Annotated in this window: 50 protein-coding genes (1 of these 50 cut by a window edge); 22 read left to right on the forward strand and 28 right to left on the reverse strand. The window is 74.5% G+C overall.

What is annotated here, in order from left to right:
* Positions 1-126: 126 nt before the first annotated feature.
* The 4 genes from ACIA6B_RS22910 to ACIA6B_RS22925 all read right to left on the reverse strand — a co-directional run bounded on the left by ACIA6B_RS22910 (position 127) and on the right by ACIA6B_RS22925 (position 5,771).
* Positions 127-897 carry a hypothetical protein gene (locus ACIA6B_RS22910; protein WP_396776123.1) on the reverse strand — a complete coding sequence of 257 codons (771 nt, stop codon included), beginning with the start codon at positions 895-897 and terminating at the stop codon, positions 127-129.
* 185 nt (positions 898-1,082) lie between these two features.
* Positions 1,083-3,149, reverse strand: coding sequence for a 3-hydroxyacyl-CoA dehydrogenase NAD-binding domain-containing protein (locus ACIA6B_RS22915; protein ID WP_396776125.1), 2,067 nt, complete (start codon positions 3,147-3,149; stop codon positions 1,083-1,085).
* Complete coding sequence (locus tag ACIA6B_RS22920; protein ID WP_396776127.1) at positions 3,146-4,342, reverse strand: thiolase family protein; 1,197 nt, start codon at positions 4,340-4,342, stop codon at positions 3,146-3,148. The genes ACIA6B_RS22915 and ACIA6B_RS22920 overlap by 4 nt, the downstream gene beginning before the upstream one ends.
* A gap of 106 nt (positions 4,343-4,448) precedes the next feature.
* On the reverse strand, positions 4,449-5,771 hold the full coding sequence (locus ACIA6B_RS22925) for a ribonuclease D (protein WP_396776128.1): 1,323 nt from the start codon (positions 5,769-5,771) through the stop codon (positions 4,449-4,451).
* 233 nt (positions 5,772-6,004) lie between these two features.
* Between ACIA6B_RS22925 and ACIA6B_RS22930 the strand changes: the two genes are divergently transcribed.
* Both ACIA6B_RS22930 and ACIA6B_RS22935 read left to right on the forward strand, forming a co-directional pair.
* Positions 6,005-7,510, forward strand: coding sequence for a trypsin-like peptidase domain-containing protein (locus ACIA6B_RS22930; RefSeq protein ID WP_396776130.1), 1,506 nt, complete (start codon positions 6,005-6,007; stop codon positions 7,508-7,510).
* Positions 7,511-7,618: 108 nt separating this feature from the next.
* On the forward strand, positions 7,619-8,509 hold the full coding sequence (locus ACIA6B_RS22935; RefSeq protein ID WP_396776132.1) for a hypothetical protein: 891 nt from the start codon (positions 7,619-7,621) through the stop codon (positions 8,507-8,509).
* Positions 8,510-8,735: 226 nt separating this feature from the next.
* On the opposite strand, the gene ACIA6B_RS22940 is transcribed toward ACIA6B_RS22935, so the two are convergent.
* The gene (locus ACIA6B_RS22940) at positions 8,736-9,308 is read right to left on the reverse strand and encodes a DUF3000 domain-containing protein (RefSeq protein ID WP_396776133.1); all 573 of its coding nucleotides are present in this window, start codon (positions 9,306-9,308) and stop codon (positions 8,736-8,738) included.
* Between the two features lie 173 nt (positions 9,309-9,481).
* Here ACIA6B_RS22940 and hemE point away from each other — a divergent pair, with 173 nt between their 5' ends.
* From hemE to hemQ, 3 genes are read left to right on the forward strand one after another with little or no spacing between them, the layout of a single operon-like run.
* Positions 9,482-10,573 carry a uroporphyrinogen decarboxylase gene (hemE, locus tag ACIA6B_RS22945; protein WP_396776135.1) on the forward strand — a complete coding sequence of 364 codons (1,092 nt, stop codon included), beginning with the start codon at positions 9,482-9,484 and terminating at the stop codon, positions 10,571-10,573.
* Between the two features lie 8 nt (positions 10,574-10,581).
* On the forward strand, positions 10,582-11,991 hold the full coding sequence (hemG, locus tag ACIA6B_RS22950; RefSeq protein WP_396776137.1) for a protoporphyrinogen oxidase: 1,410 nt from the start codon (positions 10,582-10,584) through the stop codon (positions 11,989-11,991).
* The gene (gene hemQ, locus ACIA6B_RS22955; RefSeq protein WP_107159247.1) at positions 11,988-12,689 is read left to right on the forward strand and encodes a hydrogen peroxide-dependent heme synthase; all 702 of its coding nucleotides are present in this window, start codon (positions 11,988-11,990) and stop codon (positions 12,687-12,689) included. Before hemG ends, hemQ begins: the two co-directional genes overlap by 4 nt.
* Positions 12,690-12,783: 94 nt before the next feature.
* On the opposite strand, the gene ACIA6B_RS22960 is transcribed toward hemQ, so the two are convergent.
* The 3 genes from ACIA6B_RS22960 to ACIA6B_RS22970 form a co-directional block, all read right to left on the reverse strand.
* Positions 12,784-13,899 carry a lytic polysaccharide monooxygenase gene (locus tag ACIA6B_RS22960; RefSeq protein ID WP_396776140.1) on the reverse strand — a complete coding sequence of 372 codons (1,116 nt, stop codon included), beginning with the start codon at positions 13,897-13,899 and terminating at the stop codon, positions 12,784-12,786.
* 111 nt (positions 13,900-14,010) lie between these two features.
* Positions 14,011-14,451 (reverse strand): GNAT family N-acetyltransferase, encoded by a 441-nt coding sequence (locus ACIA6B_RS22965; RefSeq protein ID WP_396776141.1) that lies wholly within the window; start codon positions 14,449-14,451, stop codon positions 14,011-14,013.
* Positions 14,452-14,699: 248 nt separating this feature from the next.
* On the reverse strand, positions 14,700-14,960 hold the full coding sequence (locus tag ACIA6B_RS22970; protein WP_107159255.1) for a Prokaryotic metallothionein: 261 nt from the start codon (positions 14,958-14,960) through the stop codon (positions 14,700-14,702).
* A 153-nt stretch (positions 14,961-15,113) separates the two neighbouring features.
* Here ACIA6B_RS22970 and ACIA6B_RS22975 point away from each other — a divergent pair, with 153 nt between their 5' ends.
* The gene (locus tag ACIA6B_RS22975) at positions 15,114-15,389 is read left to right on the forward strand and encodes an isoamylase early set domain-containing protein (protein WP_281935274.1); all 276 of its coding nucleotides are present in this window, start codon (positions 15,114-15,116) and stop codon (positions 15,387-15,389) included.
* Between the two features lie 10 nt (positions 15,390-15,399).
* Here ACIA6B_RS22975 and msrB read toward each other — a convergent pair whose 3' ends face one another.
* Positions 15,400-15,810 carry a peptide-methionine (R)-S-oxide reductase MsrB gene (gene msrB, locus ACIA6B_RS22980; RefSeq protein ID WP_396776144.1) on the reverse strand — a complete coding sequence of 137 codons (411 nt, stop codon included), beginning with the start codon at positions 15,808-15,810 and terminating at the stop codon, positions 15,400-15,402.
* 47 nt (positions 15,811-15,857) lie between these two features.
* Here msrB and ligD point away from each other — a divergent pair, with 47 nt between their 5' ends.
* Entirely contained in the window at positions 15,858-16,889 is a 1,032-nt protein-coding gene (ligD, locus tag ACIA6B_RS22985) for a non-homologous end-joining DNA ligase (RefSeq protein ID WP_396776146.1), read from the forward strand.
* A 21-nt stretch (positions 16,890-16,910) separates the two neighbouring features.
* Here ligD and ACIA6B_RS22990 read toward each other — a convergent pair whose 3' ends face one another.
* On the reverse strand, positions 16,911-17,744 hold the full coding sequence (locus ACIA6B_RS22990; RefSeq protein WP_396776148.1) for a hypothetical protein: 834 nt from the start codon (positions 17,742-17,744) through the stop codon (positions 16,911-16,913).
* Between the two features lie 228 nt (positions 17,745-17,972).
* Here ACIA6B_RS22990 and ACIA6B_RS22995 point away from each other — a divergent pair, with 228 nt between their 5' ends.
* From ACIA6B_RS22995 to ACIA6B_RS23010, 4 genes are read left to right on the forward strand one after another with little or no spacing between them, the layout of a single operon-like run.
* Positions 17,973-21,158, forward strand: coding sequence for an FtsX-like permease family protein (locus ACIA6B_RS22995; RefSeq protein ID WP_396776150.1), 3,186 nt, complete (start codon positions 17,973-17,975; stop codon positions 21,156-21,158).
* 55 nt (positions 21,159-21,213) lie between these two features.
* Positions 21,214-23,931: an FtsX-like permease family protein gene (locus tag ACIA6B_RS23000; protein ID WP_396776152.1), complete on the forward strand. Its 2,718-nt coding sequence runs from the start codon at positions 21,214-21,216 to the stop codon at positions 23,929-23,931.
* 1 nt (position 23,932) lies between these two features.
* Positions 23,933-24,967, forward strand: coding sequence for an ABC transporter ATP-binding protein (locus ACIA6B_RS23005; protein WP_396776154.1), 1,035 nt, complete (start codon positions 23,933-23,935; stop codon positions 24,965-24,967).
* The gene (locus tag ACIA6B_RS23010; RefSeq protein ID WP_396776156.1) at positions 24,964-25,677 is read left to right on the forward strand and encodes an ABC transporter ATP-binding protein; all 714 of its coding nucleotides are present in this window, start codon (positions 24,964-24,966) and stop codon (positions 25,675-25,677) included. Before ACIA6B_RS23005 ends, ACIA6B_RS23010 begins: the two co-directional genes overlap by 4 nt.
* A 10-nt stretch (positions 25,678-25,687) precedes the next feature.
* Here ACIA6B_RS23010 and ACIA6B_RS23015 read toward each other — a convergent pair whose 3' ends face one another.
* Both ACIA6B_RS23015 and ACIA6B_RS23020 read right to left on the reverse strand, forming a co-directional pair.
* Positions 25,688-26,314, reverse strand: a complete 627-nt coding sequence (locus tag ACIA6B_RS23015) for a hypothetical protein (RefSeq protein ID WP_396776157.1) — start codon at positions 26,312-26,314, stop codon at positions 25,688-25,690.
* An 81-nt stretch (positions 26,315-26,395) separates the two neighbouring features.
* Positions 26,396-26,848, reverse strand: coding sequence for a GNAT family N-acetyltransferase (locus ACIA6B_RS23020; RefSeq protein ID WP_396776159.1), 453 nt, complete (start codon positions 26,846-26,848; stop codon positions 26,396-26,398).
* 51 nt (positions 26,849-26,899) lie between these two features.
* Here ACIA6B_RS23020 and ACIA6B_RS23025 point away from each other — a divergent pair, with 51 nt between their 5' ends.
* A complete protein-coding gene (locus tag ACIA6B_RS23025) occupies positions 26,900-27,382 on the forward strand; it encodes a potassium channel family protein (protein WP_396776161.1) in 483 nt (160 codons plus the stop codon).
* 10 nt (positions 27,383-27,392) lie between these two features.
* On the opposite strand, the gene ACIA6B_RS23030 is transcribed toward ACIA6B_RS23025, so the two are convergent.
* Positions 27,393-28,541 (reverse strand): helix-turn-helix domain-containing protein, encoded by a 1,149-nt coding sequence (locus ACIA6B_RS23030; RefSeq protein ID WP_396776163.1) that lies wholly within the window; start codon positions 28,539-28,541, stop codon positions 27,393-27,395.
* A 168-nt stretch (positions 28,542-28,709) separates the two neighbouring features.
* On the opposite strand from ACIA6B_RS23030, the gene ACIA6B_RS23035 reads away from it, so the two are divergent.
* On the forward strand, positions 28,710-29,981 hold the full coding sequence (locus ACIA6B_RS23035; RefSeq protein ID WP_396776165.1) for a YncE family protein: 1,272 nt from the start codon (positions 28,710-28,712) through the stop codon (positions 29,979-29,981).
* A 15-nt stretch (positions 29,982-29,996) separates the two neighbouring features.
* Here ACIA6B_RS23035 and ACIA6B_RS23040 read toward each other — a convergent pair whose 3' ends face one another.
* Complete coding sequence (locus tag ACIA6B_RS23040) at positions 29,997-31,583, reverse strand: alpha/beta hydrolase (RefSeq protein ID WP_396776247.1); 1,587 nt, start codon at positions 31,581-31,583, stop codon at positions 29,997-29,999.
* A gap of 43 nt (positions 31,584-31,626) precedes the next feature.
* On the reverse strand, positions 31,627-32,739 hold the full coding sequence (locus ACIA6B_RS23045) for an ATP-dependent DNA ligase (protein ID WP_396776166.1): 1,113 nt from the start codon (positions 32,737-32,739) through the stop codon (positions 31,627-31,629).
* A gap of 135 nt (positions 32,740-32,874) precedes the next feature.
* Here ACIA6B_RS23045 and ACIA6B_RS23050 point away from each other — a divergent pair, with 135 nt between their 5' ends.
* The gene (locus ACIA6B_RS23050) at positions 32,875-33,087 is read left to right on the forward strand and encodes a hypothetical protein (RefSeq protein WP_396776168.1); all 213 of its coding nucleotides are present in this window, start codon (positions 32,875-32,877) and stop codon (positions 33,085-33,087) included.
* A 28-nt stretch (positions 33,088-33,115) separates the two neighbouring features.
* On the opposite strand, the gene ACIA6B_RS23055 is transcribed toward ACIA6B_RS23050, so the two are convergent.
* Entirely contained in the window at positions 33,116-33,592 is a 477-nt protein-coding gene (locus tag ACIA6B_RS23055; protein WP_396776169.1) for a GNAT family N-acetyltransferase, read from the reverse strand.
* Between the two features lie 45 nt (positions 33,593-33,637).
* Between ACIA6B_RS23055 and ACIA6B_RS23060 the strand changes: the two genes are divergently transcribed.
* Positions 33,638-34,165, forward strand: coding sequence for a DUF1990 family protein (locus tag ACIA6B_RS23060; RefSeq protein ID WP_233220224.1), 528 nt, complete (start codon positions 33,638-33,640; stop codon positions 34,163-34,165).
* A 7-nt stretch (positions 34,166-34,172) separates the two neighbouring features.
* On the opposite strand, the gene ACIA6B_RS23065 is transcribed toward ACIA6B_RS23060, so the two are convergent.
* The 10 genes from ACIA6B_RS23065 to ACIA6B_RS23110 all read right to left on the reverse strand — a co-directional run bounded on the left by ACIA6B_RS23065 (position 34,173) and on the right by ACIA6B_RS23110 (position 45,973).
* Complete coding sequence (locus tag ACIA6B_RS23065) at positions 34,173-35,087, reverse strand: DNA-3-methyladenine glycosylase family protein (protein WP_396776171.1); 915 nt, start codon at positions 35,085-35,087, stop codon at positions 34,173-34,175.
* A 178-nt stretch (positions 35,088-35,265) separates the two neighbouring features.
* Positions 35,266-35,922 (reverse strand): hypothetical protein, encoded by a 657-nt coding sequence (locus tag ACIA6B_RS23070; RefSeq protein ID WP_396776173.1) that lies wholly within the window; start codon positions 35,920-35,922, stop codon positions 35,266-35,268.
* Between the two features lie 209 nt (positions 35,923-36,131).
* A complete protein-coding gene (locus ACIA6B_RS23075; protein WP_396776175.1) occupies positions 36,132-36,914 on the reverse strand; it encodes an anti-sigma factor family protein in 783 nt (260 codons plus the stop codon).
* On the reverse strand, positions 36,911-37,612 hold the full coding sequence (locus ACIA6B_RS23080) for a sigma-70 family RNA polymerase sigma factor (RefSeq protein WP_107162224.1): 702 nt from the start codon (positions 37,610-37,612) through the stop codon (positions 36,911-36,913). Before ACIA6B_RS23080 ends, ACIA6B_RS23075 begins: the two co-directional genes overlap by 4 nt.
* Positions 37,613-37,694: 82 nt before the next feature.
* A complete protein-coding gene (locus ACIA6B_RS23085; RefSeq protein ID WP_396776177.1) occupies positions 37,695-38,552 on the reverse strand; it encodes a spermidine synthase in 858 nt (285 codons plus the stop codon).
* Entirely contained in the window at positions 38,552-39,520 is a 969-nt protein-coding gene (locus tag ACIA6B_RS23090) for a hypothetical protein (RefSeq protein WP_396776179.1), read from the reverse strand. Before ACIA6B_RS23090 ends, ACIA6B_RS23085 begins: the two co-directional genes overlap by 1 nt.
* Positions 39,517-41,991 carry an AAA family ATPase gene (locus tag ACIA6B_RS23095; RefSeq protein WP_396776181.1) on the reverse strand — a complete coding sequence of 825 codons (2,475 nt, stop codon included), beginning with the start codon at positions 41,989-41,991 and terminating at the stop codon, positions 39,517-39,519. The genes ACIA6B_RS23090 and ACIA6B_RS23095 overlap by 4 nt, the downstream gene beginning before the upstream one ends.
* Complete coding sequence (locus ACIA6B_RS23100; RefSeq protein ID WP_396776182.1) at positions 41,991-43,139, reverse strand: exonuclease SbcCD subunit D; 1,149 nt, start codon at positions 43,137-43,139, stop codon at positions 41,991-41,993. The genes ACIA6B_RS23095 and ACIA6B_RS23100 overlap by 1 nt, the downstream gene beginning before the upstream one ends.
* A gap of 13 nt (positions 43,140-43,152) precedes the next feature.
* Positions 43,153-44,901 carry an ATP-binding protein gene (locus ACIA6B_RS23105; protein ID WP_396776183.1) on the reverse strand — a complete coding sequence of 583 codons (1,749 nt, stop codon included), beginning with the start codon at positions 44,899-44,901 and terminating at the stop codon, positions 43,153-43,155.
* A gap of 304 nt (positions 44,902-45,205) precedes the next feature.
* Positions 45,206-45,973 carry a pyrimidine reductase family protein gene (locus ACIA6B_RS23110; RefSeq protein ID WP_396776249.1) on the reverse strand — a complete coding sequence of 256 codons (768 nt, stop codon included), beginning with the start codon at positions 45,971-45,973 and terminating at the stop codon, positions 45,206-45,208.
* Positions 45,974-46,306: 333 nt separating this feature from the next.
* On the opposite strand from ACIA6B_RS23110, the gene ACIA6B_RS23115 reads away from it, so the two are divergent.
* From ACIA6B_RS23115 to ACIA6B_RS23135, 5 genes are all read left to right on the forward strand, one after another.
* Positions 46,307-47,626, forward strand: coding sequence for an ABC transporter substrate-binding protein (locus ACIA6B_RS23115; protein ID WP_396776185.1), 1,320 nt, complete (start codon positions 46,307-46,309; stop codon positions 47,624-47,626).
* A gap of 121 nt (positions 47,627-47,747) precedes the next feature.
* Positions 47,748-48,725 carry a carbohydrate ABC transporter permease gene (locus ACIA6B_RS23120; RefSeq protein WP_281935213.1) on the forward strand — a complete coding sequence of 326 codons (978 nt, stop codon included), beginning with the start codon at positions 47,748-47,750 and terminating at the stop codon, positions 48,723-48,725.
* Positions 48,726-48,735: 10 nt separating this feature from the next.
* Entirely contained in the window at positions 48,736-49,638 is a 903-nt protein-coding gene (locus ACIA6B_RS23125) for a carbohydrate ABC transporter permease (protein WP_396776187.1), read from the forward strand.
* Positions 49,635-51,068, forward strand: a complete 1,434-nt coding sequence (locus ACIA6B_RS23130; protein WP_396776189.1) for a GH1 family beta-glucosidase — start codon at positions 49,635-49,637, stop codon at positions 51,066-51,068. The genes ACIA6B_RS23125 and ACIA6B_RS23130 overlap by 4 nt, the downstream gene beginning before the upstream one ends.
* Before the next feature lie 86 nt (positions 51,069-51,154).
* Positions 51,155-52,201 carry a LacI family DNA-binding transcriptional regulator gene (locus tag ACIA6B_RS23135; RefSeq protein WP_396776191.1) on the forward strand — a complete coding sequence of 349 codons (1,047 nt, stop codon included), beginning with the start codon at positions 51,155-51,157 and terminating at the stop codon, positions 52,199-52,201.
* 195 nt (positions 52,202-52,396) lie between these two features.
* Here ACIA6B_RS23135 and ACIA6B_RS23140 read toward each other — a convergent pair whose 3' ends face one another.
* Together ACIA6B_RS23140 and ACIA6B_RS23145 are read right to left on the reverse strand one after the other, a co-directional pair.
* A complete protein-coding gene (locus tag ACIA6B_RS23140) occupies positions 52,397-53,608 on the reverse strand; it encodes an acyl-CoA dehydrogenase family protein (RefSeq protein WP_396776193.1) in 1,212 nt (403 codons plus the stop codon).
* Positions 53,608-54,681 (reverse strand): phosphotransferase family protein, encoded by a 1,074-nt coding sequence (locus ACIA6B_RS23145; protein WP_396776195.1) that lies wholly within the window; start codon positions 54,679-54,681, stop codon positions 53,608-53,610. The genes ACIA6B_RS23140 and ACIA6B_RS23145 overlap by 1 nt, the downstream gene beginning before the upstream one ends.
* A gap of 148 nt (positions 54,682-54,829) precedes the next feature.
* Here ACIA6B_RS23145 and ACIA6B_RS23150 point away from each other — a divergent pair, with 148 nt between their 5' ends.
* Together ACIA6B_RS23150 and ACIA6B_RS23155 are read left to right on the forward strand one after the other, a co-directional pair.
* Positions 54,830-55,534: an amino acid-binding protein gene (locus tag ACIA6B_RS23150; protein ID WP_396776197.1), complete on the forward strand. Its 705-nt coding sequence runs from the start codon at positions 54,830-54,832 to the stop codon at positions 55,532-55,534.
* An 81-nt stretch (positions 55,535-55,615) separates the two neighbouring features.
* Positions 55,616-56,376, forward strand: partial view of a GNAT family N-acetyltransferase gene (locus tag ACIA6B_RS23155; protein WP_396776199.1) — the 5' portion only. The gene runs 367 nt beyond the window's last position; only the first 761 of its 1,128 coding nucleotides appear in the window; the start codon lies at positions 55,616-55,618; its stop codon lies off the right edge, out of view.

A 56,376-nucleotide genomic window follows, 5' to 3' on the forward strand; every position in this document is an offset into this window, starting at 1 on the left:
CCCCGCCCCGCGGGGCGGGCCGCCCCGCCCCCGCCGGGGGGGCGCGGCGGCCCCGCCCCCCCCCCCCCCCCCCCCCGCCCCCCCCCCCCCCCCCCCCCCCCCCCCCCCCCCCCGCTCCGAGCGGGATCAGTCCTGCTTCTCGATCTCACCGCGCATGTTGACGAACTCCGACTGGAGCTCGGACACGGACTTGAAGTAGACGACCACCATGCCGAGGCTGCCCTTGTCGGACCAGATGCAGACACCGACCGGGATGTCCTGGGCCTTGCCGTCGCCGCACTTGGCGTCGCCGCCGAGCGGGCCGGCGTCGACCGTCTTGAACTCCTTGGTGCCGAGGTCCGGGGTGACCGCGGCGATGGCGTCCGCCATCTCCTTCTTCGGGTCGGCGATGACGCCGGAGACGGCGACGATCATGACCAGGTCCTTCTTGGCCGGGTCGCCGTAGAACGCGCCCGCCGTGCTGGTCGCGTTCGGCACGTCCTTGCCGAGCTCGGACTTCATCTGGAGCGCGGTCGACTGGAGCTGCGGCTCGGTCGCCTTCGGCCGGCCGCCCAGCGTCGTCGGCTCGACGACCCGGGTCTTGGTGGCGGTGACGACGTCCTTGACGTCGTCACCGGCGGCGAGCCAGAAGGCGACGCCGCCGCCGACGCAGAGCACCAGCACCACGGCCAGGACGATCAGCAGGATCTTGCCGACCCCGAACTTCTTCTTCGGCGGGACCGGGGCGCCGAACTGGTCGCCGCCGTACTGCGGCTGCTGCGGGTAGTCACCGCCGTACTGCTGCTGCGGCGCCGGCTGGTGCTCACCGCCGTACTGCTGGGGCGGCTGGTAGCCACCCGGCTGTGCGGAGGGGGAGGGATTGTGGCCGGGGTAGGGATTGGACGGCGGCTGGGACATGAAGGCAGCTCCTGTGAAGATTCTGGACGCGTGATGGTAGCCAGAGCCGCCGACACCCCGCCGTCCGCCCAGGGGCGGTGTGATCAAACCGGAACCGTCCCGTGACCGGCCCCGGAACGCCGATCGCGGTGCCCGCACCGTCCGGAACGGACGGTGCGGGCACCGCGATCGATGCGTGGTCCGGGTCAGCGCAGGCTGGCCACACCGCGCGGCAGGAACCGTCGGCCGGTCACCCGCTCGGAGGTGCCGGTCCGGTCCAGGTACGGCGTGACGCCGCCCAGGTGGAACGGCCAGCCGGCGCCGAGGATCATGCACAGGTCGATGTCCTGCGCCTCGGCGACGACGCCCTCGTCGAGCATCAGCCCGATCTCCTGGGCCAGCGCGTCGAGCGCGTTCTGCCGCACCTGCTCGGCGGTGAGCGGCTGGTCGCCGACCACGAGCAGCTTGGCGACCTCCTCGTTGACCTGGTCATCGACCACGATCGGCTGGCCGGAGTCGGCGATCCGCTTCAGGTTCTCGCTGACCGTGAACCGCTCCGGGAACGCCTCGTGCAGGGTGCCACCCACGTGGTACGCCACCGCCGGGCCGACGAGCTGGAGCAGCGCGAGCGGGCGCATCGGCAGGCCCAGCGGGTCCAGCGCGCTGTCCGCGACGTCCAGCGGGGTGCCGGCGTCGACGGCGGCGAAGACGGTGCCGAGGAAGCGGGTCAGCAGCCGGTTCACCACGAACGCCGGGGCGTCCTTGACCAGCACCGACGACTTCTTGAGCTGCTTGCCGACCGCGAACGCGGTGGCCAGCGTGGCGTCGTCGGTGCGCTCGCCCCGGACGATCTCCAGCAGCGGCAGCACCGCCACCGGGTTGAAGAAGTGGAAGCCGACGACCCGCTCCGGGTGCTCCAGGTCGGCCGCCATCTCGGTGATCGACAGGGAGCTGGTGTTCGTGGCGAGCACCGCCTCCGGCGCGACGATCTTCTCCAGCTCGGCCCAGACCTGCTTCTTGACGCCCAGGTCCTCGAACACGGCCTCGATCACGAAGTCGGCGTCCGCGAACACCGACTTGTCGACCGAGCCGGACACCAGGCCGTACAGCTTGGCGGCGGTGCCCTTGTCCATCCGGCCCTTGCTCACGGCCTTCTCGATCTGGGTGTGCACGTAGGCGACGCCCTGGTCCACCCGGGCCTGATCAAGGTCGGTCAGCACCACCGGCACCTGGAGCCGGCGGGCGAACAGCAGCGCGAGCTGGCTGGCCATCAGGCCGGCGCCGACGATGCCCACCTTGGTCACCGGCCGGGCCAGGCCCTTGTCCGGCGCGCCGGCCGGGCGCTTGGCCCGCCGCTGCACCAGGTCGAACGCGTACAGGCCGCTGCGCAGCTCCTCGGAGAAGACCAGGTCGGCGAGCGCCTCGTCCTCCGCCGCGGTGCCGGCGGCGAAGTCCGCGTCCTTCGCGGTCTCCAGCAGGTCCAACGCCTTGTACGCGGCCGGGACCGCGCCATGCAGCCGCTGGTCGAGGGTCTGCCGGGCGAAGTAGAGCACGCCCGCCCACATGTCCTTGTCGACCTCGGGGCGGGTCACGGTGACCTCGCCCCGGACCACGCCGGCGGCCCATTCGAGCGACCGCTCCAGGAAGTCGGCCGGCTCCAGCAGCACGTCCGCGATGCCCATCTCGGCCGCCTGCTTCGGCTTGAGCATCCGGTTCTGCATCAGCGGGTTCTGGAGGATCACCTGGGTGGCGGCCGGGATGCCGATCAGGTTCGGCAGGAGCTGGGTGCCGCCCCAGCCGGGCACCAGGCCGAGCGAGACCTCGGGCAGCGCCAGCGCCGCCGCGCCGGCCGACAGCGTCCGGTAGTGGCAGTGCAGCGCCAGCTCCAGGCCGCCGCCCATGGCCGCGCCGTTGACGAACGCGAACGTCGGGACGTCGCTGTCCTTGAGCCGGGCGAAGACCCGGTGGCCGAGCCGGCCGACCTCCAGCGCCTGCTCGCGGTTCTCCAGCTGGGGCAGGCTGGTGATGTCCGCGCCCACGCAGAAGATGTACGGCTTGCCGGTGACCGCGACGAACGCCGGGTTCGCCGCCAGGGCGGCGGTGATCGCCTCGTCCAGGCTGGTCAGGCCGCCCGGACCGAAGCTGTTCGGCTTGGTGTGGTCGAAGCCGTTGTCCAGGGTGATCAGGGCGGCCGGGCGGTCCAGCCCCGGTACGGCCACCTGACGCAGCAGCGCCCTGGTGACGACCTCGTTCGGTGCCGCGAGCGCGCTCACTTGTCCTCACCCTTCCAGTTCGGGTTCTCCCAGATGACCGTGCCGCCCATGCCGATGCCGATGCACATGGCGGTGAGGCCGTAGCGGACCTCGGGGTGCTCGGCGAACTGCCGGGCGAGCTGGGTCATCAGCCGCACGCCGGAGGACGCGAGCGGGTGCCCGATGGCGATCGCGCCGCCCCAGGCGTTGACCCGGGGGTCGTCGTCGGCGATGCCGAAGTGGTCGAGGAACGCGAGCACCTGCACCGCGAACGCCTCGTTCAGCTCGAACAGACCGATGTCGTCGATGCTCAGGCCGGCGATGCGCAGCGCCTTCTCGGTGGAGGGGATCGGGCCGACGCCCATCACCTCGGGCTCGACGCCCACGAAGCCGTACGACACCAGCCGCATGCCGACCGGCAGGCCCAGCTCGCGGGCGGTCTCCTCGGCGACCAGCAGCGCGGCGGTGGCGCCGTCGTTCAGGCCGGCGGCGTTGCCCGCGGTGACCTTGCCGTGCGGGCGGAACGGGGTCTTCAGGCCGGCCAGCTTCGCAAGCGAGGTGTCCCGCGGCGCCTCGTCCACGGTCGCCAGGCCCCAGCCACCGTCGGCGTCCCGGATGGCCACCGGCACCAGGTCGCCCTGGAGCTTGCCGTTGGCGTACGCCTTGGCGGTCTTCTGCTGCGAGGCGAGCGCGAACGCGTCGGTGCGCTCCTTGGTGATGTGCGGGACCCGGTCGTGCAGGTTCTCCGCGGTGGCGCCCATCACCAGGGCGGACGGGTCGACCAGCTTCTCCGCGACGATCCGCGGGTTGGGGTCGACGCCCTCGCCCATCGGGTGGCGGCCCATGTGCTCCACACCGCCGGCGATGGCCACGTCGTACGCGCCCACGGCGATGCCGCTCGCCACGGTGGTGACGGCGGTCATCGCGCCCGCGCACATCCGGTCGATGGCGAAGCCGGGCACGGTCTTGGGCAGGCCGGACAGCAGGGCGGCGGTGCGGCCGATGGTCAGGCCCTGGTCGCCGATCTGGGTGGTGGCGGCGATCGCCACCTCCTCCACCTTCTCCGGCGGCAGCTGCGGGTTGCGGCGCATCAGCTCGCGGATGCAGCGGATCACCAGGTCGTCGGCGCGGGTGTTGGCGTACATCCCACCCGCCTTGCCGAACGGCGTTCGGACGCCGTCGACGAAGACGACATCTCGGACTTCACGGGGCACTTGGAGCCTCCCTCGGCACTGGCCATTTCTCCGGATGCTACTCGCCAGTAACCAGCGGCGTCACCACCCCCCGTGTGGCCCACCTCACAACCCGCGTCGGGCCGGCTCAGGCCGCCGGGATGCGCAACGCCTCGGTGAGCGCCGGCAGGAGCAGGCCGAGCTGCCACTCGCGGGCACCCAGCGTGCGCAGCGTCTCCGCCACCGTCTCGTCGGTGATGTCCTCCGGCGGCTGCCAGGCCAACCGGCGGACCGAGTCCGGCGCGATGAGGTTCTCCGCCGGCAGCCGGTGCGCCGACGCGGTGCCGACCACCACCTCCCGGCAGCGGGCCAGCCGGCCCGCCGCGACCGGGTCGCGCTCCGCCCACCGGTGCGGCGGCGGCGGGCCCTCGACCGTCGGACTCACCGGCAACGCGTCGTCCGGCAGTTGGCGTGCGTCGTCCAACGCCGCCAACCAGGTACGCGCCAGCCGGCGCACCGAACGGCCACCGAACCCGGGCAGGGTCAGCAGCGTCTTCTCGTCCTTCGGGTCCAGCTCGGCCGCCGCCACGATGGCCGAGTCGGGCAGCACCCGCCCCGGCGCGGCGTCCCGACGGGCGGCGATCTGGTCCCGCGCGTACCAGAGGGAACGCACCCGGGCCTGGGCACGGGCGCCACGGACCCGGTGGATGCCGGACGTGCGCCGCCACGGCTCGGCGCGGACCCGGGGCGGGCGCGCGCCGCCCCGCACCAGCGCGGCGAACTCCTCCGCCGCCCAGCCGGACTTGCCCTGCCTGTCGAGTTCGGCGTCGAGCGCGTCGCGCAGGTCGACAAGCAACTCCACGTCCAGCGCCGCGTACGTCAGCCAGGACTCCGGCAGCGGCCGGCTGGACCAGTCGGCGGCGGAGTGGTGCTTCTCCAGGCTGAAGCCGAGCAGCTGTTCGGTCAGCGCGGCCAGGCCGACCCGCTCGAAACCGGCCAGCCGGGCGGCCAGTTCGGTGTCGAACAGCCGGCGCGGGCGCAGCCCCAACTCGGCCAGGCAGGCGAGATCCTGGCTGGCGGCGTGCAGCACCCACTCCGCCTCGGCGATCGCCGCGTCGAGCGCGGACAGGTCGGGCAGCGGCAGCGGGTCGATCAACGTGGTGCCGGCGCCGGCCCGGCGTAGCTGCACCAGGTAGGCGCGCTGGCTGTAGCGGTAGCCGGAGGCGCGTTCGGCGTCCAGGGCCACCGGGCCGGTGCCGGCCGCGAAGCGGGCCACGACCGCGTCCAGCTCACTGGGGGTGGCCACCGGCGCGGGGGTCCCGTCGCGCGGGGCGGTCAGCGGGACGGCTGCGCTCGCGTCGGTCTCGGTCCCCGCGCCCGCCGGCTCCGGCACGGCCGTCGACGGATGCGGAGACACCTCTCCCGTACGGCTTTCGGCGGCCCGACGGCGCAGGGGTGGTTCGTCGGTCACCTGACAACCCTAGTAGGCCGGACGATCCGGTGCGCGCAGCCGGTCCGTTGCGTGTCGACGAGATGTCCGCCGGGTGTCCGGAACGCGCCGGGTTGCGCGGGGGTGAGAGGGTCGGACATCGGGGAAGACAAACCCCGTTCCCGCCGGTACGGTCCATCGAGCCGTGGGCGGCGCGGGGGCGGCCGGGTAACGGTCGGCGCGCCGGCGGAGCCGGCGGGGGAGGACAGGCGATCATGGCAGGCGGGTACGAGACCGGCGACGGCGTGCCGGGGCAGGGCGGCGACGGAACGGCCGGCCGGCCGGGGCCACTGCCGCCACGCATCGATCCGCCCGGCCGGGCGGCCCCGTTCCCCGGTACGCCCACCGATCCCGATTTCTCCCGGGGCGTCGCCGCACCGGAACCGGCCCGGGGCACGGCCGCGCCCGGAGCGGCCTGGGGTGCCGCCGCGTCCGGTTCGACCTGGGACGCCGCCGCGCCCGATCCGGGTCGGGGCGTTGCCACGCCGGGTGCGGCCTGGGGCAGCGGGGCGGGCCACGCGGGCCACCCGCCGTTCGGCGGGGCACCTGCGGCGTCGCCCGTGCCGACCCAGCCGAATGCCGGTTCGGCCTGGTCGGGCCAGCCGTCGGCGGGGTCGGCCTACCCGTCCCGACCGGCCCCGGCCGCGCCGTCGACCGGTCAGCCGCCGTCCGGTCCGGGCCAACCGTTATCCGGTCCGGCGTATCCGGGTCGACCGGCATCGAGCCCGGGCCAGTCGCCGTCCGGTCCGGGATATCCGGGTCAGCCGACGTCCGGTCCGGCGTTTCCCGGTCAGTCGCCGTCCGGTCCGGCCTGGCCGGGTCAGTCGGGCTCCGGGTCGGCCTGGCCGGGGCAGCCCACCCCGGGGTCGGCGTACCCGGCCGGCGTATCCGGTCAGACCGGGTTCGGCGGGTCGCCGCTCGCGGGTGGCCCCGACCCGTCCCGCCGTCGGGGCCGGCTGCCGGTGGTGGCGCTCGTGCTGGCCGGTGTGCTGGCCGTGGTCACCGGCGTGCAGGCGTACCAGATCCACCGGCTCGACGACCGGCTCGCCGCCGCCGACCGGCGGACGGCCGAGGCCCAGGGCGCGGACGCCCGCCGGCTCGACGGGCTGGAGCAGCGCGCCGGCAGCCTGGAGAAGCAGGCCGGCGCCGCGTTCAATCCCGAAGCGGTGGCGAGCGCGGTGCTGCCCAGCGTGTTCCGGGTCCGGGCCGGCCAGTTCACCGGTACGGCGTTCGCGGTCGGCAAGGCGCCGGCCGGCGGTGGCACCACGCTGCTCACCAACTTCCACGTGGTGGAGTCGGTCTTCGCCGCCGGCGAGCGCAAGGTGTTCCTGGAGCGCACCGACCAGCGGTTCGAGGCGACAATCATCGACACCGACAAGGAGAAGGACCTGGCGCGGTTGCGCACCACCGCGACGTTCGGCGGCCTGGTCGCGGCCCGGACGCCGGTGAAGTCCGGCCAGCAGATCGTGGTGGTCGGTGCCCCGCTCGGCCTTCAGGACAGCGTCACCACCGGGGTGGTGAGCGCGTTCCGCAAGGACGAGGGAGGCTCCGGCCCGGTGATCCAGTTCGATGCGCCGATCAATCCCGGCAACTCCGGCGGCCCGGTGATCAACGGGTCGAAGGAGGTCGTCGGCATCGCCACGGCCAAGGCCCGTGACGCCGAGGGCATCGGGCTGGCGGTGCCCATCAAGACCGCCTGCGACCGCTTCAAACTCTGCTGATTCGCGGCTCAGCGCGGCGCGTGCCGTGCGGGTGTGGCCCCGACCACGCCCCCTCGACCCCGGCCCACCGGGCCACCCCGCGGGGACCAGCACAACTGGAGGAACGACATGTCCCAGCCACCCACCGGAGCGGAGGGGCACCCGCCCCAGCCGCCGGGCGGCACGGTCTACGGCAACCCGTACGGGAGCCAGCCCTCGCCCCCGCCGTACGGCCCGGCGCGCCCCGACCCCACCCGGCCCCAGCCGCCCGTGTCCGGCCCGGGCGACTACGGGTCCGGCCCGGGCGCGTACGGCTCCGGCGCGTACGGCGCGGGCGGTCCCGCCCCGGGCGGGCCCGGTCCGGGTGCCTACACGCCGGGCGCGGCCCCCGTCCCGGCGCAGCCGATGTCCGCGCCGCCGGTCTCCGGCGCCGGCTACCCCCCGCAGCCGATGTCGGCGCCGCCGGTCTCCGGGCCCGGGTTCGGCCCGCAGCCGATGTCCGGGCCGCCGGTCTCCGGGCCCGGGTTCGGCCCCCAGCCGATGTCCGGGCCGCCCGGCGCCGCGCCCCCGTACGGCCCGGCCGGTTACGGCACGCCGACGGGTACGCCGGCCGGCGGTGGCCGGGGCCGGGCCACGCTGATCCTCGCCCTCGTCGCCGGGCTGCTCCTCGTCCTCGGCGGCGTGATGACCGGTCTCTACGTCACCACCAACGGCAAGCTGACCAGCGCCGAGCGGCAGGTCAGTCAGCGTGACGGCACCATCTCGGCGAATCAGCGGGAGATCGAGAAGCTCAAGGGTGAGGTCAAGGCGGTTCAGGAGCGACTGGCCGACACCGAGCAGGACCTGACCGGCACCAAGAACGACCGGGACGAGCAGGCCCGGCAGAAGAAGGTCATCGCGAACTGCCTGAACAAGCTGACCACCGCCATCACCGCGGCGTCCCGTGGCGACAAGGCGGGCTTCGAGGCGGCCAACAAGGGGCTCGACAAGATCTGCGACGAGGCCGAGAACTACCTCTGAGCCCACCCACCTGATCGATCATGAAGTTGGGGGGGGGGGGGGGGGGGGGGGGGGGGGGGGGGGGGCCCCCCGGGGCCGCGGGCGGGGGGGGGGGGGGGGGGGGGCGCGACCACCCCCCCCCCCCCCCCCCCCCCCGCCCCCCCCCCCCGCCCCCCCCCCCGCCCCCCCCCCCCCCCCCCCCCCCCCCCACAAAAACACCATCGACAGGGCTGGTCGAAGACCCGGGTCAGGCGGCGCCGGCGGAACGGCGGGTGGGCAGCGCGGTTACCCCCGGCGGGGGCAGCCCGGCCGTCGAGGCCAGCAACGTGCACCAGCCGAGCAGGTGCGGCCCCAGATCGGCGCGGAGCGGCGTCCAGGAGGCGCGGATCTCGATGTCGCCGGCGGCGGGCGGCCCGGCCAGCTCCCCGAACCGGGTGGAGAGCGTCTGGGTGACCGTGCCGCCGATCGCCCGGTGCCCGGCGCCCTGCGCGTCCAGCGCGTCGGTCAGCCAGGTCCAGCCCACCCCGGGCAGCAGCGGGTCGCTGGCCAGGTCGACCTCCAGCTCGGCGGTGACGTATGTGACCAGGCGCAGCGTGCCCTGCCAGGCCTCGTGCCCGGCCGGGTCGTGCAGCAGGATCAGCCGGCCGCTGGCGATCTCGTCGTCGTCGCGCATGACCGCCGCGGAGAGGGCGAACGCGTACGGGGCCAGCCGCTGCGGAGCGCCGACCTCCTCCAGCAGGATCTCCGGCCGGGGTGTGGCCGACCGCAGTCCCGCGACCGCGCGGGCGAACGTTTCCGGGAGCGCGATCGGGGGGGCCATGCCGGCAGCCTATGCCGCCTCCACCGCGCGGTGGGTGACGCCGCGCCGGGCGCGTCGCGGTGTTGGAGGGGGCCCGCCTCTACCTGAGGCGTCAACCGGGGGCCCTTCCTTCTGCGTCACATATGCGGGCGGCGGGCGCGGGGGTCGGTGCGGGGCGTGGCACGATTGCGGCGATGACCACCGACACCACGGGCACTGCCGCCCGAGACGGAGAACCCCGCCGCGGCGGGCCGGCCGACTCACCGTTCGTGCGCGCCTGTCGGCGCGAGCCGGTCCCGCACACCCCGGTCTGGTTCATGCGCCAGGCCGGCCGGTCCCTGCCGGAGTACCGCGAGATCCGGGCCAGCGTGCCGATGCTGGAGTCGTGCCGCCGCCCCGAGCTGGTCACCGAGATCACCCTCCAGCCGGTCCGCCGGCACGGGGTGGACGCGGCGATCCTGTTCAGCGACATCGTGGTGCCGGTGGCGGCGGCCGGGATCGACCTGGACATCGTGCCCGGAACCGGGCCGGTGGTGGCCGAACCGGTGCGCACCGCCGCCGACGTGGAGCGGATCAATCCGATCGGCCGCGACGAGGTGTCCTACGTGGACGAGGCGGTCCGGTTGCTCGTCGCCGAGCTGGGCGACACCCCGCTGATCGGCTTCGCCGGCGCGCCGTTCACGCTGGCCAGCTACCTCATCGAGGGCGGGCCGTCGCGGACCCACGCGAAGACCAAGGCGCTGATGTACGGCGACCCCGACCTGTGGCACACGCTCTGCGCCCGGCTGGCCGACGTGACGCTGTCGTTCCTGCGGGTGCAGATCGAGGCGGGCGTCTCCGCGGTGCAGCTCTTCGACTCCTGGGCCGGCGCGCTCTCCGAGGCCGACTACCGCCGCTTCGTGCTGCCCCACTCGGCGTACGTGCTGGGCGGTCTGGAAAACGCCGGCGTGCCGCGCATCCACTTCGGGGTGGGCACCGGCGAACTGCTCGCCGCGATGGGCGAGGCCGGCGCCGACGTGGTCGGCGTCGACTGGCGTACGCCGCTCGACGTCGCCACCGGCCGGATCGGGCCGGACAAGGCGGTGCAGGGCAACCTCGACCCGACCGTGCTGCTCGCCGGATGGCCGGTGGTCGAGGCCGAGGTGCGGCGCATCGTCGAGCAGGGTCGTGCCGCGCCCGGCCACGTGTTCAACCTCGGCCACGGCGTCCTGCCGGAGACCGACCCCGACGTGCTGACCCGGGTGGTCGCGCTGGTGCACGAGCTGTCCGCGCGACCGGCCCGCTAGGGGAAGCCGTGGCGCGGCCGTGGCGGGTGGCGATCGTCGGTGGCGGGATCACCGGGCTGGCCGCCGCCGTCCGGTTGCGCGACCGCGCTCCCGCCGGCACCGAGATCACCGTGTACGAGCAGTCCGGCCGCCTCGGCGGCAAGCTGCGCACCGGGGAGCTGGCCGGTGGGCCGGTCGAGTTCGGGGCCGAGTCGTTCCTGATGCGCGACCCGGCCGGCGGGGAGTCGGCCGCGGTGACCCTCGCGCGCCGCCTCGACCTGGCCGCGCAGCTCGTGCACCCGACCGTCGGGCAGGCCGCCCTGCTCGTCGACGGCGGGCTGCGCCCGGTGCCGGGCGGCACGCTCGTCGGCGTACCCGGGGATCTGGCGAAGGTGGCGGCGGTGGCCCGGCCGGCGGCGGACGGCGACCGGGACGCGGGCCGCCCGCTGCTGGCCCCCGGCGAGGACCTCGCGGTCGGGCGGCTGGTCCGGGAGCGGCTCGGCGACGCCGTGGTGGACCGGCTGGTCGACCCGATGCTCGGCGGCGTGTACGCCGGCCGCGCCGACGACCTCTCCCTGGTCACCACCATGCCGGCGCTGGCCCGCGCGGCCCGTCGGGAGCACACGCTCGTCGGTGCGGTACGCGCCGCGCAGGCCGCCGCGCCGCGCGCCCCCGGCGCCCCGGTCTTCGGCACCATCGCCGGCGGGCTGAGCACGCTGGTCGACGCGGCGGCGCGGGCCAGCGGGGCGACGATCCGCCGGGACGCGGCGGTGCGGGAACTGCGCCGCACCCCGGACGGCTGGCGACTCACCGTCGGCCCGACCCGCGAAGCCGAACATGTCGAGGTCGACGCGGTGGTGCTGGCGGTGCCGGCCCGGCCGGCGGCCCGGCTGCTGGCCGGCGAGGCGCCCGAGGTGGCGGCGACCGTCGGCGCGCTCGACTACGCCAGCGTCGCGCTTGTCACGCTCGCGCTACCCGCGCCGGAGCTGCCGGAGCTGTCCGGGTTCCTGGTGCCGGCCGGCGAGGGCCTGCTGATCAAGGCGGCCACGTTCTTCACCACCAAGTGGGGGCACCTGCGCCGGTCCGACGGGTTGGCGCTGGTGCGCGCCTCGGTCGGCCGCTACGGCGACGAGACCTCGCTCCAGCTCACCGACGACGACCTGGCCGCCACCGTACGCCGGGAGCTGTCGGCGGCGCTGGGCACGGCGCTGCCCGAGCCGGTGGCCCGGCACGTGCAGCGGTGGGGCGGCGCGCTGCCGCAGTACCCGCCCGGGCACACCGCCCGGGTGGCCGGGGCACGGACGGCGTTGCGCGCCGCGCACCCGACGCTGACGCTGGCCGGGGCCGGCTACGACGGGGTCGGCATTCCGGTCTGCGTCCGCTCCGGCGAGACGGCGGCCGAAGAGATCATCACAGCACTGGGAGGATCGGCGACATGACCGAGCAGACCAACGCGGCCCGGCTGCGGGAGCTGAACGAGACCATCCGCTACACCATGTGGTCGGTGTACCGGGCGTCGAGCCCGCTGCCGTCGCTGCGGGAGAACGTCGTCGACGAGGTCGAGTCGCTCTTCACGGAACTGGCCGGCAAGGACGTCACGGTCCGGGGCACGTACGACGTGGCCGGGCTGCGCGCCGACGCCGACCTGATGATCTGGTGGCACTCGTCGTCGAGCGACGCGCTCCAGGACGCGTACCTGCGGTTCCGTCGCACCACGCTGGGCCGGGCGCTCACCCCGGTCTGGTCGCAGATGGCGCTGCACCGGCCGGCGGAGTTCAACCGCAGCCACATCCCGGCGTTCCTGGCCGACGAGCAGCCGCGCGCCTACCTCTGCGTCTACCCGTTCGTCCGCTCGTACGAGTGGTACCTGCTGCCCGAGGGGGAGCGGCGGGAGTTGCTGGCCGAGCACGGGAAGATGGCCCGCGGCTACCCGGACGTGCGGGCCAACACGGTCGCCTCGTTCGCGCTCGGCGACTACGAGTGGATGCTGGCGTTCGAGGCCGACGAGCTGCACCGCATCGTCGACCTGATGCGCGACCTGCGGGCGTCCCGGGCCCGGCGGCACGTCCGCGAGGAGATCCCGTTCTACACCGGCCGCCGCCGCCCCATCGCCGACATCGTCACCTGCCTGGTGTGAGAGGAGGGCTCCCTTTTGACGCCTGTGGTAGAGACGGGGCCCCCTCTCACACCGGAGTGTGAGAAGGGGCCCCTCCTTGCCTACGGGCTGACGGTCAGGCGACCGTCGTGCAGGAGACGATCCCGGGCACCGGGTTGGTCCCGCTCGACGAGCCGGTGAAGCCGAACGAGGTGCTGGCCCCCGGGGCGAGCGCGCCGTTGTAGGCCGCGTTGCGTGCGGTGACAAGTGTTCCGCTCGTGGTGACCGTGGCGTTCCACGCCGAGGTGACCTGCTGGCCGTTCTGGTAGTTCCAGCTCACCGACCAGCCGCGGATCGCACCGCCGCCGTTGGTGACCTTCACCTCGGCCTGGAAGCCGCCGCCCCACTGACCGGTGATCTGGTAGGTCGCGGTGCAGGCCCCGGCCGGGTTGGGCGTCGTCGGCCCGCCGGTGGGGGTGGCGGTCGGCGACGTGGTCGGGCTGGCCGTCGGCGACGCGGTCGGCGAGGTGGTGGGGGACGCGGTCGGCGACGGGCCGCTGCCGCCGAAGTCGACGTCGCTGCACAGGTAGTAGGACTGGTCCAGGTGGCTGGCCTGCCAGATGGTGTAGACGATGTGCCGGCCGGTCCGGCCCGGCGCGTTCGCCGGCACCTGGATCGACACGCCCGACGTCTCGGGCGTCCACTGGCTGGCCGGGGTGTTGCCGATCTGGCCGACCTGCTCCAGGTCGCTCCAGCGCAGCGGCGTGGTCAGCGCGTTGAAGCCCTGCTTGGTCACGTACACCCGGATGTAGTCGGCGCCGTGGCTGGCCTGATCGTACAGCTTGATCCGGAAGTTGTTGGAGATCGGCGTGGTCTTCCAGGCGCCGACCGTGTCGAGCGAGTTGTAGCGGCCGTTGGAGGTGTGCCCGCCGCTGCACAGCTGGCCGTCCGGGATGGCGCCCTGGTGGTTGCCGGCGACGCCCTCGCGGAACAGGCCGTTCCAGTTCCACATGGCGGCCGGGTCGGACTGCCAGGCCTGCCAGCACATCGGGTCCTGGGTGGCCATCGCCGGGTTCTGGAAGTCGCTGCCCCAGCGCTGCCAGCAGCCGTAGTTGCGGGAGGCCGGGTCGACCACCGACCCGTGCGCCGAGGCCGGGCCGGAGAACGCGGTGGTGAGCAGCGCCGCGACGACCGCGCAGACGCCGAGGATCGCCGCGCCGAGCGGTATGCGGCGACGGTACGGAGTGGACATGGGAAGCCTCCGGGGTGGGGTGTCGGTGCACGACGCCCGGACTGTCGGGAGTTGCCCTCTCCCGCGTGGCGGCTCGATCCGCACGCTGCCACAGAAAACGACATGCGTCAATTAGTTGGGATTCCGACGCATCGGGGTGTGCGGGATGCCGTCCTCGACGTAGCCGGGCCCACTCACCGTGAAGCCGTGGCCGGCGTAGAGACCCACCAGGTGCGTCTGCGCCTCCAGCACGCACGGCCGGTCACCCACCACGGCCAGCGCCTCGGTCAGCAGCGCGCCGGCCAGACCCGCGCCCCGGGCCGCCGGCGCCACCACCACCCGGCCGATCCGCGCCACGCCGTCGGGGTCGGCCAGGATCCGCAGGTACGCCGCGACGGCGCCGTCGCGGGCCAGCCAGAGATGGCGCGTGCCGGGCTCGACGTCCCGACCGTCCAGCTCCGGGTACGCGCAGGACTGCTCCACCACGAACACGTCGATGCGCAGCCGGAGCAGGTCGTGGAACGTGCGGGTGTCCAGCTCGGCGAAGCCGGCCTGGTGGAACTCGACGGACATGCCGCCAGGTTAGGCCGCGGGCCGCGGGTGATCCACGCCGGTCCGACCCGCCGGCCGGACGGTCAGCGCGCCGCCGCCCGCAGGCCGGCGCCGGTGGCGACGGCGGCCCGGTCGAACCAGGCCGCGGTGGCGGCGGTCGAGCGGGTCCACACCGCCACGCACTGGGTCACCCGCCCCGGTGCAGACAGCCGTAGCGGTGCGGGAAACGGGTGCCGTCGGGCAGCGTCATTCCGGGTTGGGTCGTCCGGTCAGGCGGGGCGGGCGCCGACCGCGTCGCGAATCTCGGCGCCCTGGTCGCCCTCGACCGCCCGGGCGCAGTGGGCGCAGCAGAAGAAGCGGCCGGAGACCTCGACGCCGTGTCCGACGATCTTGATCTGACAGTGTTCGCAGATCGGCGCCATCTTGTGCACCGCGCACTCGAAGCAGTCGAACGTGTGCCGGGCCCCGTCGACCGTGCGCACCTCGAACGCCATCCAGTAGTCGTTGCCGCAGACCTCACAGGCAGCCATACGAAACCCCCCGAAAACGGACTTGTGGTCCCAGGGTCGGCCAACGGACGCGCCGACGTGGCCGGAACGGCGAACCCGGGGTGACCCCGACGGCGTGTCGCTGCCGGCGTGTCGCGCGTTGACCCGGGTGGACGGCGAGAATCAGGAGGAACCGTGATCAAGCGCAACAAGCTCTTCGGCAACCAGACCCGGGTGACGTTCTCCCTGCCCCGCGACGCGCCGGCCGGCACGGTGAGCGTGGTCGGCTGCTTCAACGGATGGGAGCCGGGCCGGCACGAGCTGGTGCCACGCCGGGACGGCACCCGGACCGTGACCGTACGGCTCGGCCCGGGTGAGTACCGCTTCCGTTACCTCGCCACCGGCGGCGTGTGGCTGGACGACGACAGCGCCGACCGGGTCGACGAGGCCGGCAGCCTGCTGCGCCTGTAGGGCCGCGCGGTCAGCCGCCGCTCGGCTCCAGCCGTACCGAGATCGAGTTGACGCAGTGCCGGGTGTCCTTCGGGGTGAAGCCCTCGCCCTCGAAGACGTGCCCCAGGTGGCTGTCGCAGCGCGCGCAACGGATCTCCACCCGCCGCATGCCGAGCGTGTTGTCCGGGATCTCCTTGACCGCGCCGGGAATGGCGTCGTCGAAGCTGGGCCAGCCGCAGTGCGAATCGAACTTGTCGTCGCTGCGGAACAACTCGGCCCCGCAGGCCCGGCAGTGGTAGACGCCGGGGGTCTTGGTGTCGACGTACTCACCGGTCCAGGGCGCCTCGGTGCCGGCCTCGCGGAGCACCCGGAACTCCGCCGGGCTCAACCGGACCCGCCACTCGTCCTCGGTGCGGGGCAGTTCACTGTCGGAAAGACTCACCGCTCCACGGTACGTCGGCTGTCGGTGGCATCGCATATGGTCGCCTGATGGCGGGCAGCAGAAGCGCGGTCGAGGAGATCGAGGTCGCCGGTCGGGCCGTGCGGCTGAGCAGCCCGGGTCGGGTGATCTTTCCGCAGCGCGGCTTCACCAAGGCGGACGTCTTCCACTACTACCTGGCGGTGGGCGAGGGCATCACCCGGGCCCTGCGGGACCGGCCCACCACCCTGCAACGCTTCCCCGAGGGCATCGAGGGGGAGATGTTCTTCCAGAAACGGGTGCCCGCCCGTGGCGTGCCCCCGTGGATCCGCACCGCGGAGATCAGCTTCCCCAGCGGCCGGACGGCCCAGGAGCTGTGCCCGGCCGACCTGGCGCACGTGGCCTGGGCGGCGCAGATGGGCACCGTGGTGTTCCATCCCTGGCCGGTGCGCGCCGCCGACACCGACCGTCCGGACGAGCTGCGCATCGACCTCGACCCGCAGCCCGGCACCGACTTCACCGACGCGGCGACCGCCGCCGGTGAGCTGCGCGGGCTGCTGGACGAGCTGGGCGTGCCGGGCTGGCCGAAGACCTCCGGCGGCCGGGGCGTGCACGTCTACCTGCGCATCCAGCCGCGCTGGACGTTCGTCGAGGTGCGCCGGGCCACCATCGCGCTGGCCCGGGAGCTGGAACGGCGCCGGCCCGAGTTGGTCACCACCGCCTGGTGGAAGGAGGAGCGGGGCCGCCGGGTCTTCGTCGACTTCAACCAGATGGCGCGGGACCGCACCATCGCGTGCGCGTACTCACTGCGGGCCAACGGGCGGGCCACCGTCTCCACCCCGGTCGACTGGGACGAACTGCCCGAGGTCGACCCGGACGACTTCCACCTGGGCACGGTGCCGGCCCGGTTCGCCGAGCGGGGTGACCCGCACGCCGGCATCGACGACGCCCCGTGGGACATCACGCCGCTGCTGGAGTGGGCCGAGCGGGACGCCGCCGACGGTCTCGGTGACCTGCCGTACCCGCCGGAATACCCGAAGATGCCCGGCGAGCCGAAGCGGGTCCAGCCCTCCAAGGACCGCGACCGCCCGAAACCGTCCTGACCAGCCGTCCCTGCCCCGCATTCAGAGGAGCGCCCGGACGGACCTCCGGCTATGGTGCGGGCGGCGGTAGAGATCCATGGCGGTGTAGATCCGGATACGCCAGCCGTGCTCGGCCAGCCAGTTCAGCCGGGAGCGGTCGTGGTGCAGGCGGTCGGGGTCGAGGTGGGAGCGGCCGTCGTACTCCACGCCGACGCGCTGCCGGCGGTAACCCAGGTCGAGCCGGTACACCGGCACGCCCTCCTCGTCCGGCACCCAGAGCTGCGGCTCCGGCGCGGGTAATCCGGCGTCGATCAGCAGCAGGCGTAGCTGGCTCTCCTGCCGGCACTCCGCACGCGGGTCGGCCAGCTCGGCCAGCCGGCGAGCCTGGCGTACACCGCGCAGCCCGGCGTGCCGGGTCACCTCCGCCAACAGGTCCGCCCGGCGGCACGCGCCCACCCGTAGACACAGGTCCAGCACCGGTAGCGCGTCCGGCCGACGGAGCACCCGGGCCAGGTCGACGGCGCAGCGGGCGGCCGGCGCGCACGGCACCCCGGCGACCTCCACCACGTCCCTGACCGGCAGGACTGTCTGATGAACGGCCACGCCCCGGATGCTCGGCACCGGGCCTCCGGCCGGAACGACCACGTGCACCCTGTCGCCGGACACGGCACCGAAGCGGTGCAGCCGGGCACCGGTGTGGAACCCCGCCACGGCGTCGGGCGGCAACCGGCGGAAGAGCGCCCGTAGCCGGCCCGTCTCGTCGTCCGCACGTCCGTAGACACCTCTCGACAGCCGGCCCAGACGCCCCGCCTCCACGCGGTGTCGCACCGCCCCGCGGCTCACCCCGCCGGCCCGCAACTCCTCGTACCGCCACACCCCGCCACCCTCCCGCGCCTCCCGTCCCCCCGTCCGCCCCTGTGGACAACCCCGCGGGGCGGGCGGGGCGGGCGGGCGGGGGGCGGCGGCGGGTGGGGGCGGGTGGGGGCGGCGGGTGGGGGCGGGTGGGGGCGGTGGGGTAACGATCATGTAACGGGCGCGAACCTTTTCGTGGGGGTGGCGGGTCTTCCTGGTCATCGGCTCACCCGGGCCAGGGAAGGACGTCGGATGAAGCTGGTGTGGAGGCGGGCGGTCGAGGCCCGTGGGCTGCTGCTCGCCGCCGCGATCGCGGCGCTCGTTGCGGTCGGGCTGGTCACCGGGCTCTCCGACTACAACCGGCGGGCGGTCGAGGCGGGTGCCCGGGCGGTGCTCGACGCCGCCCCGCCCGAGGAGCGCAGCCTGCTGGTCAGTGGCTCCGGCGGCGCCGACGCGGCGGCGTTCGCGGAGCGGGACCGCGCGGTCCGGGCGCAGTTCGCCGGCCGGTTGGGCGGGGTGCCGGTCGCCGTGGCCGCCGCCCGCTACGGCACCGGGCGGGAGTTGACCGGCGACGTGGGCGCCGCCCGCACCGACGACGACCCGATGTTCGCCAACCTCGCCACCCTTGCCGACCTGCCGGCGCGCGCCGAGCTGACCGCCGGGACGTGGCCCACGCCGGGCGCCGCTCCGTTGCAGGTGACCGTGCCGGAGAAGGTGGCCGCGCGGCTCGGCCTGGTGGTCGGGGAGCGGGTGCCGCTGTTCGACCGGGCGGCGGAACGGCCCGGCGCGGTGACCGTCGTCGGCACGTGGCGACCCCGCGACCCGGCCGACGCGTACTGGCGGCTCGCCCCGGGCGTCGGCGACAGCCAGGGCGACGCGGCGAGCACCTCGTACGGGCCGTTCGCGCTGGATCCGGCGGACTTCGCGCGTACCTTCCCGGGCTCGGTCTCGGCGGCCTGGCTGGCCGTCCCGGACCTGACCGGCGTCGAGCCGGGCCGGCTACCCGCCGTCACCGCCGCGCTGGCCGACGTCACCGAGCGGCTGCCCACGGACACCGGCCTGGGTTCCTCCGCGCAGCAGGTGAGCCACCTGGACCGGCTGGTGGACCGGCTCGGCCGGGCCGACCTGGTGGGCCGGTCCGCCCTGCTCACCCCGCTGCTGCTGATCGTGGTGCTCGGTGGGTACGCGCTGGTGCTTGTCGCCGCGCTGCTCAACGAGGACAGGCGGGCCCAGACCGCGCTGCTGCGGGCCCGGGGCGCCGCACGTGGCCAGCTCGCCGGGCTCGCCGTACGCGAGGCGACGCTCGTGGTGGCGCCGGCCGTGCTGCTGGCCCCGGTGCTGACCGGGCAGGCGGTCCGGCACCTCGGCGCGGACCTGGGGCTGGCCGACGGCGGCGCGGCCCGGGTCTGGCTGGTGGCGCTCGCCGCCGCGGTCGGTTGCCTGCTCGCCATGGTGGTGCCGGCCCTGCGCCGGGCCGGCACCTACGTCGCCGACATGGCCGCCCGCTCCCGACCGAGTCGGGGCGCGGCCGTGCAACGCGCCAGCGTCGACCTGGCCCTGGTGGCGCTGGCCGTGCTCGCCTGGACCCAGCTACGGCAGTACTCGTCGCCGCTGGCCGGCGCGAACGGCAGCCTCGGCATCGACCCGCTGCTCGCCGCCGCGCCCACCATCGGTGTGCTGGCCGGCGCCGTGATCGCGCTGCGGCTGCTGCCGCCGGCCACCCGCCTCGCCGAACGGCTCGTCGACCGGCGACCGTGGAACGCGACCATGTTCGGCATGTGGCAGGCGGGCCGCCGCCCGCACGCCGGGCCGGTGCTGCTGCTCGCGCTCGCCGTCGGCGGCAGCACGCTGGCCTGGTCGCTGGTGGCGTCCTGGGAGCGGTCGCAGCGGGACCAGGCCTGGCACACGGTCGGCACCGACCTGCGGTTGACCGAACGTGACGGCACCGCCCCCGACGGCCGGGCCGCCGCGCTGGCCGCCGCCCCCGGGCTGGACCGGGTGCTGCCGGCCTGGCGGGACGACATCCGGGTGGGTCGGGACGCCCGCCCGGCCACCGCGGTCGCGTTGGACGCCGCCGCCGCGCGCGGGATGCTCCGGCTCGACGACGCCGACGGCGCGGCGTCCACCGCCGCGCTGCTGGATCGGTTGGCGGGCGGCCGGGGCGCGCCCGCCGGAACCCTTCTGCCGGCGGCGGCGCGCACGCTGTCCGGGACCGTCAGCACCCCGGTGGACACCAGGTACACGCCGCCCACGGTGGCCGTGACCGCGCTGTTCACCACCAACGCCGGTGCCGCCTGGCGGCTGCGGCTGGCCGAGGCCGACGGCGACGGCCGGCCGGTGCGCTTCTCCGTCGCGCTGCCCGACACCGGTGGCGTCCCGCTGCGGCTGGCCGGCTTCGAGGCCGACGGCGGCGACGTGGTCGGCCGCTCGTACCGGCTGCTGGTGGCGGGACTGCGGCTCACCGACGCCGAGGGCGTCGCGTTGCCGCTGCCCCTCGCCGGCGCCTGGCGGGTGGTCGATCCGGCGGCCGGGCCGCAGGGCGGCGCGCAGACCACCCCGACCACCGTGGACGCCACCCGGAGCTTCCGGGTGCCCGACGGGCTCCTCCAGTACGCGGGCACGCCGCCGTCCCGCTTCGCGGTGGTGCCCGGATCCGACGCCCCGCCGGTGCCGGTGCTGGTCACCCCGGGCGTGGCGGCGGCGCTGAGCGTCCGCACCGGTGACTCGCTCAAACTGTCGCTGGCCGAGGTGACGCTTGACGTCATCGTGGTCGGTCAGGTCGCCGCGGTCCCCGGCACCGAGGGCGACGGGGTGCTCCTCGACCTGCCCGCCGCCGCCGGCCAGATGCTCCAGCAGCGCGGCGGCGTACGGTCGGTAGCCGAGTGGTGGCTGCGGACCGGGCCGGGCGGGCACAGCGCCGCCGCGCGGGCGCTCACCGGAGCCGACGGCACCGTCCTGCACGACCGGCGACAGGTGGCCGAGGAGGCCGCCCGGGACCCGTACTGGCGGGGGGCCCGCACCGGGCTGCTCGCCGCCGCGCTCGGGTCGGTGCTGCTGGCCCTGGTCGGCCTGGCCGTGGACGGGTGGGCCACCACCCGACGCCGGCTCACCGAGTTCGCCGTGTTCACCACGCTCGGCGCGACCAGCCGGTTGCTGGCCCGCGCGTACCTGGCCGAGCAGACGTTCCTGGCCGCGATCGGGGTCGGCGTCGGGTTGCTGGTCGGAGCCGTGGTGGCGGCGACCATGGTGCCGCTGGTGATCCTCACCCCGGCGGCCGGCCGGCCGGTGCCCGAGGCGGTCTTCACGGTGCCCTGGCCGCCGGTCGGGCTGACCGCCGTCGGGCTGCTGCTCGCCGCGCTCGCGTTCGCCGCCGTCGTCACCACCGGCATCCGCCAGCGGATCGCCGCCGTGCAGCTTCGGATCGGGGGGGAGCAATGAGCGCGAGGAACGCAGCGCAGCGGAGTCCCGCAGTCGCGAATGAAGGTGAGCACCGATGAGGCTGCCAGGCGCCGTCGGGCGGGTCCGGGCGTACGGGGGGCAGTTCCTGCTGCTCGCCGTGCTGACCGCGGTGACCGCGCTGCTGATCACCGGCGTGCCGCGGGTCGCCGACCGGCTCACCGGCCAGGGGCTCACCGAGTACGTGGCCGGGCAGCCGGCGGCCCGGCGCGACGTCACGTACGCCACCGCGCCGGCCACGTTCACCGCCGGCGACCAGTTCGCCGCGCAGGCGACCCAGCTCGCCGCGATCGAGGACCGGATGCCCGACGCGGTCCGGGACGTCATCGGGCAGCGCTGGTACGTCGCGCAGGCCGTGCCGGGTCGGCTGCGCGGCCCGACGCTCTCCACCGACAAGGGGTTGATCGACCTCGCCCTGCGCGGCGGCACCGGGCTGCGTGAGGCGGCCACGCTGACCGGCGGGCGGTGGCCGGAACGCGGCGTCACCGAGGCCGGCGCTATCGAGGTGGCGCTGGCCGACCCGGTGGCCGCCGGGCTCGGCGTCCGCCCCGGTGACCGGTTCCGCATGTCGCTGCTCAGTCCGGACGGCAGCCCGCCCACGTCCCGCCCGGTCGAGTTGGTCGGGGTGTGGCGGCCGAACGACCCGGACGACGGGGTCTGGGACGCCCTGCCGTCGATGCTGCGACTCACCCCGCCCGAGGGGGACGGCGACCCGTTCGTGGCCGTCGCCTACACCGGTGACGCCGGCATCGACGCCGCCGTCGCCGCCGACTGGCCGGTCGCCTTCGGCTGGCGGTACCGGATCGCTCCGGACCGGCTCGCCGCCGGCCGGCTCGACGCGCTGATCGCCGGCATCGACGGGCTGGAGCGGACCCGGCCCGCCTCGGTCACGCTGACCCAGGGCGTGGACGTTCCGCTGCGCCGCTTCGCCGCCTCGCTCGCCGCCGCCCGTACGCTGCTGGCGGTCATCGCCGCCGGCCTGCTCGCCACGCTGGCCGGGCTCGCCCTGCTGGCCGCCCGGCTCGCCGCGCGTCGCCGCCGCGCCGAGTTCCACCTGATCCGGGCGCGCGGCGGCTCGACCGGCGACGTGCTGCGTCGCGGCCTGGCCGAGTCCGCCCTGGTGCTGCCGGCCGCGGCCGGAATCGGCTGGCTGCTCGCCGGCCTGCTGCCCGGCGCCGGGGCGTCGGCGCGGTGGGTGCTGGTCGCCGCGGTGCTGGCCACCCTGCTTCCGCCGCTGGCGGCGCTCGCGGTGGGCCGTCGGGTCGCCGGCCGCGCCGACCTCGGTGGCCGGTCGCCGGCGCTGCGGCTGACCGTCGAGGTGGTGGTGCTCGGGGTCGCCGCGCTCGGGGCGTTCCTGCTGCGTCGGCGGGGGCTCACGCCGGGATCGGTGGATCCGCTGCTGGTCTGTGTGCCGGTGCTGTTGGCGGTGGCCGCGGCGTTGCTGGCGCTGCGCGCGTACCCGTGGCCGTTGCGGCTGCTCAGCCGCGTGACGGCGCGGGCACGCGGCAGCGTCGCGTTCCTCGGCGCCGCCCGCGCCGGCCGGGCCGCCAGCACCGGGCCGCTGGTCGTGGTGGTGCTGGCGGTCGCCACCGCCGCGTTCTGCGGGGTGGTGGCGACCGGCATCGAAGCCGGCCGGGACACCGCCGCCGCCCGCGCCGTCCCCGGTGACCTGTTGGTCGACGGCGAGCGGTTCACGCCGGACACCACCGGTGAGTTGGCCGCGCTGCCCGGCGTCCGTGCGGTTGCCCCGCTGTTGACCGTGCGGGCCCAGCGTCCGTACGTCGACCGGGCCGGCCGGCTGGCCCCGATCCGGGAGCTGCGGGTGCTGATGGTCGACGGTGACCGGTTCACCGAGGTGGCCCGTCGTGCCGGCGTACCCGTGCGGGTGCCCGGCCCGCTGCGTGGCGGCGGCGACGGCAGCACCCCACTGCCGGCGTTGGTGTCCCCGACGGTCGCCGCGGAGCTTGCCGACGCGGGGCTGGCGGACGCCGAGGGACGCCGTCCCGCCTGGCTGGACGTGCAGGGCAACCGGCTGCCGCTGCGCGTCGCCGCCACCGTCGACGGGTTCGCGCTCGTCGACCGCGAGGCGACCCGGTTCGTGGTGCTGCCCTGGCCGAGCCTGCCGGCGGACGGCCCGCACCCGCTCGCCCCCACCGGCTTCGTGCTGGCCGGGCCCGGCGCGGACCGGGCCGAGGTGAACCGGGTGGCGACCGAGGGGCAGCGCCGCTACCTGCGGATCGGCACGGTGGAGAACGGGGACAAGGCCCGGCCGCCGCAGGTGACCACCCGCGCCGACCTTCGCGCCGAGCTGGGCGGCAGCGGCGTGAACGGGCTGCTGGTGTTCGGGTTCGTGCTCGGCGCCGGCGGCGGCGCGGTGCTGGGCCTGCTCGGGCTCGCGTTCGCGGTGCTCGCCGGCGCCCGGTCCCGGGGACAGGTGCTGTCCCGGCTGCGCACCATGGGCCTGTCCCGACGGCAGTGGCGCGGTCTGTTGCTGGTCGAGCTGACGCCGCTGGTGCTGGTGTCGGTGCTCACCGGGGCGGTGGTCGGCGCGCTGCTGCCGCTGCTGCTCACCCCGGTGCTCGGACTGCCCGCGTTCACCGGCGGGGTGACCGTGCGTCCGGCGTTCGAACCCGGCCTGGTGGCCGGGGTGTCCGCCCTGGCCCTGCTGGCCCTCGGCTTCGCGATCACCGTGGAGGCCGTGAACAACCGCCGGATGCGCCTCGGCGAGGTGCTGCGGCTCGGAGAGGAGAGCTGAGATGACCGCGACCGCCTCCGGCTCGGCGCGTCCGGCGCCGCGCCACGATCCCGGACCGCCGACGGCCGTGCCGGACCTGGCCGCCCTGCAACAGCGTGCCGCGGAGCGCGCCGCCGAACGGGCCGGCGGACGGGACCGGCTGCGCGGGCACATCGTCTGCGACGGGCTGGTGCGCATCTTCAAGACCGAGGGCGTCGAGGTGGTCGCACTCCAGGGCCTCGACCTGGTCATCGACCGCGGCGAGCTGGTCGCGATCGTGGGCGCCTCCGGCTCCGGCAAGTCCACCCTGCTCAACATCCTGTCCGGGTTGGACACCCCGACCGCCGGCATCGCCCGGGTCGCCGAGTACGACCTGCTCGCCCTCTCCAACCGGAAGCGGCTGGCGTACCGGCGGGACATGGTCGGCTTCATCTGGCAGCAGACCGGCCGCAACCTGCTGCCGTACCTGACCGCGGTGGAGAACGTGGAGTTGCCGATGCGCCTGGCCCGGCGGTCCGGCGGCCGGCGGGACCGGCGGGAGCGGGCCCGCCGGCTGCTCGACCTGGTCGGGGTCGGCTACTGCGCGGACCGTCGGCCGGGCCAGATGAGCGGCGGCGAGCAGCAGCGGTGCGCGGTGGCCGTGGCGGTGGCCAACGACCCGGAGATCCTCTTCGCCGACGAGCCGACCGGCGAGCTGGACGAGGCTACCGGTGCGGAGGTCTTCGCCGCGCTGCGCACCATCAACGCCGAGCTGGGCGTGACCATCGTGGTGGTCACCCACGACCACGCCGTGTCCGGCCAGGTCCGCCGGACCGTCGCCATCCGCGACGGCCGGACCGCCTCCGAGGTACGCCGGACCGCGCGGGTCACCGCCGACGGCGGCACCGAGCTGGTCAGCGAGGAGTACGCGGTGCTCGACCGGACCGGCCGGATGCAGTTGCCGGCGCCGTTCGTGGAGGCGCTGGCCCTGCGCGACCGGGTCCGGCTGGACCTGGAACCCGACCACGTCGAGGTCCGCCCGGGCGACCGGACGTACGCCGAGGAGAACGAGCGATGACCGACCAGGCTGTGGTGCTGCCGGCGACGCCGGTCGAGGACGTGGTCCGGGTCGTGGGGGTGAGCCGTACGTTCGGCCGGGGGGAGCACGCCGTGCACGCCGTACGGGACGTCTCGCTCACCGCCGGCCGGGGGGAGCTGGTCGCCGTGCGCGGCCGGTCCGGGGCCGGCAAGACCACGCTGCTGAACATGATCGGTGGCCTGGACCGGCCGGACGCCGGCCGGATCGAGGTGGCCGGGCACGACGTGACGTCGGCGGGGGAGCGGGAACTGCTGGCGCTGCGCCGGGGCACCGTCGGTTTCGTCTTCCAGACGTTCGGTCTGGTGCCGATCCTGTCCGCGGCGGAGAACGTCGGGGTGCCGCTGCGGCTGGCCAAGGTGCCGGCGGCGGAGCGGGAGCAGCGGGTGGCGGTGCTGCTGGAGCTGGTCGGGCTGGGCGCGCACGCGGCGCAGCGCCCGTACGAGTTGTCCGGCGGCCAGCAGCAGCGGGTGGCGGTGGCCCGGGCGTTGGCGAACGAGCCGGACCTGCTCATCGCCGACGAGCCGACCGGTCAGCTCGACTCCGAGACCGGCCGCTCGATCATGGACCTGATCCGTGCCGTGGTGCACGCCCGGGGCATGACCGCGCTTGTCGCCACGCACGATCCGGCGCTGATCGAGCTGGCCGACCGAACCCTGGTGCTGCGTGACGGCCACCTGGTGACCGACTGAGTCGAGCCCCTCACCCCTGTCGCGCAGATTCACGGAAAGCGTGGTCATTCGGGCCCGGATGGCCACGCTTTCCGTGAATCAGGGCGCGAAGGTGTCGGGGGGCGTGGGGTGTGCGGCGGTGGTGGTAGGACCAGGTGACGGCCAGCAGCAGGGGGCCCCAGAGCACCAGCGGGGCGTAACAGCCGACCAGGAGCGCGAAGCCACCGGTCGGCAACCCCAGGTCGTTGCCGTGCAGCAGCGCGCCCCACATCGCGTACCCCCAGATCGCGGTGAGCGCGACGGCGCCGGCGGTGGCGGCGGTGACCGCCAACGGCGGCGGCACCCGCCGGCCGCCGAGCCACGGGAGCCGGCGGGGGAACACCTCGCCCCACGGGCGGACCAGGCCCAGCGCGAGCAGCGCCAACCCCTCCGAGACGAGGCTGAGCGCGACGATGTAGACGCTTTCGCCGAACCCGGGCCGGATCGGGACGCCGGCCACCACGGCGCCGATCGGCAGACCGGCCACCAGCGCGATCCGCCACAACCCGGACGGGAGCACGACGAGCGGGATCAGGTGGGCGGCGCGGACCGCCCACCGTGGCGGCGGGTGGCCGTCGCGGGGGTGGACGGCAGGCGGGGACAGCGTGTCGGCGGGCATCGGACCTCCTCGGCGGTGGATGCCCCCAGCCTGGTCTGCGGCCGGCCGCGTTGCCTCCCCCGACGGCGGGAGCCGAGCCCCCTACAGGGCCAGCTTCATCCCCTCGTGGCTGGCCACGAAGCCCAGGTCACGGTAGAAGCGGTGGGCGTCGGCGCGCCGCTTGTCGGTGGTGAGCTGCGCCAGCGCGCAGCCCCGCTCGCGGGCCCGGTCGATCGCCCAGCGCATCATCGACCGGCCCAACCCCCGGCCGCGCCGGTCGGAGCGAACCCGCACGGCTTCGATCAGCGCACGCTCCGCGCCGTGCCGGCCCAGCCCCGGGATGTACGTGAGCTGGAAGCAGCCGACCACCTCGCCACCGTCGTCGGCGACGATCAGGTGGTTGCGCGGGTCGGCGTCCAGATCGGCGAACGCCCGCTCGTACGCGGCGTCGACCTCGGGCCGGTCGCGGGTGCGGCCCAGCACGTCGTCGGCGAGCAGGGCCAGCACGTCGGGCAGGTCGGCGCGGACCGCCTCCCGGAAGATCACCTCGGTCATCCGACAAGCGTGGCACAGCGACGGGTGGCGATGGCCGTGCAGCATGACGCCATGGATCTTCTGCTGCTGCCGTTCCGCTGGATCTACCGGGGGCTGGTCTGGTTCGCCAACTCGCCCCGGACGCTGATCACCTCGTACCTGTTGATGATCGTGGTGGCCGGGGTGCTCTACAGCCACGCCGAGCACAAGGGCGCGGCCGACTCGGTCTGGTGGGCGGTGGTGACCGCCTCCACCGTCGGGTACGGCGACATCTCCCCGACCACGTTCGCCGGCCGGTTCCTCGCCGCGCTGCTCATCTCCACCATGGTGCTGCTGGTCATCCCGCTGATCACCGCGCACTTCGCCAGCCGGCTCATCGTCGACGACGACGCGTTCGAGCACGCCGAGCAGGAGGAGCTGAAGGCCGACGTCCGGCGGCTGCGGGCGCTGGTGGAGGAGATGGCCGCCCGGCAGGGCGTCGTGCTGCCCGAACCGCCCCGCCCGACGCCCGAGACCGGTCCCGGTGGGCCCCGGGTCCGGCGCCGCCGCCGGTGAGGCCGGTGGGTCAGCACCCGTCCAGCCAGCTCCGCAGCGCCCACCACCAGTGCACGGTCTGCGGCACCGTGCACCGCGCGCCCTCCTCGACCGGCGGTCCGCCGGTCACCTCCCGGAGTCGGCGCAGCCGGTACCGCACCGTGTTCGGGTGCACGTGCAACGCCGCCGCGGTCTGGTCCAGCCGCTGGCCGTGATCCAGCCAGGCGAGCGCCGTGGTGGCCAACTCGCGATGGAACTCGTCGGTCGGGTCGAGCGCGCCGAGCAACGCGTCCCGCAGCAGCCCGGCCAGTGCCGGCTGGGCGGCCAGCGCGGTCTCCCCGGCCAGGTCGGTCACCCGACGCAGGCCGCGCAGCCGGCGACGCGTCGCGGTGCGCAGCGCCGCCAGGCAGAGCGCGTACATGGTCGGGGCCCGCTCCAGCGGTTGCGCGGGCGCCACCAGCGCCAGCAGGCCGGCCGGGGCGGCGTCGGGCAGCCGGGGGAGCAGGCCGGCCAGCCGGTCCTCGACGGTGCCGACCAGGCCGCCGTGCCGGGTGAGCTGCCGGTGCAGGGTGTACGACCGCACCGGGTCGGGCTGCGCGGTGACCAGGCAGTGGTAGCGCCCGTCCGGCCGTAACCCGAAGCGGGCCAGCTCGGCCGGGGCCGCGCCGGCCGGCCCGTCGAGCAGCAGCCGGCGCAGCAGTCGCGCCCGGACCGCCGCGCCGGCGCCGGCCAGTTCCCGCTCGGCGGCGCGGTGCCCGTCCACCACCGCCCGCTCCACCGCGGCGGCGTACCGGCCGATGACGAGCAGCCCCTCCAGCAGCACCTGGTCCGGGATGCCGGCGGCCCGGCCGTGCCGGACCACCAGCTCCACCGCCCGGTCCCGGCCGGCCTGGACGCCGCGCAGCAGGCCGGCGACGGAGATGCCCTGCGCCGCCCGGTCCGCGCCCAGCCGGCGGGCCTCGGTGAAGTCCCGCCCGGCCGGGTCCTCGTGCCGTTCCAGCGCGCCGAGCCCGCTGGTCAGCAGCAGGACCACCTGGCGGCGGACCTCGCCGGCCGGCAGGCGGGCCACCTCCGGGGAGTCCGCGCGGGCGGCCCGGGCCACCTCCTCCACGGCGGCCGGGTCGCCGGCCAGGTCGCGCAGCAGCGCGCCGAACGTGGGGGCGTCTCCGGTCCGGGTCATCGGCGCCCGCTTCCCGTTGTCGTCGCGGCACAACCGGGCCGGTCGGGCGTTGGCGTCCGGTTCCTAGCCGCCGTGGCCGGCCGGTTGCTCTCCTGGTTGTTACCGCAAGGTAACACCGATCGAGCCACCGAGAAACGTCGATGTCCCACCGGCCGTCAGGAGGCGTCCATGACCCCCGTGCCACCCCGCCCGTCCCGATCCCGCCGTCGCGCGGGCCTCGCCGCGCTGGCCGCGCTCGCGCTGGCCCTGCCGACGCCGCTGGCCGCCATGCCCACGCCCGCCGCCGCGGCCGTCGCGCTCCAGGAGGTGATGTTCGTCGGCAACAACTGGGACGGCACCGCCGACGTCATCCGCTCCCGCGGCGACTACGCGAAGCTCGGCCGGATCAACGTGATCCCGGACCGGGAGGCGCGGCTGCGCGAGATCTACCTCAACCCGATCAAGCTGGCCTACTTCCTCGGCATCCGGCAGGGGCCGGGGGAGGGGCACGACCAGTTCGTCGACGACATGTACACCACGCCGGACGGCGCCGCGCTCGTCGCGTCCCGGCCCAGCTTCGCCGACGTGGTCTCGATCGACCTGGCAACCGGCGCGGTCCGCTGGCGGTTCCCGGTCTCCGGCTACCGCGCCGACCACATGGCCGTGTCGCCGGACGGCACCCGGGTCGCGGTCTCCGCCTCCACCTCCAACACGGTGCACGTGCTGGACATCCGCACCGGAGCGCAACTCGGCTCGTTCGGCGCCGGCGACAAGCCGCACGAGAACATCTTCACCCGCGACAATCGACTGTGGAACATGTCCATCGGCGAGGTCGACACCGCCCTGGACGCGCCCTGGCTCGACTGGACCAAGGGCGATCGCCGGATCACCGTCGCCGACGCCACCACCTACCAGGTGGTCAAGGTGATCGACATGCGGGAGCGGCTGGACGCCGCCGGCCGCCGCGACCTCTCCGACGCCGTCCGCCCGGCGGTGTTCACCCCGGACGGCAGCCGGCTCTACTTCCAGGTGTCCTTCTTCAACGGCCTGGTCGAGTACGACGTGGCCGCCGACCGGGTCACCCGGGTCGCCACGCTGCCGAAGAACCCGGCCACCAGCGACGACCGCACCACCTGGGTGAACGACTCCCGGCACCACGGGCTGTCGGTCAGCCCGGACGGCTCGCGGCTCTGCGTCGCCGGCACCATGGACGACTACGCGACGGTGGTGGACCGGGCCACGCTGCTGCCGGGGACGCTGGTGCCGGCCAGCAAGCCGTACTGGGCCACGGTCAGCGGGGACGGCCGGGACTGCGTGATCTCCGAATCCGGCGCCGACCAGGTCACCGCCATCAACTTCGCCACCGGGCAGAAGGTGGCAAGCGTCGGAGTCGGGGACCACCCGCAGCGGGTCCGCATCGGGCACCTGCCGGTCGACTGGACGCCCCCGGCCGCCGGCTGACCGGCCGCCGCACCGTCACCGGGCGGGGCAGCGCAGCCCCTCCCGGGGGACGGTGAGCGAGATCAGGTACGCGTCGACGGCCGCGTTCACGCACGCGGTCTGCGGGTACGCGGTGTGCCCCTCGCCCTCCCAGGTGAGCACCCGGCCGACGCCCAGCATCGAGGCCAGCGCCCCGGTCTGTTCGTACGGCGTGGCCGGGTCGCCGGTGGTGCCGACCACCAGGATCGGCGGCGCGCCGACCGCCCGCCCGGTCGGGTACGGGTCCCGCGCGCCCGGCCACTCCACGCAGCCGAGCATCCCCACCGCCAACGCCGGGCCGAACAGCGGATATTTCTGCCGCCACTGCGACTGCAACGACCGGACCTGCTCCCGGGTCGGCTTCTCGGTCTCGTCGGCGCAGTTCACCGCCAGGTTGGCGTCGAACAGGTTGGAGTAGCGCCCGTTGTCCTCGCGACCGGCGTACGCGTCGGCGAGCTTGAACACGCCCGCCGGGTCGCCGCCCTGGAGGTCGTCGATCGCGCGGGCCAGCTCCTGCCAGCCCTGCTCGGTGTAGAGCGACGAGATCACCGCGTAGAAGACCCAGCCGGCGGTGGCCTCCCGGCCGCCCGCGCCACGGACCGGGGAGGCGTTGGCCTTGTCGATCGCGGCGGTGACCGCGCCGCGGGCGTCCGGCGCGATCGGGCAGCGGCCGGCGTTCGCCGCGCACCACGCGGAGAAGTTGTCGAACGCCCGCTCGAAGCCCCTGGCCTGGCTCTCCGAGCCGGCGACGAGCTGCTGCCGGGGGTCGACCGCCCCGTCGAGCACCAGCGCGCGCACCCGCTGCGGGTAGAGCTGGGCGTAGGTCGCGCCGAGCAGCGTGCCGTAGGAGTAGCCGAGGTAGCTCAACTTCTCGTCGCCGACCGCCGCGCGCACCGCGTCCATGTCCCGCGCCGCCTGCTCGGTGCCGTAGAGCGGGAGCTGGTCGGCGTACTTCGCGCCGCACCGCTGACCGATGCGCCGGTTGAGGTCGACGAAGCCGTCGAACGACGCCTGGCTCTCCGGGTCGGGGTCGTAACCGAAACTGGCGTCCAGGTCGGCGTCCGGAATGCACTTCACCGGGCTGGACCGGGCCACCCCGCGCGGGTCGAAGCCGACGATGTCGAACCGTTCGGTGACCGCCGTCGGCAGCCCGCCGAACGCCGGGCCGAAGGAGAGGTAGACGGCGGTGTCCACACCGGACGCCCCGGGGCCGCCCGGATTGACCACCAGCGAACCGATCCGGTCGCGCTGCTTGGTGGACCGGGCCCGGATCAGCGCGATCTCGAACGTCTCGCCGGTCCCCGGCCCCGCCGTCGCGCCGGTGGCTGCCCCGGCGCCCCAGTTGCGGGGCACCGCGATCCGGGTGCACTCGTAGCGCATGTCGGGCGCGCCCCGGCCGACCAGCTCACCCGGCACCTCGGGGCAGGCCCGCCAGGTGGGCGCGCTGCCGGGAGGGGCCGCCTCGACCGCGCCCCCGCTCTCGGCGCGCGGCGCGAACGCCGGCAGCGTGCAACCGGCGGTGAGCACCAGCGCCGCGACGAACGCGGCCAGCGCGGGCCGGACCCGGCGGGGCCGGTCGGTCAGACGGGTCACGTGGGCGCCTTCCATGATCGGGTCGACCGCCAGGCTACGCCCGGCCGCGGGTGTCGCTCACCGTCGCCGCCGGATCCCCGCGCAGCACCTCGTCGACGTCGTAGCGGATCGGGCGGTCGAGCTGGCCGTAGCCGCACGAGCGGGGATCCCGGTCGGGACGCCAGCGGAGGAACCGGGCGGTGTGCCGCAGCCGGTCGCCCTCCATCGCGTCGTAGGCGACCTCGACCACCAGCTCGGGGCGTAACGGCTCCCACTCCAGGTTCTTGCCGCCGGTCCACCGGCTCACCCCACCCGGGATGCGCTGGCCCCGTTCGTGGTCGCCGTGCGCCCACGGGTGCTCGTCGCCGACCTCGCGGTAGGGCTCCAGCTCGTCGAGCAGCTCCTTGCGCCGGGCCATGGTGAACGAGGAGCTGACGCCGATGTGGTGCAGCACCCCGTCGTCGTCGTAGAGCCCCAGCAGCAGCGAGCCGACCACCGGGCCGGACTTGTGCCAGCGGAAACCGGCCACCACCGCGTCCGCGGTGCGGGCGTGCTTGACCTTGAACATCAACCGCTTGCCCGGCTCGTACGGCAGGTCGGCCGGCTTGATGATGAGCCCGTCCAGGCCGGCGCCCTCGAACACCTCGAACCAGCGCCGGGCGGTGGCCGGGTCGGTGGTCACCTGCGTCACGTGCACCGGCGGCCGGACCCCGGCCAGGGCCTGCTCCAGCCGCTCCCGGCGCTGCGGGTAGGGCAGGTCGGTGAGCAGCTCGTCGTCGAGCGCCAGCAGGTCGAACGCGACGAAGTCGGCGGGCGTGGTCTCGGCCAGCATGGTCACCCGGGACTTGGCCGGATGGATCCGCTGGGCCAGCAGCTCGAAGTCGAGCCGCGGCTGCCCGTCGGGACCGTCCCGCCGGATCACGATCAGCTCGCCGTCGATCGCGCACCGGCGCGGGAGCTGGCGGCGTGCCTGCTCGACCACCTCGGGGAAGTAACGGGTCATCGACTTGCCGCCGCGACTGGCCAGCTCGACCTCGTCGCCGTCGCGGAAGACGATGCAGCGGAAGCCGTCCCACTTCGGCTCGTAGGTCAGGCCGGGATCGGTGGGCAGTTCGGCCAGGCTCTTGGCGAGCATCGGCTCGACCGGCGGGTTGATCGGCAGGTCCACGGCGACCAGTCAACCAGACCCCGCCGACACCCGTGAGCCATCTCACCGCCGCCCCGGGTGCGGCGTGTCCCGTCGCGAGCCCTTCGTCACCCGCGACCGGATGGCGAAACCGCAGGTCAGAGCTACCGTCGCGGCGTGCCGGAGTGGAGCTGCGGATGCTGCGGTCGCTGGCGGGTCAGTGTGGAACTGGTCCGGGGGCGGTACCGCTACCGTCTCGTGCACCGCTACCCGGCGTCGCACGGCGGCGGCGCGAACGTCGTCGGCGAGGTGGGCTCCGTGGCCGAGTTGGAGCGCCTGCTCCGGCGGTACGCGCCGGTCGGCCTGGCCGACCTCCACGAGGCCGCCTGACCCCGCGCCGGCCGCGGAGCACAGGCACTCAGCCGGCGCTGACCTTCTCCAGGAACGCCAACCGGTTGCCGTTCTCGTCCGGCCGGTGCGCCACCACCCGGTAGCCGCGCCGGGCGTACAGGCCCAGGTTGTCCGCGCTCTGCGCGCCGGTGAACAAACTGAACCGCGCCACCCGGCCGGCGCAGGCGTGCTCCACCGCGGCCAGCAGCCGCCCGCCGATGCCGCGTCCCTGCTGGTCCGGGGCGACCGCCAGGCGGCCGACGTGGGCGGTGTCGCCGTCGAGGCGGGCCCGCACCGAGCCGACCAGGCGGGTTCCGCGCCGGGCGGCGAGCACCACGACCGGGCCGGCCAGCGCCGCCCGGACCTCGTCCAGCGTCTCGGTCAGCGGGGGCAGGAACACGTCCCGGTACCGCTGCGCCTCCACCAGGTACGCGGCACGCTGCACGGTGAGGATCTCACCGGCGTCCGCGACGACGGCGGGGGCGATGGTCACGTCGTCGGTCACCGGGTCAGCTCACCACATCCGCCCCGGGCGGTCGTACCCTGGCTGGTGTCCCCGCGCGAGGAGGTGGCCGACGTGCCCGAGTTGACGTACCCCGAGGTGGGCGCGACCCGCGACGGTGGCCGGCCGGCCGGCTACCACCACCTGCGCCACCGGGTCCGGCTGCCGGACGGCGCGTTTCCGGTCGCGGCGGACGCGGTGCTCGGCTGGCGGCTGCACCGCGCCGCCGGCGTGGTGATGCGCGCCGACGCGCCGCGCGCCGCGCCCGGGGTGCGGGTCACGCCGGGGCTGGGCGTCGGGCCGGCGCGGATCTGGGGGCCGACCGAGGTGGTCTGGGCCGTGGACGAGCCGGACCGGGCCGGCTTCGGCTACGGCACGCTGCCCGGGCACCCGGAGATCGGCGAGGAGGCGTTCCTGGTCACCCGCGACGCGGACGGGACCTGGTTCGAGGTGACCGCGTTCAGCCGACCGGCCCACTGGTACGTGCGTGCCGCCGGGCCGGTCACCCGGGGCTTCCAGCTCGGGTACGCGTGGTGGCTGGGCCGGACGCTGCGTCGGCTCTGCGCCGGGCGGTGATCGCCGCTCAGTAACGGGCGAACGAGCGGATCGGGGCGCGCGGGCCGTACTTCGGCGCCTGCACGCCGGCGGCCTCCAGCAGCACGCACACCCGCCCCCGGTGGCCCCGGAACGGCTCCAGCAGTGCCAGCATCCGGGCGTCGTCGCCGCGCGGCTCGCCGGCCAGCGCCCAGGCCACCGTGTTCGGCACGTGGTAGTCGCCGACGCTCACCGCGTCCGGGTCCCCGTACGCGATCCGGACCACCTCGGCGGCGGTCCACGGCCCGATGCCGGGGATCGCGGTGAGCCGGCGGGTCGCCTCCGCGGCGTCCGCGCAGCGTTCCAGCCGGTCCGCGACGGCGGCGGCGCGGCGCAGCGTGTCGGCCCGCCGCTGCTCCACCCCGAACGGGTGGAACACCCAGTACGGCGTGGCGGCCACCGCGTCCGGCGTCGGCGGCAGCAGCAGCGGTTGCAGCGGCCCCGGCGCCGGCTCGCGGAAGTGCCGCACGGTCGCCGCGTACGCCCGGTACGCCTCCTTGCCGGTGACCTTCTGCTCGAAGACGGCCCGCAGCAGCCGGGGGAACACCTGGCCGGTGGCCGGCATCCGCAACCCGTGGTGCTGGTGGGCCAGCCGGGCCACCAGCGGGTGCGTGGCGGCCAGCGCGGCGAAGCCGGTCAGGTCGTCGGCCAGCCCGGCCACCCGGTCGGCGCGGTCGACCACCCACGCCGCGCCCGGGCCGTACCCCTCGGCGACCAGCTCGCCGGCCTCGGGGCGCAGCGCCAGCGTGGCCGGACCGTCCGGGGTGCGGGTGGCCCACCAGAAGGTGCCGGCGGCGATCCGCGCGCACGGGTCGTACGGGCTGAAGGTCAACGCCCGCACCGAGGCGGCCAGCCGGTAGCCGGCCGGGGGGCGCAGCGGACGGCGGGCGGCGGGCGAGGTCACCCCGCCACTCTGCCACGCGGCTCCGCCGTGACGACGGACACCGCCGGGCACCCTCGGGCGCGAGGCGGTGGGTCGGTGCCGGGAGGCGGGGCGATGCCGGTACGCCCCGCCTCCCGGGTCCACGACGGTGACCGGCCGCGCCCTCCCCGGCGGCGGCCGGTCACCGTGTCCGGTGCGGTCAGTACGAGTAGTCCGAGCCGCCGCCCGAGTCGCCGGAGCCGCCCGACGCCGGCGGGGCGACCGGCTTCGGGGTGCCGGTCGGCAGGCAGGTCAGGTTCTTCTTGCCGTTCGGGTCCACGACGAACCAGGTGCCGCCGACGCCCTGGCCCTTCCACTGGCCCGGCTTCTTGTCCCCGATGTAGCGGTAGACCGGCCAGTCCCCGATGGTGATCTGCCGGGTGCCGTCCTGGCGGGTGACGGTGCCGACCTTGTCGTCGGAGACGCCCTGGAGCTGCGGGTTGCCGTCGGTCAGCGCCGGCGGCCAGACCTCGGCGCACTTGTCCACGCAGTTGGACTGCGCCGGGTTCGACGAGTCCTTGTCGAACCGGTACAGCACCCAGCCGTCCTGGTCGGTGACGACCTTGCCCATCCGGGGCAGCTTCTTGCCGACCAGCTCGTCGGTGAGTTTCACGTCCGACGGGGGCGCCTGGTCGGCGGCGGGCGTCTCCGGGGGGGCCGACGCCTCCGGCTCGGCCGCCGCGGTGGGTTCGGCCGCGGCGACGGCGACCGGCTCCGCCGCGCTCGAGTTCGCCCCGTCGTAGCCTGCGGGGGCGCAGGCCGTAAGTGCGACCATCGCGCTCGCGACGATGACGGTCGTCCGCATGTGGTGTGCCACGTGCCCTCCTCGTTCTTGGCAGTTCGCCGGGTAGTACGGGCCACGGTGCTGTCAAGGTTGAAGTCAAAAGGGTGGGCCATTTCACAGTGGACGGATTGAACCGATCCGGACCGCGGCCCGTGCGCCACCACGACGGGGCGGAACGGTTCGGAAACGACACGACGGCGCCGGACGGCAGTGGCCGTCCGGCGCCGTCGGCGCGGTGGGGTTCAGAGGTCGGAGACGGTCACCAACGGGCTCGCCACGCCGTTGACGTCCACGGACTGCACCTGGACCTTCTCGATGTCGGCAAGTGGCGCCGAGGTCGACGCGCTCAGCTCCAGCGCGAGCGGGTTCTGGTTGGTGCCGTAGCCGCCGCCCGGCACCGACCAGGTGCCCACCACCTCGCTCGTGGCGTTCTTGCGGGTCACCACCAGCCGGCAGGTGCGCGGTCCGGGCAGCCGGCTGAGCTGCACGGCGATCTGCGTGCCGTACTCCTTCTTCGCCAGCCACATCGTGGTCGTCACGCCGGTGCCCGGATCGGTGGCGTTGTGCTCGTCGCCCTCGATGTCCTTCTCGCCGCCGACGCCCGGCCGGTTCGGATCGGTCGGCTCGCTGCTCGGCGCCGCGGTCGGCACGCTCTGCGTCGGCCCGGCCTGCGGCGTCTGCGGCGGGTCGTCGCCGAGGAACCCGGCCGCGACGCCGCTCAGGCCGCCGAACACCACCACGGCCGCCGCGGTGGCCAGCAACTGCCGGACCCGGGTACGCCGCCGGTCCCGTCGTACCGCCACCAGCGTCCGGTCCAGCAGCGCCGGATCGGTGTGGGTCTGCTCCAACGCGGCCATCGCCTCGCCGTCGATGCCGGAGAGCAGCCCCACCACCGGGACCATCGTCTCCAGCTCGGCCGCGCACGCCCAGCAGGTGGCCAGGTGCTCCTCGAACCGTTCCATGTCCTGCGGATCCAGCACGCCCAGCGCGTACGCGGCGACGTCCATGTGGTCGGCCCGGCTCATTCCGTCACCCCCCTCTCCTGCAGAGCCGTGCGCAGCGCGCGCAGCGCGTAGTAGACCCGGGACTTCGCGGTGCCCAGCGGCAGGCCCAGCTCCTCCGCCGCCTCCGGCACCGTCCGACCCCGGAAGTACGTCGCCACCAGGATCTCCCGGTGCGACTGGCTGAGCGTACGCAGCGCGTCCGCCACGGTCATCGTGCGCAGCACCCGGTCGGTGCTGTCCGACTCGGCGAACGCGGTCAGGTCCCGGTCGTACGTCTCCGCCGGGCGGGCCTGTTCGCTGCGGTGCTCGTCGATGGCGATCCGCCGGGCCACCGTGACCAGCCAGGGCCGCAGCGAGCCCTGACCACCCTGCACGCCGAGGCGGTGCGCGTTGCGCCAGGCCCGCAGCAGCGTCTCCTGCACGATGTCCTCGGCGCGCTGCCGGTCCCCGCCGGTCAGTCGCATCACGAACATCAGCAGCGGGCCGGCGTGCTCCGCGTAGAGCAGCCGGATCAACTGGTCGGAGTGGCTGGCCTCGGCGGAGGTCGCCTGGTGGCGTCCGGGAGCGGGTCGAGGCGGCACCGGGTCATTCTGGCGATCGGCGGGACGGGCGTCGACCCCCCGACCCGAACGCGACGCGCGGGAGTGTGGCTGCGCCCGGGCGAACATCCACTCGGGCCGCGCCACCTCGCCGTGCCAGCCGGCCGCCACCGCATGCATGCAGACCTCCGGTGTCCAATGACATCAGCCGGCCCCCCACGGGCATGGCCGCCCGGTGATACGCAGCGCCCCGCCGAACGGATCAACGTTTGACGGAAAAAATTCCCGGTGGCGGCGGGGTGGAGTCCACCGCGTCCGCGTCGGAGACCACCGGGACGCCGCCGGCGAACCGGTCCAGCTCGTCGCCGGCCACCACCCGGCCCGGGAACCAGTCGCCGGCCGCGCGCCGGGAAAGCTCCGGCACCGGCGGTTCCACCCGGGACGCCACCAGCACCAGGTTGCCGTACCGCCGGCCGCGTAGCACCGCCGCGTCGCCCACCAGGCAGGCCCGGGGCAGCACGGTCCGCACGGTGGCGACCTGCCCACGGGCGTGCCGCAGCGGCGGGCCGTCGGCGACGTTCGCCAGGTAGCAGCCGTCCGGCGCCAGCACCCGGGCCACCTCGGCGGCGAACTCCACCGAGGTCAGGTGCGCCGGGGTGCGGGCGCCGGCGAAGACGTCCGCGACGATCACGTCGTACCCGCCGTCCCGGCTGGACGACAGCGTGGCGCGGGCGTCGGCCACCCGCACCCGCAACCGGGGATCGGCCGGCCAGGGCAGCTCCCGCCGGACCAACTCCACCAGCGCGCCGTCCACCTCCGACACCCGCTGCGTGGAACCGGGCCGGGTGGCCCGCACGTACCGGGGCAGCGTCAGCGCGCCGCCGCCCAGGTGCAGCACCCGCAACGGCGCGCCGGCGGGCGCGACCAGGTCGATCGCGGCGGCCAGCCGCCGGACGTACTCGAACTCCAGGTGCGTCGGATCGGTCAGGTCCACGTGCGACTGCGGGGCGCCGTCCAGCAGCAGCGTCCACGAGCCGGGACGGTCCCGGTCCGGCACCAGCTCGGCCTGCCCGGTGTCGACGTCCGCCACCACCCGGTCGGCGTCCCGTCGCCGGCCCATCAGCGCCGCATCCCACGCGCCGCCGCGGTGAGCACCCGGTGCAGCAGCCGCGCGTCGCCGAGCATCCCGCGCAGCTTGCGCTCCAACCCGGCGATCGGCACCAGGTTCTGCGGGGCCCGGGGGTCCTTGTACGGGGTGGACGCGAACCGGGGCAGCGTGACCAGGGACAGGTCGGCCAGCGCGACCGCCTCCGGCACGGTCAGCTCGGCCGAGCACTCCATCCGGACGATGCCCGCCCACGGCGCACCGGCGGCCACCGGCAGTCGCAGATACCACGACCAGCCGCCCCACGCGGTGCCCAGCCGGAACACCGGGCAGCGCTGGCCCGGCGCCAGCCCGGTCACCACCGCGGTCAGCCGGGCGTCGAGATACTGGCTGTGCTGGGTCTTGATGTAACCCAGGGTGCGGGGGAGGTTCCGGCGGCTGCGCAGCGGACCGTCCACCACCAGCAGGTCACCGTCGGCGCGGACCGCGTCCGAGACGGCCACCTCCAGCGCGGTCAGCGGGCCCTGCACCGCGGCCGGCAGCTTGCTCAGCTCGCCGGTGCCGCCGACCCGGTGCACCGGATAGCGGACCGAGCCGGCCACCACCTCCTGCGCCGACGGGCTGGCGGTGAACAACCCCCGGCCCACCCGGGCGCCGGCCAGTTCGGCGGCGCCCCGGTCCAGGTCGCAGCGGACCACCCCGGCCGCGTACGAGGCGGCGATGCCGGGGAACGAGCCGCCGTCCTCCTCGGCGGTCCAGACGCTGGCGTCGATCCGCCGGACGCCGTCGACGAGCAGCACCACGTCCGGCGACCGCACCCCGGGACGGGGATCGATCGCCCGCCAGTCGGTGACCGGCAGTTCGACGTCGGCCTCCACCTGGGCGCTGCTCGGCGTCGCCGGCCCGGTCCCGCCGGCCGACTCGAACGACGCCCCGTACGCCGGGTCCCACGAGTCGACGAAGAACCGGGCGCCTCCGCTCACAGGCCGGTCCGCTCGATGCGGGCGGTGCGGGCGTCCTTGCGGACCTCGAAGCGGACCGGGATCCGCTCGGCCAGCGCCGGCACGTGGGTGACCACCCCGACCATCCGGTCGCCCCGGGCGGCCAGGTTCTCCAACGTGGCGGCGACCGTGTCCAGCGTGGCCGCGTCCAGCGTGCCGAAGCCCTCGTCCAGCACGATCGACTCCAGGCTCGCCGCGCTCGTCGACATGCCCGCCAACTGCTCCGACAACGCCAGCGCCAGCGCCAGCGACGCCTGGAACGTCTCCCCGCCGGACAGCGTCCGCACCCCGCGCCGCAGCCCGGCGTCGTGGTGGTCGACCACGAAGAACTCACCCTTGTCGTGCACCAGGTCGTACTGCCCGCCGGACAGCTCCCGCAGGATCCGCGACGCGCCGTCGACCAGCAGGTCCAGCGCCTCGGTGAGCAGCCAGCGCTCGAAGTTGTTGGCCCGCAGGTGGCTCGCGAGCGCGCGGGCCACCCGCGCCTGCCGCTCGTGGCCGGCCCGCTGCTCCCGCAGCTCGGTCGCCTGCTCGCGACGCTCGGTGAGCCGACGCGACTCCGCCTCGGCCCGCTCCACCGCCACCGCGGCGTCGCGCAGCGGATCGTCCGGCGCATCCAGCCCGGCGGCGGTGAACAACGCGCCGATCCGGTCGGACACCTCGGCCGCCGCCCGCCGGGCCGCGTCCACCGACCCGGCCAACCCGCCCCGGTCGGCCCGTCGCCGGTCGGCCTGCTCGCCCGCCCACCCGGCCAGCGCCGTCCAGGCCGACGCCACGTCGTCCCGGTCGGCGGCCGGGGGGCCGAACCGGGCCAGCCCGTCCCGCACCGCGTCGAAGTCGCGCCACGCCCGGCGCAGCCGGTCCTGCGCGCCGTCGAGCGTGCCCCGTGCCCGCCGGGCGGCCTCCCGGCCGGCCCGCACCGCGCCACCCGCCTCGTCCAACGCCGTCCGGAGCCGGGCGTGCTCGGCCAGCGACCGGCGCAACGCCTCCGGCGCGGCGGCGTCCGCGAGCTGCCCGTCCAGCTCGGCCAGCCGCGCGGCGAGCCCGTCCTGCTCGGCCCGGACGCGCAGCAGCACCCGGTCCAGGTCACGGGCGGCGGCGTCGCGCTCGGCCACCACCCGCTTCGCGGCGTCGCTGGCCGCCCGCGCCGCCTTGCCGGCCGCGAGCGCCCGGCTCACCGCGGAACCCTTCGGCACCGCCGGCACGGCGAGGACCACCTGCTCGCACACCGGGCACGGCGCGCCGTCGACCAGGTGCGCCCGCAGCGCCACCGCCTGGTCGGCGGCCTTCGCCTCGTCGTGCGCCCGGAACGCCGCCTCCAGCTCGACCTCGGCCCGCTCGGCGGCGGCCCGCGCCGCGTCCAGCGCCGCGACCGCGGTGTCGTGCTCGGTCCGCGCCGCGTCGACCGCCGCGCGGACCGTCGCCGCCTCGCCGGTCAACCGCTCCCGGTCGGCGTACGCCCGCAGCAGCAGGCGCGCCGCGCTCTCGTCGCCGGCCGCGGCCAGCTCGCCGCGCAGCTTCTCCTCGCGCTCCTCGGCCAGCCCGACCGCCGCGGTCGCCTCGTCGACGGCCACCCGGGCCGCGGCCACCGCGCGGGCCAGCTCGGCGGTGCCGTCCGGCGGCCGGACCCCGGCCAGCACGCCCAGCTCGGCGTCGAGCGCGGCCAGCGCCGCGGCCCGCTCACCGGCCGTGGCCCGGGCCCGTTCCAGCTCCGGTACGGCCGCCGCGACCGCCCCGGCCAGCTCCCGCACCGCCTCGACCCGCCCCTGGGCGTCGGCCAGCCGCGCGTCGTCCACGTCGGCGAGACCGCCGAGCACCTTATCGACCGTCTCCAGCTTCGCCTCGGCCTGCCCGGCGCGCTCGACCGCCTTCTTCTGCACGTCCTCGTAGACGCCCAGCCCGAGCAGGTTCACCAGGATCTGCTGCCGGGTGGCCGGCTTCGCGTGCAGGAAGTCGGCGAACTGCCCCTGCGGCAGCACCACGCACGAGGTGAACTGCTCGTACGGCAGCCCGACCGCGTCCAGCACGGCCTGCTCCATCTCGGCCGGCGTGCCGGCCACCACGTCGCCCAGATCCTCCGGGCTGAGCCCGGTGTCCAGCTTGGTCACGTCGAATCCGGGTGGCATGAGCTGGAGCCCGGCGTTGGCCGTCTTCACCGTGCCCCGGCCGTCGCGGCGGACCACCCGGGTGGCGACGTACCGGTCGCCGGCGGACTCGAAGACCAGCCGGACCCGCGCCTCGGCGGCCGACGGGGCCAGCGCGTTGGCCAGCCCACGCGTGCCGCCCCAGCGCGGCACCGTGCCGTAGAGCGCGAAGCAGATCGCGTCGAGCACCGTCGACTTGCCCGAACCGGTCGGCCCGACCAGCGCGAAGAAGTCGGCGTCGGTGAAGTCGACGGTGGTCTCCTCGCGGAACACGGTGAAGCCGGCCATGTCCAGCCGCATCGGCCGCATCAGTGCTCCACCTCCTCGAGCAGCTCGTCGAAGAGTTCCCGTACGCCGTCGTCGGCGTGACCCCGGCTGCCCAGGTAGTCGGCGAACAGCTCACGCGGCGAGCGGCCGGCCCGCTGGGCGGTGCGGGCGCCGCTGCCCGGTGTCGGCATCAGCTCCGGGTCGATCCGGATCTCCAGCGCGCGGGGGAGCAGCTCCTGGACCTCCTCGCGCAGCCCGGCCCGGGGTTGCTCCCGGACGAAGACCCGCAGCCAGCCGTCCGGCGGCTCGATCTCGGCGAGCTGCGCGAGGGTGCCCCGCACCGTGCGCAGCGGCACCGCGCCGGGCACCGGCACCTCCCGGATCCGGGCGGCGGTGGTGGCGGTGACCTCCACGATCGTCACCGAGCCGACGTTCTCCTGCTCGCCGAAGTCGACCGCCAGCGGGCTGCCGCTGTAGCGGATCGGGCAGGGGCCGATCACCCGCTGGGAGCGGTGCAGGTGGCCCAGCGCCACGTAGTGCGCGTTGCCCGGGAAGACGGTCGCCGGCACCGCGTAGCCGAGCACGGTGTGCGCGTCCCGCTCGCCGCCGCCGGTGCTCGCCCCGACCACGGTGAGGTGCGCGGTGACCAGGTGCACCCGGTCCGGCTCGGTGAACCCCTCGGCCAGCTTGTCGAGCACCCGGCCGAGATGGTCGGCGTAGGTCTGGTTCGCCTCGGCCGGGGTGAGCGCGTACATCTCCACCGCGCGGACCGCGTAGCGCTGGGACAAAAACGGCAGCGCGGCCACCCGCCACCGCTCGCCGTCGCGGGTCACCCCGTCGACGACGTGCTCGGCCGGATTCTCCCGCACGCTGCCGCGCAGCGTGATCCCGGCGGCGTCGGCCCACGGGCGCAGCGCGTCGAGCGCCGCGCCGTTGTCGTGGTTGCCGCCGATCGCCAGCACGTCGGCGCCGGTGCGGCGCAACGCGGTCAGCGCGCGGGTGACCAGCCGGGTCGCCTCCGGCGTCGGCGCGGCGGTGTCGTAGAGGTCACCGGCGACGATCACCAGGTCGGGCCGCTCCTCGCGGGCGATGTCGATCACCTGGGCGAGGACCTGCGTGTGCTCCTCGGCCCGGGACTGCCCCTTGAGGACCTTGCCGACGTGCCAGTCGGAGGTGTGCAGGATCTTCATGGTGGGTCGCCGCCTAGAACGGGATGTCGTCGTCGGAGGTGCCGGAGCCGACCACCGCGAACGGGTCGGCGGCCTGCGTGATCGACCGTAGCGTCTCCGACGGGGCGCGGCCCGCCTCGGAGACCCGGGTGGCCCACGCCGGGAACGGGAACTCCAGGCAGAGCGGCACCGGAATGTCCGGCTGGTTGACGAACATGGTGCCGGGCTTGGCCAGCAGCGCCCGCTGGCGTTGGGCGGGCGGCAGGAAGCCGTACTCCGGGCGGGACGCCTCGGCCGGGTCGAGCCGGCCGACCACCCGGATCGCCGAGTTGGTGACGATCCGCCGCTCCACCTCGCTCGCGGTCTGCTGCGCGCCGACCAGGATCACCCCCAGTGAGCGACCCCGCTCGGCGATGTCGAGCAGCACCTCCTTGATCGGGGAGGAGCCCTCGCGGGGCGCGTACTTGTTCAACTCGTCGAGCACGACGAAGAGCAACGGCTTGGCGGTGCCGGCCTTCTCCTTGCGCTCGAACTCGCTCTTGAGCGTCACGCCGACCACGAAGCGCTGCGCGCGGTCCGGCAGGTTGTGCAGGTCGACCACGGTGACCTGGGCGCTCTCCGCGGTGTTGATCGAGTGCGGGCGGCGGGTGGCCAGGTCACCGCGGATCAGCCGGCCCAGGTCCTTCTTGCTGCCGATGAGCCGGCGGGCGAACGCGTTGACAGTGCCCAGGCCGACCGCGCTGCCGGCCCAGTCGCCCCGGGTCTCGTCGTCGTTGAGCTGCTCGACCACGTGGTCGACCAGGTCGGCGTAGGAGCCGAGGCGGACCCCGTCGATGCTCACCCCGCCGTCGGCGGGCTGGGCGTACCGGGCCAGGTGGGCGGCGACCGAGTGGACCACCATGGTGTATTGCTGGCGCTCGTCGTCGGCGTCGGCGAACACGTAGGGCAGCAGCCGGTCGGCGCAGAACTCGCTCAGCGTCCAGTAGAAGCTGTCCACGCCGGTGAGCCGGCTGCTCACGTCCGGCGTGCCGGAGGAGTCACCGACCCGGGGCGGGGCGTACACCCGCACGTCGGGGAACGCGCCGGCGTCCAGACCGAGCTTCGCGTACGCCGCCCGGGTCGGGTCGTCCAGCCGGGTGTTCGGGTGGTCGAGGAAGAGCAGGTCCTCGCCCTTGACGTTGAAGATCAGCGCCTTGGCGTTGACCGCGTCGCCGCCGAGCACGCCGGAGCGGAACACCGAGTAGAGCAGGAAGGTGGCGAAGCTGGTCTTGGTGGCGACGCCGGAGATGCCGGAGATGGAGACGTGCGCGCCCCGGGTGCCGTCGAGGAAGTCGGCGTTGAGGTAGACCGGCACGCCGTCGCGGCCCATCCCCATCGGGATCCGCCGCTCCATCCGGTCGAAGTGCAGCGCCCGGGCCCGGGCGTCACCCTCGGCCCGGTGCACCACCGCGCCCGGCGTGGGCGGGACGTAGAACTCCGGATCGACCCGGGTGGTGGTGATCTCGGCGGCCTCCTGCACCTGCGCCGGCAGCGTGCCGTCGGCGATGGCGAAGACGTCGGAGTCGAACTGCGCCCCCTCGTGCCGGGCGCGCACCTGGGTCACCACGCCGGCGATGGTCACCGGCTCCCGGTCGGGCAGCTCGCGTCGGGTCACCACCACGTCGTCGAGTTGCAGGTAGCTCCCCGGGGCGACGGCCGTCCAGAAGGTGAGCGGAGTGGCGTCGGCGGTGCCGAGCACCCGGCCGACCCCCTCGCCGGGGCCGTCGAACTGGTCGTCGGTCATCGGCGGTCTCCGGTCGGCTGGTCGTCGGATTGGCGGCGCACGTCCTGCATCCTGCCCGAGGGATGCGACAGGTTGCCACGCGACGCGTCGGACGCCACGCCGGCCGGTCGCCGGGCGGATCGGGGCGAACACGGTACGTGCGATTCCGCTCCCGAGGCGCCCCTCGGGCCGGCCGACTGCGCGCTGATTCACGGAAAGCGGGCCTGTCCCGGGCGAGATAAGGACTCTTTCCGTGAATCAGCGCGCAGTCGGCGGGGGTGGGGGTGGGCGCGCGGGGCGGGGGGCGGGGGTGGGGTGGGGTGGCTCAGGTGGGCGGCGGGTCGGCCGGGTCGCGGGCGTAGCGCAGCATCAGCACGCCGTCGGCGGCGGCCAGTACGTGCCGCAGTGGCAGGTGGCGTGCGGTGCTGCCGGGTCCGGCGGTGATCCGGCCGGGGCCGGCGCCGGCGAGCAGTGGCGCCACGGTGAGGCACAGCTCGTCGACCAGGTCGGCGGCGGTGAGCGCGCCGAACAGGTGCGGGCCGCCCTCGCAGAGCACCTGGCCCAGCCCGCGTCGGCGCAGCTCGGCCAGCCCGGCGGTCAGGTCGACGTGGTCGGTGCCGCAGCGGATCAGGTCGGCGACCTCGGTGAGCCCGGTCGGTGGCACGGCGCCGGAGCGGGTGAGCACCAGCGGCCGGACCGGGGCGTCGGCGAAGCAGCCCTGCGCCGGGTCGAGGTCGAGCGAGCCGGAGACCACCACCAGCGTCGGGAACTCGGCCAGACCCCGCTCGCGGCGCCAGGCGCGGCGGTCGGCGCTCAGCCGGACCGCGCCGTAGCCCTCGTGCCGCAGCGTGCCGGCGGCCACCAGCAGGCCGTCGCAGAGCATCCGCAGCAGCCCGAAGACGCGCTTGTCCGGCTCGCCGGAGAGCCCGGCGGAATAGTCGTCCAGGGTGACCGCGCCGTCCGCGCTGGCGACGAAGTTGACCCGCAGGTGCGGCTGCGTCGCCCGGTCGTAGAGCGCGGTGAGCTGCGGGTCGGTGAGCGGACCGGTGCCGGGTGCGGGCCAGACCCGTGCGATCGGGGTGCCGCCGCTCATTCGCCGGCCGGCCCGGTGACCGGCGGCGTGGGCCCGGGTGCGCGGTGTTGGCAGTCGCACCACGTCCGGCCACGGCAGTCGCGGTGCCGCCGCTCCCGGCAGGCTCGGCAGATCATGCTGGCAGCCTATGCCGCGCCGGGACGGCGGAGCGCACGCGGTAACGAAATGGGAACGCTCCCAGCGGCCTATTGACACCCCTGTTACCTGCCGGCAATCTCATGGGAGCGCTCCCGGCAGTGGTGTGAATCTCTTTCCTGCCCGCTCCGGCCCAGCGCCAAACGCAACCCCCCACCACAGATATCTCGCCTCACCACCGAAAAGAGGGGTCTGAAGATGAGCGTCCCGATTCACCGTCGGCGCTTCGCGGCCATCGCACTCGCGTCCGCCATGGTGCTTGCCGGCGCCACGGCCTGCGGCAACGACGACGACTCGTCCGGCGGCGGGGACAGCGGCGGCCCGGTCACCCTGGTCGTCGACGTCTTCGGCGACCAGGGCTTCGGCTACGAAGACCTGTACAAGCAGTACGAAGCCGAGCACACCAACGTCAAGATCCAGGAGCGCGGCAAGGGCCTCGGGCTCGGCGACTACAACACCCGCCTGACCCAGCAGATCACCGCCGGCTCGGGCGCCGGTGACGTGGTGGCCCTCGAAGAGGGCACGATCGTCCAGTTCTACGCGCAGGCCGACAAGTTCGTGAACCTGGCCGACCACGGCGCGAACGACCTCAAGGGCAACTTCCTGCCGTGGAAGTGGGAGCAGGGCACCACCCCCGACGGCAAGGTGCTGGGCCTCGGCACCGACGTCGGCTCGATGGCGCTGTGCTACCGCAGCGACCTGTTCAAGGCCGCCGGCCTGCCCACCGACCGCGAGCAGGTCGGCGCGCTCTGGCCCACCTGGGACAAGTTCATCGAGGCCGGCCAGAAGTTCGCCGCCGCCGACAAGAAGCACAAGTTCGTCGACTCGGCGACCAACTTCTACAACGTGGTGCTGATGCAGATCGCGGGCCAGGGCACCGGCTACACGTACTACGACAAGAGCAACAAGCTGGTCATCGACCAGAACCCGGACGTGCAGGCCGCGTACCAGCTCACCACCAAGATGATCGCCGCCGGGCTGTCGAACAACCTGCAGTCCTTCTCCAACGAGTGGAACGCCGGTTTCAAGAACGGCACCTTCGCCACCATCGCCTGCCCGGCGTGGATGACCGGTGTGATCAAGGGCCAGGCCGGCGACGCGGCGGCCGGCAAGTGGGACATCGCCAAGGCCCCCGGCGCGGGCGGCAACTGGGGCGGCTCCTTCCTCGGCGTGCCGAAGTCGAGCAAGCACCAGAAGGAGGCCGCGGAGCTGGCCAAGTTCCTGACCAGCGCCAAGGGTCAGATCGGCGCGTACAAGGCGGTCGGCAACCTGCCGTCGAACCCGCAGGCGCTCACCGACCCGGCCGTGGCCGACTCGACCAACGACTACTTCAGCAAGGCCCCGGTCGGCAAGATCTTCGCCGCCGGCGCCACCGACCTGAAGCCGGTCTACCTCGGCCCGAAGAACAACGCGGTCCGCACCGCCGTGGAGAACACGCTGCGCGCCGTGGAGCAGGGCAAGTCCGCCGACGAGCAGTGGCAGGCGGCCTTGAAGAACGGTGCGGCCGCCGGTAAGTGATCCGGCTGAGCCGCTCGCGGGTGGCGTCGGCAGCCCCGTGCTGCCGGCGCCACCCGCGGTGCCCGCAGAGCCCGGCGCCGCCCGTGAGGCGGGCGACGCCGGCCGAGGAGAAGGACTCCTGATGAGCCTCGACCTGCACGCCACGGCGCCGCCCGAGCCCCGCCCGCCGCGCGCCCGCACCTCGCACCGCCGCGCCAGCTCGGCCACCAAGCTGGACCTGAAGTACTCGCCCTACCTGTACGTCCTGCCGTTCTTCCTGCTCTTCGCCGTGTTCAGCGCGTACCCGATCGTGTACACGGTCTGGATCGCGTTGACCGACCGGTCCCCGCTCAACGCGACGATCTCCTTCGTCGGGCTGGACAACTTCGTCGAACTGCTCACCGACGACCCGCAGTTCTGGAACGCGGTGGTGAACACGTTCGGCATGTTCGTGCTCTCCACCGTGCCCCAGCTGATGCTGGCGCTTATGCTGGCCAACGCGCTGAACCGGAAGCTGCGCGCGCAGACCTTCTTCCGGATGGCCATCGCGATGCCGATCATCACCTCGACCGCGGTGGTCGCGCTGATCTTCTCGATGATCTACGCCAAGGACTTCGGCCTGATCAACTGGCTGCTCGACGCCGTCGGCCTGGACCCGATCGACTGGCGGGCGAACCGCTTCGCCTCCTGGTTCGCCATCTCCACCATGGTCGACTGGCGGTGGGTCGGTTACAACGCGCTGATCTACCTGGCCGCCATGCAGTCGATCAGCAAGGACATGTACGAGGCCGCCGCGCTCGACGGGGCGTCCCGGCGCCGCCAGTTCTGGTCGATCACGGTCCCGCAGCTGCGCCCCACGATCATCTTCACGCTGATCATCTCGACCATCGGCGGGCTCCAGCTCTTCACCGAGCCGCTGCTGTTCACCAGCGGCTCCGGCGGCCTCTCCGGCGGCTCCGAGGGCCAGTTCCAGACCATCACGATGTACCTGCTCGACGTGATGAACCAGCGCTTCCGGTGGGGTTACGCCGGGGCGGTCGCGCTCGTGCTCTTCGTGCTCATCGCACTGATGTCGACGGTCAACTACCTGCTGGCCCGTCGCATCAGCTCCGACAAGTGAAGGTGACGAGATGACGACCACCACACTCCGTCCGCCCACCCGGCCGCCCGCGCCCGCCAAGGTCAAGGCCACCCACCAGGCCGAGCGGCTCTTCAAAGCCAGTCCGCTCACCTGGTTCGGGCTGGTCCTCGGCGTGTTCCTGTCGCTGTTCCCGTTCTACTGGATGATCGTCATCGCCTCGCGGACCAACGACGCGGCCAACTCCTGGCCGCCGCCGTTCCTGCCCGGCGGCAAGCTCGGCGAGAACATCGAGCGGGTGCTGGCCAACGGCGACGCCAACGTCGTCAAGGGCCTGATGAACTCGTTCCTGGTCTCCGGGACGATCACCATCGCCACGGTGTTCTTCGGCTCGCTGGCCGGCTTCGCGTTCGCCAAGCTCCGCTTCCGGGGCAAGAACGCGCTGCTGCTGATCATCCTCGCCTCGATGATGGTGCCGATCCAGCTCGGTGTGCTCCCGCTCTACATCCTGATGGCGAAGCTCGACTGGCTGAACACCATGCCGTCGGTCACCGTGCCCTTCCTCATCGGCGGCTTCGGGATCTTCATGATGCGCCAGTACGCCGAGCAGGCGGTCCCGAACGAGCTGATCGAGGCCGCCCGGGTGGACGGCTGTTCGACCTGGCGGGTGTACTGGCACGTGGTGATGCCCGCCCTGCGGCCCGCCGCCGCGGTGCTCGGCCTGCTCACCTTCATGGAGCAGTGGAACCAGTTCTTCTGGCCGTTCGTGGTGCTGGCCGACCCGTCCAACCCCACCGTCCAGATCTCGCTCCGTAGCCTCAACACCGCCTACTTCGCCGACAACTCGCAGATCTTCGCCGGTACGTTGATCGCGACCCTGCCCCTGTTCATCGTGTTCGTTCTGTTCGGCCGCCAGATCATCGGCGGCATCATGGAAGGCGCCGTCAAGTCGTGAGCAACCCAGCCAGCCCGCCCGCCGTCGGCGTTCTCGACGAGGGCCCGGCCGTCACCTTCCCGCCCGGCTTCCTCTGGGGCGCGGCGACCGCCGCGTACCAGATCGAGGGCGCCGCGGCGGAGGGCGGCCGTACGCCGTCGATCTGGGACACCTTCAGCCACACCGAGGGTCGGACGGTGGCCGGGCACACCGGCGACGTGGCCTGTGACCACTACCACCGGATGTCGGACGACGTGCGGCTGATGGCCGACCTGGGACTGCGGTCCTACCGCTTCTCCGTCTCCTGGCCCCGGGTCCAGCCGGGCGGCGCCGGCGGGGTCAACCAGGAGGGGATGGACTTCTACCACCGCCTGGTCGACGAGCTGCTCGGGCACGGCATCGAGCCGTGGGTGACGCTCTACCACTGGGACCTGCCCCAGCCGCTGGAGGACGCCGGCGGCTGGCCGGCCCGGGACACCGCCGGCCGGTTCGCGGAATACTCGGCGCTGGTCGCCGACGCGCTCGGCGACCGGGTGAAGTACTTCACCACGCTGAACGAGCCGTGGTGCTCGGCGTTCCTCGGCTACGGCTCCGGCGTGCACGCGCCGGGCCGGTCGAACGGCGCGGACGCGGTCCGGGCCGGGCACCACCTGATGCTCGGGCACGGCCTGGCCGTGCAGGCGGTGCGGGCGTCCCGCCCGCAGGCGGAGCTCGGCATCACGGTGAACCTCTACCCGGTCACCCCGGCCACCGGGTCGGCGGCGGACGCCGACGCGGCCCGCCGCATCGACGCGCTGGCCAACCGCTTCTTCCTGGACCCGGTGCTGCGCGGCGCGTACCCGGCCGATCTGGTCGCCGACCTGCGGAGCGTCACCGACTTCGGGCACGTCCGCGACGGCGACCTGGCCACCATCTCCACGCCGTTGGACATGGTCGGGGTCAACTACTACAGCCGGCACGTGGTCGCCGCGCCGGTCGAGGGCGGGGAGCCGGAGCCCTACTGGCGGGCGCCGTCCTGCTGGCCGGGCAGCGAGGACGTCCGGTTCGTCACCCGGGGCGTGCCGGTGACCGACATGGACTGGGAGATCGACGCCCCGGGCCTGACCGAGACGCTGGAGCGGGTCCACCGGGAGTACACCGACCTGCCGCTCTACGTCACCGAGAACGGCTCGGCGTTCGTCGACACGCTGGCCGACGGGCGGGTCGACGACCCGGACCGGCTGGCCTACTTCGCCGCGCACCTGCGCGCGGCGCACGCCGCGATCGAGGCCGGGGTGCCGCTGAAGGGCTACTTCGCCTGGTCACTGATGGACAACTTCGAGTGGGCCTGGGGCTACACGAAGCGGTTCGGCATGGTCTATGTCGACTACGACAGCCAGGCCCGGATCGCGAAGTCCAGCGCCAGGTGGTACGCCGACGTGATCCGACGCAACGGCCTGGCCGCACAATAAGCTGGGCCAGCCAGTTACGGGTGGTGCCCGGCGCCGGGGCCTCAACCGGTGCCGGGCCCGCCCGACCGTCGGAGGAGCACAAGACGATGACAACGCAGCGCACCCGCTCGCTCGGGCGCCCGACCCTCGACGCGGTCGCGGCCCGCGCCGGCGTCGGGCGCGGCACGGTCTCCCGCGTGGTCAACGGCTCGCCGCAGGTCAGTCCGGAGGCCCGGGCGGCCGTCCAGCAGGCCATCGCCGAGCTGGGCTACGTGCCGAACCGGGCCGCCCGGGCGCTGGTCACCCAGCGGACCGACTCGGTGGCCCTGGTGGTCTCCGAGTCGGGGGAGCGCGTCTTCACCGAGCCGTTCTTCGCCGCGATCGTCCGGGGCGTCAGCTCCGGGCTGGTGGAGACGCCGATGCAGCTCTGGCTGGCGATGGTGCAGTCGCCGATCGAGCGGGAACGGGTCGAGCACCACCTGACCAACCAGCACGTGGACGGCGTACTGCTGCTGTCCCTGCACGACTCGGACCCACTGCCCACGCTGCTGGAGGAGCGCGGCCTGCCGGCGGTGCTCGGCGGCCGGCCGGCCCGGATGCTGCACCCGAACGCCCAGCCGGCGTGGTTCGTCGACGTGGACAACGTCGGCGGCGCCCGGCAGGCGGTGGAGCACTTGTTCGCCCGGGGGCGGCGGCGGGTCGCCACCATCGCCGGCCCGCAGGACATGGGCGCCGGCCTGGCCCGGCTCTCCGGCTACCGGGAGGCGGTGCGCGCCGCCGGGGGCGTGGTCGAGAACGGCCTGATCGCGTACGGGGACTTCAGCGAGGGCAGCGGCACGGCCGCCATGCGTCGGCTGCTGGACTCCTGCCCGGATCTGGACGCCGTCTTCGTCGCCTCCGACCTGATGGCCTTCGGCGCGTTGCGCGCGCTGCGGGAGGCGGGTCGCCGGGTGCCCGAGGACGTGGCGGTGATCGGCTTCGACGACGCCCCGATCGCCCGTCAGGCCGAGCCGCCGCTGACCACGGTGTTCCAGCCGGTGGAGGAGATGGGCCGGCAGATGGCCCGCCTCCTGGTCTCCCGCATCCGCGGCGACGACGTCCCCTCCCCGCACGTCCTCCTGAACACCGAGCTGATCCACCGCGCCTCCGCCTGACGCACCCCCACCCACCCCCCACCCCCACCCCCACCCCCACCCACCCGCACGATCCGCGCTGATTCACGGAAAGAGTGGTCATTCCGCGTGCGATGACCACTCTTTCCGTGAATCAGCGGGCGTGGGGAGGGGGTGGGGTGGTGGGGGAGGGGAGGGAGTGGGGTGGGGTGGGGGTGGGTCAGGGGCGGGGGTGGGTCAGGACCAGCGGCGGAGTTCGCGGCGGGCGAGGGACGCGCGGTGGACCTCGTCGGGGCCGTCGGCCAGGCGCAGCGTGCGGGCCTGGGCCCAGAGCGCGGCGAGCGGGGTGTCCTGGCTGACGCCGGCCCCGCCGTACGCCTGGATCGCCTTGTCGATCACCCACTCGGCCATCGCCGGGGTAGCGATCTTGATGGCCTGGATCTCGGTGTGCGCGCCCTTGTTGCCCACGGTGTCCATCAGCCAGGCGGTCTTGAGCACCAGCAGTCGGGCCTGCTCGATCCGGACCCGGGACTCGGCGATCCACTCCCGCACCACGCCCTGCTCGGCGAGCGGGCGGCCGAACGCCACCCGGTCCAGGGCGCGGCGGCAGAGCAGCTCCAGCGCCCGTTCGGCCATGCCGACCAGCCGCATGCAGTGGTGGATCCGCCCCGGACCGAGCCGCGCCTGGGCGATGGCGAAGCCGGTGCCCTCGGCACCGACCAGGTTCTCCACCGGCACCCGGACACCCGTGAAGTCGATCTCGGCGTGCCCGCCGTGCGGGGCGTCGGAGTAGCCGAAGACGGTCATCCCGCGGCGTACCGTCACGCCCGGGGTGTCCCGGGGGACCAGGATCATGCTCTGCTGGCGGTGCCGGTCGGCGTCCGGGTCGGTCTTGCCCATCACGATGAAGATCTCGCAGCGCGGGTCCATCGCCCCGGACGACCACCACTTGCGGCCGTCGACCACGTAGTGGTCGCCGTCGCGGGTGATCCGGGTGGCGATGTTCGTCGCGTCGGAGGAGGCGACCTCCGGCTCGGTCATGCAGAAGGCGGACCGGATCGTGCCGTCCAGCAGCGGCGCGAGCCAGCGCTCCCGCTGCGCGTCGGAGCCGAACTCGGCCAGCAGCTCCATGTTGCCGGTGTCCGGCGCGGCGCAGTTCAGCGCCTCCGGGGCCAGGTGCGGGCTGTGGCCGGTCAGCTCGGCCAGCGGCGCGTACTGGAGGTTGGTCAGGCCGGCGCCGTAGCGCGCGTCCGGCAGGAACAGGTTCCACAGGCCCCGGGCCTTGGCCTCGGCCTTCAGCTCGGCCATCACCGGCGGTCGGGCCCACGGGTCGCCGGCGGCGAGCACCTGCTCGTGGTGCACCGGCTCGGCCGGGTAGACGCACTCGGTGAGGAACGCCTCCAACCGCTGCCGCAGCTCGACCGTGCGGTCGTCGTACGCGAACTCCATCACTTCTCCCTCACCGCGTGCAGACCGTGCGCGACCAGCGGCGCCACCATCTCGCCGATCCGGTCGAAACCCTCGCCCAGCGTCTGCCCGAGGGTGTGCCGGTAGTGGATGCCCTCGCAGATCACCGCCAGCTTGAAACAGCCGAGCGCCACGTGCCAGTGCAACGGGCCGACGTCGACGTCGCTGCGGCCGGCGTAGCGGTCGATCAGCTCGGCGCCGGTGGGGAAGCCGGCCCGGGGACCGATGCCGTCGGCCACCGGGTTGCCCTCGGCGTGGTCGCTGTCGCCCAGCACGTCCCAGTAGGTCAGCAGCAGGCCGAGGTCGGCCAGCGGGTCACCCAGCGTGGCCATCTCCCAGTCGAGCACCGCCCGCACCGTCACCGGGTCGACGGCGGCGAGCAAATTGTCCAGCCGGTAGTCGCCGTGCACGATCCGGCCCGCGTTCGCGCCCTCCGGCACGCTGCCGGCCAGCGCGTCGCGCAGCTCGTCGATGCCGGGCAGCGGGCGGCTACGGGAACGGTCGAGCTGCCCGGCCCAGCGCCGGACCTGCCGGGCCAGGTAACCCTCGGGGCGGCCGAAGTCGGCCAACCCGACCTCGGCCGGCTCCACCCGGTGCAGCGTGGCGAGCGTGTCCATCATCGCCATGGCGAGGTCACGCCGCTGGCCGGCGGTGAGCGCGTCGGTCTGCTCGCGCCGCCGGTAGACCTCGCCGTCGACGTGGGCCATCAGGTAGAACGGCGCGCCGATGACGCTCTCGTCGGCGCAGAGCAGCAGCGCCTCGGGGACCGGCACGCCGGTCGGGGCCAGCGCCGAGATCACCCGGTGTTCCCGGGCCATGTCGTGCGCGGTGGCCAGCACGTGCCCGAGCGGGGGCCGGCGCAGCACCACCTCGCGGTCGCCGGCGCGCAGCAGGTAGGTCAGGTTGGACTTGCCGCCGGCGATCAGCCGCGCGGAGAGCGGCCCGGCCAGCTCGGGCCGGTGGGTGGCCAGGTGGGCGGCGAGTCGGTCGAGGTCGAGCCCGCGCGGGGCCGGACCGGTCGGTGGCCGGGGGGCGTCGACGGCCGGATCGGTCATCCGGATAGTCGACGGCAGCTCAGCTTTGTTGTCAAGGTCGGATTTTCCCGGCGGGACATGCCGCGGCAACGGGGACGAAACGGCCGGCCGGCAGGCTGGGAACAGCCTGCCGGCCACGCGCCGGCCCGCCGAGCGGAGGGGATCAGACATGCTGCTGAGAGTTCGGGTGACCCTGCCCGACCGACCGGGCACGCTCGGCCAGGTGGCCCGGACACTCGGTGTCTCCGGGGCGGACATCGTCCAGGTGGTGGTCCTGGAGCGGCTCGGTGGGCGGGCGGTCGACGACTTCACCGTGGTCTGGCCGGGCGCGGCGCGGGTGGAACGGCTGCTCGCCGGGCTGGCCGCGATCCCCGGCGTCCGGGTGGACGGGGTGTGGCGGGCGATCGGCACGCCGACCACCACCGGTCAGGACGCGGAGCTGCTGGCCCAGGTGGCGGCGAACCCGATCGACGGCGTGGCCACCCTGGTCGACGCCGTGCCCGGCCTGCTCGCCGCGGACTGGGCGGTGGCCGCCGTGGTGCCGCTGGACTGGGCCGCGCGTCCCGGTGGGGCCGGCTCGGCCACGGTCGGGCACGCGAGCTGGCGGACCCCGACGCCGCCCCGGTTGCCCGAGGTGACCCCGCTGCGCGCCCGCGCGCTGACCAGCCCGGAGGGGCACCACTACGCGGTGGCGCCGTTCGGCCGGGCCGGGCTGGTGCTGGTGGTCTCCCGCGACCACGGCGAGCCACTCTCGGCCGCCGCGTTCCACGCCACCGAGGTGGACCGGCTCGCCCAACTCGTCCGCGCCAGCGCGGTGATCCTCGGTGACCGGCTGGACCTGGTGGGCGCGCCGCCGGTGACCACCGTCACCTGACCCGGTGGCGGGGTGTCACCCCGGGGCAACGGGCACGCAACAGGCGACCGGCATGGTCGGTGGTGAGGAAGGGAGACAACCATGGCGCTGTGGCGGATCCGAGCCACCGTGGACGACCGGCCGGGTTACCTGTCGGTGCTCACGGCGAGCCTCGCGTTGCGCGGGGTCAACATCCTCACCGTGCAGGTGCACACCACCGAGGTCGGCGCCGTCGACGACTTCCTGGTCGACGCGCCCGAGCAGATCACCGAGGCCGACCTGCGGGCCGCGGTCGAGCGGGGCCGGGGGCGGGACTGCTGGGTGGCCCGCAGCGAGGCGCGTGGGCTGGCCGACGAGCCGACCCGGGTGCTCGGTCTGGCCGGTCGGCTGCTCCGCGATCCGGAGGGCCCCGGCGCGGCGCTGCGGACGCTGCTGGGTGCCGACGCGGTGACCTGGCGTCCGACGTCCACCGCCGCGCCGGGCGGCGTGGGCGGCACCACGATGCTGCTCGCCGACCCGGCGGGCGGCGCCTACGAGCTGCGCCGTCGGGAGCCGAGCTTCACCCCGGCCGAGTACGCCCGGGCGCAGGCCCTGGTCGAGCTGGCGGCGACGCTGGACCGCCGGGACACCCACCGGGTCACGCTGGTGCTGCCGGACGGCGGGGAGGTGTCGGTGCGCCCGGCCACCGCCGACGACGTGCCGGCCGTACGCGAACTGCACGTCGGTTGTTCGGAGCGGAGCCGGCAGCGGCGCTACCTGAGCGGCGCGTACCCGTCGCCGGCCCGGCTGCGTCGGCTGCTCGAACCGGCGCGGGGGGTGACCCTGCTCGCCACGGCGGGCTCCGGCGGGGCGGCGGAGCCGGT

This window comes from Micromonospora sp. NPDC051141 (assembly GCF_044455765.1).
Lineage (GTDB): Bacteria > Actinomycetota > Actinomycetes > Mycobacteriales > Micromonosporaceae > Micromonospora.

Bases quoted from the DNA above. Each gene is read 5' to 3' on its own strand.
- hemE (WP_396776135.1), top strand. From the start codon at position 9,482: ATGACCACCGACACCACGGGCACTGCCGCCCGAGACGGAGAACCCCGC.
- ACIA6B_RS22970 (WP_107159255.1), bottom strand. From the start codon at position 14,960: ATGGCTGCCTGTGAGGTCTGCGGCAACGACTACTGGATGGCGTTCGAG.
- ACIA6B_RS23010 (WP_396776156.1), top strand. From the start codon at position 24,964: ATGACCGACCAGGCTGTGGTGCTGCCGGCGACGCCGGTCGAGGACGTG.
- ACIA6B_RS23080 (WP_107162224.1), bottom strand. From the start codon at position 37,612: ATGCATGCGGTGGCGGCCGGCTGGCACGGCGAGGTGGCGCGGCCCGAG.
- ACIA6B_RS22995 (WP_396776150.1), top strand. From the start codon at position 17,973: ATGAAGCTGGTGTGGAGGCGGGCGGTCGAGGCCCGTGGGCTGCTGCTC.
- ACIA6B_RS23145 (WP_396776195.1), bottom strand. From the start codon at position 54,681: ATGACCGATCCGGCCGTCGACGCCCCCCGGCCACCGACCGGTCCGGCC.
- ACIA6B_RS23120 (WP_281935213.1), top strand. From the start codon at position 47,748: ATGAGCCTCGACCTGCACGCCACGGCGCCGCCCGAGCCCCGCCCGCCG.
- ACIA6B_RS23030 (WP_396776163.1), bottom strand. From the start codon at position 28,541: ATGACCCGGACCGGAGACGCCCCCACGTTCGGCGCGCTGCTGCGCGAC.
- ligD (WP_396776146.1), top strand. From the start codon at position 15,858: ATGGCGGGCAGCAGAAGCGCGGTCGAGGAGATCGAGGTCGCCGGTCGG.
- ACIA6B_RS22930 (WP_396776130.1), top strand. From the start codon at position 6,005: ATGGCAGGCGGGTACGAGACCGGCGACGGCGTGCCGGGGCAGGGCGGC.
- ACIA6B_RS23110 (WP_396776249.1), bottom strand. From the start codon at position 45,973: ATGAGCGGCGGCACCCCGATCGCACGGGTCTGGCCCGCACCCGGCACC.
- ACIA6B_RS22965 (WP_396776141.1), bottom strand. From the start codon at position 14,451: ATGTCCGTCGAGTTCCACCAGGCCGGCTTCGCCGAGCTGGACACCCGC.
- ACIA6B_RS23150 (WP_396776197.1), top strand. From the start codon at position 54,830: ATGCTGCTGAGAGTTCGGGTGACCCTGCCCGACCGACCGGGCACGCTC.
- ACIA6B_RS23095 (WP_396776181.1), bottom strand. From the start codon at position 41,991: ATGCGGCCGATGCGGCTGGACATGGCCGGCTTCACCGTGTTCCGCGAG.
- ACIA6B_RS23035 (WP_396776165.1), top strand. From the start codon at position 28,710: ATGACCCCCGTGCCACCCCGCCCGTCCCGATCCCGCCGTCGCGCGGGC.
- ACIA6B_RS23105 (WP_396776183.1), bottom strand. From the start codon at position 44,901: ATGACCGACGACCAGTTCGACGGCCCCGGCGAGGGGGTCGGCCGGGTG.
- ACIA6B_RS23075 (WP_396776175.1), bottom strand. From the start codon at position 36,914: ATGAGCCGGGCCGACCACATGGACGTCGCCGCGTACGCGCTGGGCGTG.
- ACIA6B_RS22910 (WP_396776123.1), bottom strand. From the start codon at position 897: ATGTCCCAGCCGCCGTCCAATCCCTACCCCGGCCACAATCCCTCCCCC.
- ACIA6B_RS23005 (WP_396776154.1), top strand. From the start codon at position 23,933: ATGACCGCGACCGCCTCCGGCTCGGCGCGTCCGGCGCCGCGCCACGAT.
- ACIA6B_RS23015 (WP_396776157.1), bottom strand. From the start codon at position 26,314: ATGCCCGCCGACACGCTGTCCCCGCCTGCCGTCCACCCCCGCGACGGC.
- ACIA6B_RS23085 (WP_396776177.1), bottom strand. From the start codon at position 38,552: ATGGGCCGGCGACGGGACGCCGACCGGGTGGTGGCGGACGTCGACACC.
- ACIA6B_RS23100 (WP_396776182.1), bottom strand. From the start codon at position 43,139: ATGAAGATCCTGCACACCTCCGACTGGCACGTCGGCAAGGTCCTCAAG.
- ACIA6B_RS23125 (WP_396776187.1), top strand. From the start codon at position 48,736: ATGACGACCACCACACTCCGTCCGCCCACCCGGCCGCCCGCGCCCGCC.
- ACIA6B_RS22935 (WP_396776132.1), top strand. From the start codon at position 7,619: ATGTCCCAGCCACCCACCGGAGCGGAGGGGCACCCGCCCCAGCCGCCG.
- hemQ (WP_107159247.1), top strand. From the start codon at position 11,988: ATGACCGAGCAGACCAACGCGGCCCGGCTGCGGGAGCTGAACGAGACC.
- ACIA6B_RS23020 (WP_396776159.1), bottom strand. From the start codon at position 26,848: ATGACCGAGGTGATCTTCCGGGAGGCGGTCCGCGCCGACCTGCCCGAC.
- ACIA6B_RS23025 (WP_396776161.1), top strand. From the start codon at position 26,900: ATGGATCTTCTGCTGCTGCCGTTCCGCTGGATCTACCGGGGGCTGGTC.
- ACIA6B_RS23000 (WP_396776152.1), top strand. From the start codon at position 21,214: ATGAGGCTGCCAGGCGCCGTCGGGCGGGTCCGGGCGTACGGGGGGCAG.
- ACIA6B_RS23135 (WP_396776191.1), top strand. From the start codon at position 51,155: ATGACAACGCAGCGCACCCGCTCGCTCGGGCGCCCGACCCTCGACGCG.
- ACIA6B_RS23140 (WP_396776193.1), bottom strand. From the start codon at position 53,608: ATGGAGTTCGCGTACGACGACCGCACGGTCGAGCTGCGGCAGCGGTTG.
- ACIA6B_RS22940 (WP_396776133.1), bottom strand. From the start codon at position 9,308: ATGGCCCCCCCGATCGCGCTCCCGGAAACGTTCGCCCGCGCGGTCGCG.
- ACIA6B_RS22960 (WP_396776140.1), bottom strand. From the start codon at position 13,899: ATGTCCACTCCGTACCGTCGCCGCATACCGCTCGGCGCGGCGATCCTC.
- ACIA6B_RS23115 (WP_396776185.1), top strand. From the start codon at position 46,307: ATGAGCGTCCCGATTCACCGTCGGCGCTTCGCGGCCATCGCACTCGCG.